Annotated in this window: 60 protein-coding genes, 1 tRNA gene, 1 pseudogene and 1 riboswitch (2 of these 63 running past the window's edge); of the genes and pseudogenes, 15 read left to right on the forward strand and 47 right to left on the reverse strand. The window is 47.3% G+C overall.

Annotation, left to right across the window (positions count from 1 at the left end; genetic code table 11):
- Positions 1–285 carry the start of a sigma-54 interaction domain-containing protein gene (locus Q9M42_RS09720; protein ID WP_322526293.1) on the reverse strand. Its footprint begins 1119 nt before the window's first position, so 285 of the gene's 1404 nt are visible here — the first part of the coding sequence; its start codon is at positions 283–285; its stop codon lies beyond the left edge, outside the window.
- 364 nt (positions 286–649) lie between these two features.
- Between Q9M42_RS09720 and putP the strand changes: the two genes are divergently transcribed.
- A complete protein-coding gene (gene putP / locus Q9M42_RS09725) occupies positions 650–2131 on the forward strand; it encodes a sodium/proline symporter PutP (protein ID WP_440972319.1) in 1482 nt (493 codons plus the stop codon).
- A 50-nt stretch (positions 2132–2181) separates the two neighbouring features.
- Here putP and metK read toward each other — a convergent pair whose 3' ends face one another.
- Together metK and Q9M42_RS09735 are read right to left on the reverse strand one after the other, a co-directional pair.
- Positions 2182–3396, reverse strand: coding sequence for a methionine adenosyltransferase (gene metK, locus Q9M42_RS09730; RefSeq protein WP_322526294.1), 1215 nt, complete (start codon positions 3394–3396; stop codon positions 2182–2184).
- A 151-nt stretch (positions 3397–3547) separates the two neighbouring features.
- A riboswitch (SAM riboswitch) is annotated at positions 3548–3655 on the reverse strand.
- 47 nt (positions 3656–3702) lie between these two features.
- Positions 3703–4098, reverse strand: coding sequence for a thiol-disulfide oxidoreductase DCC family protein (locus Q9M42_RS09735; protein ID WP_322526295.1), 396 nt, complete (start codon positions 4096–4098; stop codon positions 3703–3705).
- Positions 4099–4277: 179 nt separating this feature from the next.
- Here Q9M42_RS09735 and pckA point away from each other — a divergent pair, with 179 nt between their 5' ends.
- Complete coding sequence (pckA, locus tag Q9M42_RS09740; RefSeq protein ID WP_322526296.1) at positions 4278–5861, forward strand: phosphoenolpyruvate carboxykinase (ATP); 1584 nt, start codon at positions 4278–4280, stop codon at positions 5859–5861.
- A gap of 81 nt (positions 5862–5942) precedes the next feature.
- Here pckA and ytkD read toward each other — a convergent pair whose 3' ends face one another.
- The 4 genes from ytkD to Q9M42_RS09760 form a co-directional block, all read right to left on the reverse strand.
- The gene (ytkD, locus tag Q9M42_RS09745; RefSeq protein ID WP_322526297.1) at positions 5943–6434 is read right to left on the reverse strand and encodes an RNA deprotection pyrophosphohydrolase; all 492 of its coding nucleotides are present in this window, start codon (positions 6432–6434) and stop codon (positions 5943–5945) included.
- Between the two features lie 57 nt (positions 6435–6491).
- A complete protein-coding gene (locus Q9M42_RS09750; RefSeq protein ID WP_322526298.1) occupies positions 6492–6962 on the reverse strand; it encodes a YwpF family protein in 471 nt (156 codons plus the stop codon).
- Positions 6959–8146, reverse strand: coding sequence for a MalY/PatB family protein (locus Q9M42_RS09755; RefSeq protein WP_322526299.1), 1188 nt, complete (start codon positions 8144–8146; stop codon positions 6959–6961). The genes Q9M42_RS09750 and Q9M42_RS09755 overlap by 4 nt, the downstream gene beginning before the upstream one ends.
- Before the next feature lie 90 nt (positions 8147–8236).
- Complete coding sequence (locus tag Q9M42_RS09760) at positions 8237–9001, reverse strand: C40 family peptidase (RefSeq protein WP_322526300.1); 765 nt, start codon at positions 8999–9001, stop codon at positions 8237–8239.
- Positions 9002–9085: 84 nt separating this feature from the next.
- Here Q9M42_RS09760 and Q9M42_RS09765 point away from each other — a divergent pair, with 84 nt between their 5' ends.
- Positions 9086–9628: a dihydrofolate reductase family protein gene (locus Q9M42_RS09765; protein ID WP_322526301.1), complete on the forward strand. Its 543-nt coding sequence runs from the start codon at positions 9086–9088 to the stop codon at positions 9626–9628.
- 162 nt (positions 9629–9790) lie between these two features.
- Here the strand turns inward: Q9M42_RS09765 and Q9M42_RS09770 are convergent, their stop codons facing one another.
- From Q9M42_RS09770 to Q9M42_RS09800, 7 genes are all read right to left on the reverse strand, one after another.
- Entirely contained in the window at positions 9791–10639 is an 849-nt protein-coding gene (locus tag Q9M42_RS09770; RefSeq protein WP_322526391.1) for an aminoglycoside 6-adenylyltransferase, read from the reverse strand.
- Between the two features lie 21 nt (positions 10640–10660).
- On the reverse strand, positions 10661–11047 hold the full coding sequence (gene panD, locus Q9M42_RS09775; RefSeq protein WP_322526302.1) for an aspartate 1-decarboxylase: 387 nt from the start codon (positions 11045–11047) through the stop codon (positions 10661–10663).
- A 5-nt stretch (positions 11048–11052) separates the two neighbouring features.
- The gene (panC, locus tag Q9M42_RS09780; protein WP_322526303.1) at positions 11053–11916 is read right to left on the reverse strand and encodes a pantoate--beta-alanine ligase; all 864 of its coding nucleotides are present in this window, start codon (positions 11914–11916) and stop codon (positions 11053–11055) included.
- A complete protein-coding gene (gene panB / locus Q9M42_RS09785; protein WP_322526304.1) occupies positions 11913–12755 on the reverse strand; it encodes a 3-methyl-2-oxobutanoate hydroxymethyltransferase in 843 nt (280 codons plus the stop codon). Before panB ends, panC begins: the two co-directional genes overlap by 4 nt.
- Before the next feature lie 180 nt (positions 12756–12935).
- Complete coding sequence (locus Q9M42_RS09790) at positions 12936–13349, reverse strand: DUF3942 family protein (protein ID WP_322526305.1); 414 nt, start codon at positions 13347–13349, stop codon at positions 12936–12938.
- Positions 13350–13395: 46 nt separating this feature from the next.
- Positions 13396–14013 carry a hypothetical protein gene (locus Q9M42_RS09795; protein WP_322526306.1) on the reverse strand — a complete coding sequence of 206 codons (618 nt, stop codon included), beginning with the start codon at positions 14011–14013 and terminating at the stop codon, positions 13396–13398.
- 757 nt (positions 14014–14770) lie between these two features.
- The gene (locus Q9M42_RS09800; RefSeq protein WP_322526307.1) at positions 14771–15586 is read right to left on the reverse strand and encodes an SGNH/GDSL hydrolase family protein; all 816 of its coding nucleotides are present in this window, start codon (positions 15584–15586) and stop codon (positions 14771–14773) included.
- A gap of 178 nt (positions 15587–15764) precedes the next feature.
- On the opposite strand from Q9M42_RS09800, the gene Q9M42_RS09805 reads away from it, so the two are divergent.
- Positions 15765–15929 (forward strand): hypothetical protein, encoded by a 165-nt coding sequence (locus Q9M42_RS09805; RefSeq protein ID WP_322526308.1) that lies wholly within the window; start codon positions 15765–15767, stop codon positions 15927–15929.
- A gap of 241 nt (positions 15930–16170) precedes the next feature.
- Here Q9M42_RS09805 and Q9M42_RS09810 read toward each other — a convergent pair.
- The 3 genes from Q9M42_RS09810 to yugI all read right to left on the reverse strand — a co-directional run bounded on the left by Q9M42_RS09810 (position 16171) and on the right by yugI (position 18342).
- Positions 16171–16246 (reverse strand) — tRNA-Ala (locus Q9M42_RS09810).
- A 135-nt stretch (positions 16247–16381) separates the two neighbouring features.
- Positions 16382–17740 carry a glucose-6-phosphate isomerase gene (locus Q9M42_RS09815; RefSeq protein ID WP_322526309.1) on the reverse strand — a complete coding sequence of 453 codons (1359 nt, stop codon included), beginning with the start codon at positions 17738–17740 and terminating at the stop codon, positions 16382–16384.
- Positions 17741–17910: 170 nt separating this feature from the next.
- A complete protein-coding gene (yugI, locus tag Q9M42_RS09820; RefSeq protein ID WP_079475578.1) occupies positions 17911–18342 on the reverse strand; it encodes a S1 domain-containing post-transcriptional regulator GSP13 in 432 nt (143 codons plus the stop codon).
- Positions 18343–18492: 150 nt separating this feature from the next.
- On the opposite strand from yugI, the gene Q9M42_RS09825 reads away from it, so the two are divergent.
- A complete protein-coding gene (locus tag Q9M42_RS09825) occupies positions 18493–19845 on the forward strand; it encodes a sodium-dependent transporter (RefSeq protein WP_322526310.1) in 1353 nt (450 codons plus the stop codon).
- Positions 19846–19870: 25 nt separating this feature from the next.
- Here Q9M42_RS09825 and Q9M42_RS09830 read toward each other — a convergent pair whose 3' ends face one another.
- The 3 genes from Q9M42_RS09830 to Q9M42_RS09840 all read right to left on the reverse strand — a co-directional run bounded on the left by Q9M42_RS09830 (position 19871) and on the right by Q9M42_RS09840 (position 23119).
- Complete coding sequence (locus Q9M42_RS09830; RefSeq protein ID WP_322526311.1) at positions 19871–21304, reverse strand: DUF2254 domain-containing protein; 1434 nt, start codon at positions 21302–21304, stop codon at positions 19871–19873.
- 145 nt (positions 21305–21449) lie between these two features.
- Positions 21450–22628, reverse strand: coding sequence for an aminotransferase (locus Q9M42_RS09835; RefSeq protein ID WP_322526312.1), 1179 nt, complete (start codon positions 22626–22628; stop codon positions 21450–21452).
- Positions 22625–23119, reverse strand: a complete 495-nt coding sequence (locus Q9M42_RS09840) for an Lrp/AsnC family transcriptional regulator (protein WP_322526313.1) — start codon at positions 23117–23119, stop codon at positions 22625–22627. Before Q9M42_RS09840 ends, Q9M42_RS09835 begins: the two co-directional genes overlap by 4 nt.
- A 227-nt stretch (positions 23120–23346) precedes the next feature.
- Between Q9M42_RS09840 and Q9M42_RS09845 the strand changes: the two genes are divergently transcribed.
- Positions 23347–23970 (forward strand): isochorismatase family cysteine hydrolase, encoded by a 624-nt coding sequence (locus Q9M42_RS09845; RefSeq protein ID WP_322526314.1) that lies wholly within the window; start codon positions 23347–23349, stop codon positions 23968–23970.
- Positions 23971–24080: 110 nt separating this feature from the next.
- Here Q9M42_RS09845 and Q9M42_RS09850 read toward each other — a convergent pair whose 3' ends face one another.
- The 4 genes from Q9M42_RS09850 to Q9M42_RS09865 all read right to left on the reverse strand — a co-directional run bounded on the left by Q9M42_RS09850 (position 24081) and on the right by Q9M42_RS09865 (position 27681).
- Positions 24081–24557: an S-ribosylhomocysteine lyase gene (locus Q9M42_RS09850; RefSeq protein ID WP_322526315.1), complete on the reverse strand. Its 477-nt coding sequence runs from the start codon at positions 24555–24557 to the stop codon at positions 24081–24083.
- A gap of 120 nt (positions 24558–24677) precedes the next feature.
- On the reverse strand, positions 24678–25754 hold the full coding sequence (gene dctP, locus Q9M42_RS09855; RefSeq protein ID WP_322526316.1) for a TRAP transporter substrate-binding protein DctP: 1077 nt from the start codon (positions 25752–25754) through the stop codon (positions 24678–24680).
- Between the two features lie 90 nt (positions 25755–25844).
- A complete protein-coding gene (locus Q9M42_RS09860) occupies positions 25845–27119 on the reverse strand; it encodes a TRAP transporter large permease (protein WP_322526317.1) in 1275 nt (424 codons plus the stop codon).
- A gap of 28 nt (positions 27120–27147) precedes the next feature.
- A complete protein-coding gene (locus Q9M42_RS09865) occupies positions 27148–27681 on the reverse strand; it encodes a TRAP transporter small permease (protein WP_322526318.1) in 534 nt (177 codons plus the stop codon).
- A 447-nt stretch (positions 27682–28128) separates the two neighbouring features.
- Here Q9M42_RS09865 and Q9M42_RS09870 point away from each other — a divergent pair, with 447 nt between their 5' ends.
- Positions 28129–28608 (forward strand): divergent PAP2 family protein, encoded by a 480-nt coding sequence (locus Q9M42_RS09870; RefSeq protein ID WP_079475569.1) that lies wholly within the window; start codon positions 28129–28131, stop codon positions 28606–28608.
- 85 nt (positions 28609–28693) lie between these two features.
- On the opposite strand, the gene Q9M42_RS09875 is transcribed toward Q9M42_RS09870, so the two are convergent.
- Complete coding sequence (locus Q9M42_RS09875; RefSeq protein WP_322526319.1) at positions 28694–29911, reverse strand: NAD(P)/FAD-dependent oxidoreductase; 1218 nt, start codon at positions 29909–29911, stop codon at positions 28694–28696.
- 370 nt (positions 29912–30281) lie between these two features.
- On the opposite strand from Q9M42_RS09875, the gene Q9M42_RS09880 reads away from it, so the two are divergent.
- Positions 30282–31271 (forward strand): NAD(P)/FAD-dependent oxidoreductase, encoded by a 990-nt coding sequence (locus tag Q9M42_RS09880; protein WP_091616418.1) that lies wholly within the window; start codon positions 30282–30284, stop codon positions 31269–31271.
- A gap of 34 nt (positions 31272–31305) precedes the next feature.
- On the opposite strand, the gene Q9M42_RS09885 is transcribed toward Q9M42_RS09880, so the two are convergent.
- Together Q9M42_RS09885 and Q9M42_RS09890 are read right to left on the reverse strand one after the other, a co-directional pair.
- Positions 31306–31776: a hypothetical protein gene (locus tag Q9M42_RS09885; protein WP_322526320.1), complete on the reverse strand. Its 471-nt coding sequence runs from the start codon at positions 31774–31776 to the stop codon at positions 31306–31308.
- Between the two features lie 108 nt (positions 31777–31884).
- Positions 31885–32238 carry a HesB/IscA family protein gene (locus tag Q9M42_RS09890; RefSeq protein WP_022794136.1) on the reverse strand — a complete coding sequence of 118 codons (354 nt, stop codon included), beginning with the start codon at positions 32236–32238 and terminating at the stop codon, positions 31885–31887.
- A 165-nt stretch (positions 32239–32403) separates the two neighbouring features.
- On the opposite strand from Q9M42_RS09890, the gene Q9M42_RS09895 reads away from it, so the two are divergent.
- Positions 32404–34038, forward strand: a complete 1635-nt coding sequence (locus Q9M42_RS09895; protein WP_322526321.1) for an aryl-sulfate sulfotransferase — start codon at positions 32404–32406, stop codon at positions 34036–34038.
- A gap of 216 nt (positions 34039–34254) precedes the next feature.
- On the forward strand, positions 34255–35352 hold the full coding sequence (gene mqnE, locus Q9M42_RS09900) for an aminofutalosine synthase MqnE (RefSeq protein WP_322526322.1): 1098 nt from the start codon (positions 34255–34257) through the stop codon (positions 35350–35352).
- Between the two features lie 36 nt (positions 35353–35388).
- Here mqnE and dapF read toward each other — a convergent pair whose 3' ends face one another.
- Genes dapF through Q9M42_RS09915 form a run of 3 tightly spaced genes read right to left on the reverse strand, consistent with a single transcriptional unit; the run spans position 35389 to position 36793 of the window.
- Positions 35389–36246: a diaminopimelate epimerase gene (gene dapF / locus Q9M42_RS09905; RefSeq protein ID WP_322526323.1), complete on the reverse strand. Its 858-nt coding sequence runs from the start codon at positions 36244–36246 to the stop codon at positions 35389–35391.
- Entirely contained in the window at positions 36243–36497 is a 255-nt protein-coding gene (locus Q9M42_RS09910) for a hypothetical protein (protein WP_322526324.1), read from the reverse strand. The genes dapF and Q9M42_RS09910 overlap by 4 nt, the downstream gene beginning before the upstream one ends.
- A 59-nt stretch (positions 36498–36556) precedes the next feature.
- The gene (locus tag Q9M42_RS09915) at positions 36557–36793 is read right to left on the reverse strand and encodes a YuzB family protein (protein ID WP_022794141.1); all 237 of its coding nucleotides are present in this window, start codon (positions 36791–36793) and stop codon (positions 36557–36559) included.
- A 252-nt stretch (positions 36794–37045) separates the two neighbouring features.
- Here Q9M42_RS09915 and Q9M42_RS15570 point away from each other — a divergent pair.
- The 3 genes and pseudogenes from Q9M42_RS15570 to Q9M42_RS09925 all read left to right on the forward strand — a co-directional run.
- Positions 37046–37165, forward strand: a pseudogene (locus tag Q9M42_RS15570) (TetR/AcrR family transcriptional regulator); the annotation flags it as partial.
- A gap of 450 nt (positions 37166–37615) precedes the next feature.
- A complete protein-coding gene (locus tag Q9M42_RS09920; protein ID WP_440972321.1) occupies positions 37616–38695 on the forward strand; it encodes an NAD(P)/FAD-dependent oxidoreductase in 1080 nt (359 codons plus the stop codon).
- A 245-nt stretch (positions 38696–38940) separates the two neighbouring features.
- A complete protein-coding gene (locus tag Q9M42_RS09925; RefSeq protein WP_322526326.1) occupies positions 38941–40410 on the forward strand; it encodes an alkaline phosphatase in 1470 nt (489 codons plus the stop codon).
- A gap of 63 nt (positions 40411–40473) precedes the next feature.
- On the opposite strand, the gene Q9M42_RS09930 is transcribed toward Q9M42_RS09925, so the two are convergent.
- Positions 40474–40800: a DUF1462 family protein gene (locus Q9M42_RS09930; protein WP_322526327.1), complete on the reverse strand. Its 327-nt coding sequence runs from the start codon at positions 40798–40800 to the stop codon at positions 40474–40476.
- Positions 40801–40983: 183 nt separating this feature from the next.
- On the opposite strand from Q9M42_RS09930, the gene Q9M42_RS09935 reads away from it, so the two are divergent.
- Positions 40984–41226 carry a NifU family protein gene (locus Q9M42_RS09935; RefSeq protein WP_022793950.1) on the forward strand — a complete coding sequence of 81 codons (243 nt, stop codon included), beginning with the start codon at positions 40984–40986 and terminating at the stop codon, positions 41224–41226.
- A gap of 70 nt (positions 41227–41296) precedes the next feature.
- On the opposite strand, the gene thrB is transcribed toward Q9M42_RS09935, so the two are convergent.
- From thrB to Q9M42_RS09960, 5 genes are all read right to left on the reverse strand, one after another.
- Positions 41297–42226: a homoserine kinase gene (gene thrB / locus Q9M42_RS09940; RefSeq protein WP_322526328.1), complete on the reverse strand. Its 930-nt coding sequence runs from the start codon at positions 42224–42226 to the stop codon at positions 41297–41299.
- Positions 42219–43286, reverse strand: coding sequence for a threonine synthase (gene thrC, locus Q9M42_RS09945; RefSeq protein ID WP_091616396.1), 1068 nt, complete (start codon positions 43284–43286; stop codon positions 42219–42221). Before thrC ends, thrB begins: the two co-directional genes overlap by 8 nt.
- A complete protein-coding gene (locus Q9M42_RS09950) occupies positions 43287–44588 on the reverse strand; it encodes a homoserine dehydrogenase (RefSeq protein ID WP_322526330.1) in 1302 nt (433 codons plus the stop codon).
- 142 nt (positions 44589–44730) lie between these two features.
- Positions 44731–45501: a TIGR01457 family HAD-type hydrolase gene (locus tag Q9M42_RS09955; protein WP_322526331.1), complete on the reverse strand. Its 771-nt coding sequence runs from the start codon at positions 45499–45501 to the stop codon at positions 44731–44733.
- A gap of 15 nt (positions 45502–45516) precedes the next feature.
- Positions 45517–45975 carry a DUF86 domain-containing protein gene (locus Q9M42_RS09960; RefSeq protein WP_322526332.1) on the reverse strand — a complete coding sequence of 153 codons (459 nt, stop codon included), beginning with the start codon at positions 45973–45975 and terminating at the stop codon, positions 45517–45519.
- Positions 45976–46131: 156 nt separating this feature from the next.
- On the opposite strand from Q9M42_RS09960, the gene glpX reads away from it, so the two are divergent.
- On the forward strand, positions 46132–47103 hold the full coding sequence (glpX, locus tag Q9M42_RS09965; RefSeq protein WP_322526333.1) for a class II fructose-bisphosphatase: 972 nt from the start codon (positions 46132–46134) through the stop codon (positions 47101–47103).
- A 28-nt stretch (positions 47104–47131) separates the two neighbouring features.
- On the opposite strand, the gene Q9M42_RS09970 is transcribed toward glpX, so the two are convergent.
- From Q9M42_RS09970 to Q9M42_RS10020, 11 genes are all read right to left on the reverse strand, one after another.
- Positions 47132–47503, reverse strand: coding sequence for a YutD family protein (locus Q9M42_RS09970; protein WP_440972320.1), 372 nt, complete (start codon positions 47501–47503; stop codon positions 47132–47134).
- 40 nt (positions 47504–47543) lie between these two features.
- Positions 47544–48467, reverse strand: a complete 924-nt coding sequence (gene lipA / locus Q9M42_RS09975) for a lipoyl synthase (RefSeq protein ID WP_322526392.1) — start codon at positions 48465–48467, stop codon at positions 47544–47546.
- Between the two features lie 194 nt (positions 48468–48661).
- Positions 48662–48766 (reverse strand): methionine/alanine import family NSS transporter small subunit, encoded by a 105-nt coding sequence (locus Q9M42_RS09980; RefSeq protein ID WP_022793941.1) that lies wholly within the window; start codon positions 48764–48766, stop codon positions 48662–48664.
- Between the two features lies 1 nt (position 48767).
- The gene (locus Q9M42_RS09985) at positions 48768–50279 is read right to left on the reverse strand and encodes a sodium-dependent transporter (protein WP_322526335.1); all 1512 of its coding nucleotides are present in this window, start codon (positions 50277–50279) and stop codon (positions 48768–48770) included.
- A 222-nt stretch (positions 50280–50501) separates the two neighbouring features.
- Positions 50502–50990, reverse strand: coding sequence for a dihydrofolate reductase (locus Q9M42_RS09990; protein WP_322526336.1), 489 nt, complete (start codon positions 50988–50990; stop codon positions 50502–50504).
- The gene (locus tag Q9M42_RS09995; RefSeq protein ID WP_322526337.1) at positions 50987–51781 is read right to left on the reverse strand and encodes a thymidylate synthase; all 795 of its coding nucleotides are present in this window, start codon (positions 51779–51781) and stop codon (positions 50987–50989) included. Before Q9M42_RS09995 ends, Q9M42_RS09990 begins: the two co-directional genes overlap by 4 nt.
- Positions 51782–51878: 97 nt before the next feature.
- Positions 51879–53282 (reverse strand): bifunctional metallophosphatase/5'-nucleotidase, encoded by a 1404-nt coding sequence (locus Q9M42_RS10000; protein WP_322526338.1) that lies wholly within the window; start codon positions 53280–53282, stop codon positions 51879–51881.
- 75 nt (positions 53283–53357) lie between these two features.
- Complete coding sequence (locus Q9M42_RS10005; protein ID WP_322526393.1) at positions 53358–54227, reverse strand: DUF72 domain-containing protein; 870 nt, start codon at positions 54225–54227, stop codon at positions 53358–53360.
- A gap of 122 nt (positions 54228–54349) precedes the next feature.
- The gene (sufB, locus tag Q9M42_RS10010) at positions 54350–55750 is read right to left on the reverse strand and encodes a Fe-S cluster assembly protein SufB (protein ID WP_298785231.1); all 1401 of its coding nucleotides are present in this window, start codon (positions 55748–55750) and stop codon (positions 54350–54352) included.
- A 69-nt stretch (positions 55751–55819) separates the two neighbouring features.
- Positions 55820–56266: a Fe-S cluster assembly sulfur transfer protein SufU gene (sufU, locus tag Q9M42_RS10015; RefSeq protein WP_322526339.1), complete on the reverse strand. Its 447-nt coding sequence runs from the start codon at positions 56264–56266 to the stop codon at positions 55820–55822.
- Positions 56253–56393 carry the 3' end of a cysteine desulfurase gene (locus tag Q9M42_RS10020; protein ID WP_322526340.1) on the reverse strand. Its footprint extends 1083 nt past the window's final position, so 141 of the gene's 1224 nt are visible here — the last part of the coding sequence; the start codon falls outside the window, past its right edge; the stop codon is at positions 56253–56255. Before Q9M42_RS10020 ends, sufU begins: the two co-directional genes overlap by 14 nt.

The following is a 56393-nucleotide window of genomic DNA, read 5'->3' on the forward strand; positions in this document are numbered from 1 at the left end:
ACTCGTCGTATAATGCTGTTTTTTTTCTCTCGTTTCCACTCCCTGCTTAATAGCCTGGAGCAGTCTGCTGTCACGTTCATGCTCGAAAAGGAAAACGTCCATCATACCTTTATTATTAAAATCTTCGTATGTCATGGACTCAATCTCACGCATTTTGTCATTATAAATAATCAGGTTTTCATCTGCATCAATAACTCGGATCCCCTGATCCATTTTTACCATTAAATGGTCAAACACATCGTTCAGCTCAGGATAGGATAACGAATTCGTACCTTGATATACCATGAACCCACCCTCTTTATAATTTATTCTTGCTCTGATTTTATCATGAAGTACGAAGTCTACGTACGCAAAATCCCAAAACTTAGGAGTGCAAAATTTTGCACCTTTGACTCCTTAATTTTTCTCTTTGCGCTTCTATCCAGCGAAGTATTCAATTATAATGGATGTCTCCGCCGGTTTTGTTAAGGCCTGTTGAAGTTAAGAATATTGGCACTATTCTTGCAACATATAAAAGTACATTCAAGGGGAGGTGTACTGAATGGAAGGAATAACACTATTTACCTGGCTGCTCATATTAATACCCATGCCGATTACTGTGGTTTTAGCAGCAATCAGTTATGTTAAATCAAAAAAGGAGACCACCTAAATGGATATTTCTGTACCAACAATTGTGACATTTATCGTTTACCTTGTTGTAATGCTTAGCATTGGTTTTTTATTCTACAAGCTGACCAATAACCTTTCGGATTACGTTTTAGGCGGACGAAAATTAAACGGACCCGTAGCTGCGCTCAGTGCCGGCGCGTCTGACATGAGCAGCTGGCTTCTGCTCGGCCTGCCCGGAGCCATGTATCTGGGCGGAATGAGTGAAATATGGCTGCCGATCGGACTTACCATTGGAGCTTATTTGAACTGGCAGTTTCAGGCGAGAAGACTGCGCAGGTATACAATCATCGCCAACGATTCAATTACGATACCCGACTTTCTTGAAAACCGATTCCACGATAAAACAAAAGCACTGCGCATTGTTTCGGCATTATTTATACTTATTTTCTTTACTTTTTATACCTCTTCCGGGCTGGTCGGAGGCGCTACCCTGTTTGTCAGTTCCTTCGGTCTTTCCTATCAGGCAGCTCTCTGGATCGGCGGTGCTGTTATTATTACCTATACGTTCCTCGGTGGGTTTATGGCCGTCAGCTGGACTGACTTTATCCAGGGCATTCTAATGTTTCTCGCTCTTGTTGTTGTGCCAATTGCTGCTGTCATAGAAATCGGCGGATGGGATAGTTCTGTTCAGACCGTCTCTTCGATTAACCCGGATGCATTAAGCGCATTTACAAACGTGAGCGTCATTTCTGTAGTTTCCCTGCTGGCCTGGGGGCTGGGCTACTTCGGCCAGCCGCATATCATTACGAGGTTTATGGCGATACGTTCCGAAAAAGAAATTCCGATGGCTCGGTTTGTAGGTATGAGCTGGATGGTTATTTCTCTTCTCGGTGCTATTTTTACAGGATTTATCGGTATTGCTTACTTCTCAGGCGATACTCAGCTGGCCGAGGGAAACCACGAAACTGTCTTTATTCTATTCACCCAGGTACTCTTTAACCCGTGGGTGTCCGGTATTCTTCTCGCAGCGATTCTTGCTGCGATTATGAGCACGGTGGACTCTCAGCTGCTTGTATCCTCAAGTGCCCTTGCGGAAGACTTTTATAAAGGGATGCTCCGTCCCAAAGCTTCTGACCGCGAGCTCGTCTGGGTCGGCCGGATTGGCGTTATCGTCATCGCCCTCTTCGCCCTGCTGCTCGCCTATAACCCGGGAAGCACGGTCCTTGATCTCGTGAGCTATGCGTGGGCCGGGTTCGGCGCGGTGTTCGGGCCTGCAATGCTTTTCTCCTTATTCTGGCGCCGGACGAGCAAGTGGGGAGTTCTCGCCGGGATGATCGCCGGTGGCACAACCGTCATTATCTGGGTTCAGCTTTCCGGTGGGTTGTTCGATCTCTACGAAATTGTGCCAGGCTTCTTGATTAACGTCTTAATCATTATTGCCGTTAGCCTGCTCGGACCGAAGCCTTCAGACAAAATTAAAACTGAATTTGACTCTGTCGGCACGTACACCGAGAGAAACTGAGCAAAAAATACCCGCTTCCTGATATAAACAGGAGCGGGTATTTTGTATATTTACTGCTGTTTTTCGGTAAATGCCTGTTCCTGAAGCGCTGCCGCTTTATCCGTGCGTTCCCAGGGCAGATCAACGTCATGACGGCCAAAGTGGCCGTAAGCGGCTGTCTGCCTGTAAATCGGCCGGCGGAGATCAAGCATTTTGATGATGCCGGCCGGCCGGAGGTCAAAGTTTTCATTGGCAAGCTTTACAAGCACCTCTTCTGATACTTTTCCCGTACCAAACGTGGCGATCGATATGGAAACCGGCTGAGCTACTCCGATCGCGTACGCAAGCTGAACCTCGCATTTATCTGCAAGTCCTGCTGCAATAATATTTTTAGCTACATACCGGGCTGCATACGAGGCGGAGCGGTCGACCTTTGTCGGGTCTTTACCGGAAAACGCACCGCCGCCGTGACGGGCATAGCCTCCGTACGTATCAACAATGATTTTTCGTCCGGTAAGCCCGGCGTCTCCCTGCGGTCCACCAATGACAAAGCGGCCGGTCGGGTTTATGAAGTAGTTGGTTTTAGCGTCGAGAAGCTCTGCCGGCACTACCGGCTCGATAACGTATTTGTGCATATCCTCTTCAATTTGTGCAAGCGTTACGTCATCCGAATGCTGGGTGGAAATAACGATCGTTTCCACCCGGAGTGGCTTCCCGTCGTCTCCGTATTCCACGGTAACCTGCGTTTTTCCATCTGGACGCAGATATGAAAGATTGCCGTCTTTCCGGACTTTTGTTAACTGGCTTGCCAGCTTGTGCGCAAGCGAAATCGGCAAAGGCATGAGTTCATCGGTTTCGTTATCTGCATACCCAAACATCAAGCCCTGATCTCCCGCTCCGATCGATTCCAGTTCATCCTCGGTCATCGATCCTTCTCGGGTTTCAAGCGCCTCATCAACGCCCTGGGCAATGTCGGCCGACTGTTCATCTATAGACGTCAAAACCGAGCACGTTTCGTAATCGAAGCCGTATTTTGCCCGTGTATAACCGATGTCTTTCAAAGTTTCTCTGGCAATTTTAGGAATATCCACGTATGTAGATGTCGATATTTCTCCTGCCACTAATACGAGACCAGTATTTACTACTGTTTCTGCTGCCACCCGGGCATTCGGATCATCCTTTAAAATTGCATCCAAAATCGCGTCGGAAATCTGATCACACACCTTGTCCGGATGCCCTTCTGTAACAGATTCCGACGTAAATAAACGTCGTCCAATTGTAGACACGCTGCTGCCTCCTTTTTAACTGCCTGCTACGGTTGTACTCTCCCATTCTTAGGGTAGACGAAAAGAAAACGGCAGTAGGCCGTTGTGTACAAGAAAAGCCCCTTCTCCCAAAAAATTGAGGGAAAAGGGGCTGTCAGTTCAGCTTTTTCGCCTCTTATCTTTCAAGGCATCTGTCTGCCTCTCCAGGTTAGCACCTTTCCGTTACCGGATGGTTGCTGGGCTTCTCAGGGACTGTCCCTCCACCTGCTCAGGATAAGAGTATCCGTTCGTACAAAATCTTAACGCAAACCCTATTTGATGTCAAACTTAGTGCCCTCCCCGCTGGCATGTTTTGTCATCGCAAAGGAAATGAAACCACTGATACCGATTTACCGAAACAGTGTGATACAGTTTGCGCCCAAGCGTTTCTACTCCCGGCAGTAAAAATACTGCCTTCAGCGGCTTCAAAGCCGGAATAGTATAACATAATTTTTTTACCGTATAATAACCAGCGTATACGTACGTATTATCCTCTACACTGTGCATCTGTTCTTCAAGCGGCTCTCCCTTGAGCATCGGGTACTTTTCGAATAAATCCTCATCATATATAGGCTTCCAATTCACCCTGTTCGTCTTATCTATCGCTGAGAGATAAGTATGAAACCTAGTGCATAACGGACAATCACTATCATAGAATACAATAAATTCCGATTGTTGCTCCATAGTTGTTCCCCTTTCATTGCTTTCCTACATCTTTTCCCTCTTAGAGCTAAAAATATTCATGAACTTTTTTAACGAATAAGTATGTACTATTAAACTAAATGTGTTACACTATTTTATATTCTATCCATCATTCATGATGAATAAATCCAACTTCCCCCTCATTAAAGGAGTGATTGTTTATGAAGCCGCCGTTCGCTTCCAAACCCGAAACACATCTATTGAATGAAGCGCACGTCCAATGGAACCTCTCTGTACCTGCGCTTGTGAAGCGCTCGCTGGCTCTGCAGGAGGGATCACTTACAGCAGAAGGTGCTCTTGCCGTGAAAACAGGCAAATATACCGGACGGTCGCCAAAGGATAAATATATTGTCGATGAGCCCGGCAGTTCTCCTTATATTGACTGGGGAAATGTAAACCAACCAATGTCCGAAGAATTGTTTGAACGGCTTTATAAAAAAGTCATGAATCATTTGAACGGTCAGAATGAAGTATTCGCAAGCGACGCCCTGGCCGGAGCTGACCCCGATTACCAGCTACCTGTCCGGGTCATCACCTCCTGCGCCTGGCATCAATTGTTCGCCCGTCAGCTGTTTATCCGACCAGACGGAAGAGAAAATCCTTCTGCTCCTCCCTTCACGCTCATAGCTGCGCCGGAATGCAAAGCAGATCCTGAGACAGATGGGACCTCGTCGGAAACATTTATCGTCATCAGCTTTGCACAGCGCACGATTTTAATCGGCGGCACAGAATACGCCGGAGAAATGAAAAAATCGATCTTTTCTGTCATGAACTACCTGCTCCCTGAACAAAACGTACTCCCGATGCACTGCTCGGCAAACATCGGCAGTGACGGTGCAAGCGCTTTGTTTTTCGGCCTTTCCGGCACTGGAAAAACAACCCTTTCCGCAGATCCTTCCCGGCTTTTGGTCGGCGACGATGAACACGGATGGTCCGAGAACGGTATTTTTAATATCGAAGGCGGATGCTACGCAAAATGCTCGAATCTGTCCAAACAGAAAGAACCACAGATCTGGAACGCTATCCGTTTTGGCGCTGTACTTGAAAATGTTGGGATAGACGGCGCCAGCGGAAAAGTTGACTACACAGATACTCAGATTACGGAAAACACAAGGGCTGCTTATCCGATTGAACATGTCGATGGAATTGTTCCCTCCGGCACAGCCGGTCATCCCTCGGCTATCATCTTTTTAACTGCAGATGCATTCGGTGTTCTTCCGCCAATCAGCAGACTGACAAAGGAGCAGGCGATGTATCATTTTCTCAGCGGCTACACAAGCAAGCTCGCCGGAACGGAAAGAGGCGTCACTTCCCCGGAAGCAACCTTCTCCACCTGCTTTGGGGCACCGTTCCTTCCCCGGCAGGCTTCCGTCTATGCAGAAATGCTCGGAGAAAAAATCGATGAACACAATGTGCCTGTCTTTCTGGTGAACACCGGATGGAGCGGCGGCGGCTACGGAGTCGGCAGCCGCATGGATCTTTCATACACCCGGGCTATGGTGCAGGCAGCCCTCAACGGAGAGCTGACTGATACAGCCACGGTCGAGGACCCTATTTTCGGGCTGCATATCCCTGAGTCCTGCCCCGGCGTTCCCGAAGATATGCTTCAGCCGAAAAAAATGTGGACAGAAGCCGGCGACTATGAGATTCAGGCCCGCATGCTTGCCCGCAAGTTTGCGGAAAATTTCAAGCGGTTTTACGACGTGCCTGCTTCTATCGCAGACGCCGGACCAACCCAGTTGTAGGAGCTGTTTTTCATCGACGTCAGGAAGATGCAATACGTTAAAAGGAACCGGTGCCTGAATATAAACAGGCATCGGTTCCTTTCATTTCAATGTAATATATCCTGCTTCCTCCGCATATTTTACAGTACGGGGAAGCACTTCGTCTTTCATAATAAAGCTGTAGCCGGGATGGTCACGAATATTACTTGGAAGTGTTTCTATCAGCACCGGTCCGTCTGTTTCCATATAATCCTCATGAGGAATCAGCGAATCCACCACAGCGATGTATATATTTTTTATTACATCTTCACTCCGGCCCGCCACCTTGTACTGGCCAAGAGAGCGTATCACTTCAACCCGGCCGCCGGTTTCCTCATCGACCTCCCGTACAGCTGCTTCTTCGGGGGCTTCTCCCTCTTCGATCTTCCCGCCCGGAAACTCCAGCCCGCGCTGGGAGTGACGAGTGAGCAGCCACCTGCCGGCATATAAGCATATAACCCATACATGTCCCGGCTTGTCTGAAAATGGAGTGCCGTTTAACGCCAATTCCACTTCGTTATTATAGTAGTCCCGGAATTTGTAGCAGGTTGTCATATGCCCAGTTCCTCACACATACGTATCACTCCACTTCTATCATCTCTCCGGGGGAAATTATTTTTCCTGGCGGCTGTATAACCTTGCCGCCATTGCTTTAGACCAGGAGCGCTGATCGTTTTTTCGCTCGTGAAACTCTTCCATAAGCTGATCGCCTTCATATCCTTCGGTAATCAACTCTTTCAATATCAGTTCGGTGATATTTTCATCTTTTCCAGCCATATACGCCTGGATTAAAACGCCAAGAGAATGCTCGAGTCTCGTGGTTTTTTTCACGACTCCCCTCAAAAGCGCCGGGGCATTGTCGGGATGAGTGATGACCGCTTCCATCAGCATTTCCTCTTCGTGTCTTTCCCACTCGTGAATGATATCTTCATACTCTGTAGGTATGACCGCATCAAGGAGCCATGATCTATCAGGCTCTTCCCGATTAATAATGAGCCCTTCTTTCATTTTTATCTCATGCATTTCAATCGCGTCACCGTCTTTTTGAAACAGGCTGAGGCGGACTAAACGGAACGTTTTCATGATTTACGGCCGGCGGCCTGAATTGTTCGTTCATATGCTTCTTTTAAGCGGCGTACGCCCTCATCGATATGCGTGCGTGGGCAGGCCACGTTAATGCGGACAAAACCAGCACCTTCATCTCCAAAGATGTGGCCGTCACTAAGAGCTACCCCTGCTTCTTTGCGCAGCCATTCCTCCAGCTCTTTTTTATCCATGCCGAGGTTCCGGAGATCAATCCAGACGAGATACGTTCCTTCCGGCTTAATAACATGTGCTTCCGGGATTGCCGACTCCAGCTGGTCTTTTAAATAATCAACGTTTTCCCGCAGATGAACGAGCAGTTCTTCCAGCCACTCGCTCCCGTGCCGGTAGGCGGCTTCCGCAGCTACTGTGGCGAACGGGTTATCTATTCCGACAAAATTAAGCTGCAGATGGGCTTCGTATGCTTTTTGTGAAGCTTTTTTCTCAAAAACCACATAGGACAGCTGCAGGGCTGCAAGATTAAAGGTTTTGCTCGGCGCCATGCAGGTGATGGTTTCCACATCATAGCCATCCGCCACCTTCGAAAACGGCACATGCACGCCGGAGAGAATAAGATCTGCGTGTATTTCATCAGATACTACCAGCACGTTGTACTTCTCTGCCAGAGCGGCGATCTGCTGCAGCTCTTCCTCGGTCCACACCCGGCCGATAGGGTTGTGAGGGCTGCACAATAAAAGCATTTTCGCCCCGGCTTTCATCTGTTCTTCAAGGTTTTCCACATCGATAGTAAAGCCTTCATCTGTTTCTTTCAGCGGGTTCTTATATAGCGTTCGTTCATTATTATTTACTAACATATAGAACGGGTAGTAGACCGGAGTCTGAAGAATAACGCCATCACCTTTTTCCGTAAATGTCTGAATTAGATGACTGATCGCCGGCACTACGCCCGGGGTGAAGACGAGCTGATCATTGCTTACATTCCAGTCATGGCGCGAGCGAATCCATTCAGTTGTCGCGTCCTTCAATGATTCTGGACGCCGGTGATAGCCGAAAATCCCGTGATCAACTACCTCCTGCATGGCATCAAGTACAGGCTGCGGCGCCTGAAAATCCATGTCCGCAACCCACATCGGCCAGAGCTCCGAAGAGCCGTAGCGTTCAGCCGCAAAGTCCCACTTCATTGAGTTTGTATTTTTTCGATTTAATACCTTGTTAAAATTCATGCTTAAAAAGCCTCCTCGTTTCATCTTCCCATGTCTATTCCGTTATTTATTTTATCACTTTCTTTTTAGGAAGACGAATCCAAACGGCTTTTAAACGATGAATCGTTTTGCTTCCACCACGGATTCCTTCCAGTAATCCGAAAAATCAGTATAGCCGACACCGTCGGCTTCTGTGGCGTGAAACAGTGTTTCGTCAGAAATATACATACTTACATGATTAATACTGCCGTCGCCATTCGTATCGAAGAAAATCAGGTCTCCCCGCTTCCAGTCTTCTCCAGCAACATCCCGGCCTTCCTGCGCCTGATCCTCCGAGACCCTTGGAAGATCCACATTTTCTTCAGCGTACATACGCTGCGTAAAGGAGGAACAATCGAAATATTCGGTCGTAGTTTCAGACGCTCCCCATTTGTACGGTACACCTGTAAACTCTTCCCCTTTTTCAATTACTCTGGCGATTCTTTCCTGTGCCGGGCTCCACAGCTGAGTTGTATATCGGTTTCCGGTGTCTTCTTCTTCGAATGCCAGTTCTTTCGCGGCTTCTTTTGCAGGAATATAAGATTCTCCTCTCCAATTGAACCAGGCCGGGCTCTGTTCAAGCTCTCCCTCCCAAGAAGCGCCGTTCACCGATAAACGCACGGCCGGCCCTTCCTGCTCCAGTTCCGCTCCGTATAAAGATGCCGCCGTTTCGGGACGAAGGTAGAGCTCTTCCTCCGTTTTTCCGCCCTCGATGTACCAGGCTTTGTCATTGCCATCGACATTTGTGATTAAAACGTGCCGGTCTGCCCAGTAGCCCGCACCGCCTGCTATAATTATTGCTCCAGCAACACTTGCCCACACCCAGTTTCTCTTCATGTTTTACCTCCTTCCCGTGTAATTGTTCCGATTATCCTTTCTTTATCATGCTAAAATAGATCTACTATTCAGAAGGGAGTGATCATGATGAAGCCGGTAATTCTATTTATAGCCGTCAGTCTTGACGGCTATATCGCTGATGCAGAAGGGAATATTGACTGGCTGATGAAAGCAGGAGGCGAAGGTGATAACGGCTACGACGAAATGTACCGGCGGGTGGATACCGTTGTTATGGGGAGAAAAACCTATGAACACGTGCTTGTCTTAACAGATTCCTTTCCGTACAGGGACAAAGACTGCTATGTTTTTTCCACCAGCAGCCTGGACGGTGGCGGGCCTGTAACCTTTGTGCAGGGCGACGTTACCAAGTGGCTTCAAAACAAACAGCAGGAGTCTGGAACTGGTATATGGCTTGTTGGGGGAGCAGACATTATCGATCCTCTGCTTAACGAAGAATTGATCGATGAGTACATTATTACCTTCACGCCCGATCTTCTAGGAAGCGGCATTCCGTTGTTTAAGCAACGGCCCGGGCAGCCAAAACGGCTTCATCTGTACGAAGTGAAGCGTTGGGGAGAGCTGGCCCAGCTCCACTATAAACGGGTTGAAGATCTGCCCGATCAGTAGTTTAGACTCATTCGCATCTGTAGGTAAAAGCATCATTTTTTCTGAAAAGTGTGTACTTTTCTTACTCTTTAGGTAATAATAAACATATAGAGTAGCATTCGTCCAATTTGTTGCTCTTATCCTATATTTCTTGTTGCTCCTGCTGCCTGCAGGAGCCTTTTTTTATTCTACCGCGCGTTTAACCTCTTTTATATATTGCTTCACCCGTCTACCTTCCTGCTCGTTCAACGCAAACCCGCATTTGTCCGCAATAGAAGCAGATTCCCGTTCAAACATAACCATCGCTGTCTGCAAAGAGGCCCAAATGCTATCGTAAGAGCCCGCTGCATAAGTAGCTGCCAGTTCTCTATTGTTCTTGTGCCCGAGGTATTTTTCCAAATACTTCGCCTCCTGGCCGAAATTTACTGATGTCTTTTTTTCGAGTACAACCTTCCACTGCAGCATTTGTACCAGCATACGGCGGATAATATTAAGGTGAGCCTGGGCGTAGAGCATTTCTCTTCGCCCCCAGCCTTTGACTACATACACCGCCACCCACCAAAACTCATTACAGCATTGTTGAAAGAATCCCTCTTCCGGCTCCATTGTTTTGTAGCCTATGTCGGTAGGAGCAGGAAAATCAGAAGCTGGGTTATCTTTATCCAGCAGACAGCGGGTCAAACCGTCCTGCTTCCAGTGCTCATACCTGCTGGATGCGTGCTTTAAGGTTAAATCAATACGGTTACCATCCTGAAAAAGCATTAGAAAGGCAAATGATTCTCCCAATGGTTCACGGTATAAATTCATTTCATCCGGCGTCTGCATAATCAAAGGCTCCCCAAATACTTCAAGCCAGCCCCGGTCCTGAATCATTTGTTCCATATTTTCCACAAAATAAATAATATCAAAATCACTGAAAAGATCAGCACTGCTATCTCCTGCAGCTGCACGGGACCCGCTTAGAGCTGCAGCCCGGACCCGTTCATCTTCCCTCGCAGTCTCCATTATCAGCGCCATCATAGCCTCAGGCATGCGCACAGGCAGCATCTCCTTTTAATCCAGGGTCGTCGATGCAGGCTCGTAAGACAGCATCTGCCTGATTTGGTTATGACTGTTAAGCACAGCTACCGCCGGTTTGAACTCCCGGGCCGTTTCATTTTCCATCAATGCATAAGCAATAATGATGACCACATCCCCGGGCTGAGCCATTCTCGCGGCTGCACCGTTCAGGCAAATTACCCCACTGCCCCGGGGGCCTTCAATCACGTACGTTTCCAGACGGGCCCCGTTCGTATTATTGACCACCTGCACTTTCTCGTTTTCCCACAGGTCCACCGCCTCCATCAGATCCCGGTCAATGGTAATGCTTCCTACATAGTTTAAATCTGCTTCTGTGACTACAGCCCGGTGAAGCTTTGATTTCATCATCGTACGGTACATCAGCGTCACACCCTTTCTTTCTGGTCAGGAAAAAGAATAATATTATCGATGAGTCTCGCTCCCGAAAACTGCACCGCTCCTGCAATAATTACCTGACCGTTCCATTCCCTTACAGGTTTTAGACCGGGATAAGTTAAAATCTCCATATAATCAATCGTTCCGGAAATGTTAGCTTCTACTATACGTTTTGCTTTCTTCAAAATTTCCTCGGGTCCATAAAGACCCTCTTCTATCCATAACGCTCCCTGCTTTAATCCTTCATACAGCCAGACAGCTTCCCGGCGCTCCCTGCTGGTTAAATTCACATTTCGGGAGCTCAGAGCCAGACCATCAGCTTCCCGAACCGTTGGGCCAGTAACAATCTTTGTTGGAAGATTAAAATCACGGACCATATTCGTTAGTACAGCAGCCTGCTGTGCATCCTTCTGTCCAAAGTAGGCCCGCGCCGGCTGAACAATCTGCAACAGCTTCAGCACCACGGTCGCCACTCCGTCAAAATGTCCCGGCCGGCTTTTACCGCAGAGCACATCACTTCCTTCAAGCACGCGCACCCCTGTCTGCATCTCTTCGGGATACATCTCTTTCGCTGAAGGGACAAACACTATATCGACGCCCCGGGCTTCGGCTTTTTCAAGATCCGCTTCGAGCTTACGCGGGTACGCTTCGTAATCTTCATCCGGGCCAAACTGCAGTGGATTGACAAAAATGCTCACTACCACTGCGTCGTTTTCTTTCAAAGCCTGCATCATTAATGAAAAATGTCCTTCGTGCAGCGCTCCCATTGTCGGCACAAATCCAATTATTTCTCCCTGCTGTTTTCTCTCACTGATATGTGTGCGAATTTCCTGAATTGAAGTAAATACTTTCATGAAGGTGCGCCTCTGCTAAGATCTTTCAGTACAGAGGCATCCATGGAAAAAGTATGCCTCTCCTCTGGAAATGCTTTCGCCTTTACATCACTTACATAGCTTTCAAGGGCTTCATCAATCTGTGCCTGCACGTTAGTGTACTGCTTAGCAAAGGAAGGGACAAAGCTCTCTCCCCACCCGACAGTGTCGTGAAAAACCAGCACCTGTCCGTCAACGCCGGCGCCGGCACCTATGCCGATAACCGGAATCGAAAGATGCACTGCAATCCGGTCGGCAAGCTCTCCGGGAACGCATTCAAGCACTAGCGCAAAAGCACCCGCCTGTTCGAGTCCCTCTGCTTCTTCCATCAACCGCTGTGCTTCTTCTTTTGTTTTCCCTTGTACTTTGTACCCTCCAAGTACCCCTACGGACTGGGGAGTAAGACCGAGATGTCCCATGACCGGTACACCGGCAGCCGTTAAGCGGGCGATGGTTCCTCTGGTAACTTCATCTCCCCCTTCAAGCTTAACTGCCTGAGCACCACCTTCCTGCATAAGACGTCTCACTGCTGTGAACGTGCTCTCTACAGAGGAATGATAGGTTAAAAAGGGAAGATCCACTACGATAAATGTACCCGGAGCTCCCCGTCGAACCGCACGTGCATGCATCACCATATCGTCAAGCGTTACCGGAATCGTGGAATCGTAGCCGTGTACGACCATCCCCGCCGAATCACCTACAAGTATCATATCCATGCCAGCTTTTTCCGCGGCCTTCCCTGTCGGAGCGTCGTACGCTGTGATCATCGTAATCGGTTCCTGCCGTTCTTTCATCTGTTTCAATACCGCCGTGCTTTTCATCTCTCTCCTCCTGCTTCACTCAAAAGATAAAGAATTATCTGATATTTTTGCCGATACATACTGCTTAGGCCGGCTTGTGTTTACACATGTATATTATCTGACGCCCCTGCCATTTATTCAACCATCGCGACTTCGTTTATCCAAAAAAACTTCAATAAAAAATGCCCCTGTAAGAGGGCATTAATAAATATTACTTAAGTCAAGCGAATCTCCAAATGTCTGAATCAGATACCGGCGGATCAAATCACGGCTGAAGGGGGTCTCATCTGCTTCACTGCGGGCTTCATCGTCTTTGGCAATAATATGATCTATATGGGCTTTATTGCCATTCACTTTTTGAATGATGGTGATGCGGTGGTAAGGGATATGCTTTAACTCAAAAGAAAGCTTTCGCTTATTGATCTTAATATAGCTTTCATGAAAGCCTGCTTCAATATGAAACTTGCGGTCGTTTATATTTTTAAATTCTTCTTCAAGATCCATAAAATAATACATGATTTCCCTCGCCGTCGAATCGATTAACTGCTGCTCTGGCTGGGCATCAATATTTAAATATTTGCGTGTTTTAGTAGCGAATGTATTTTCAAAGCTCATTGATTTTCTCCCCTTTCAATTGCGTATTAATGTATTCTGTGCCGGCTCACATTCCGGGTCTGAACACCTTCACCCTTGTCTGGACCCTGGTATTTACCGCTTCAGGAAACGCTTCTGCAGCCCTCCGGATAAACCATCCGGCGGACTCGCGGACATGGTCCGGAGTAATTGTTTTCTTATCAAGCTTCTCGTCCAGCTTTTTTCGAAATTCGGTAACCCCTTCTTTATCTTCACCGAAATACGCGTGATTGACTTCCGGCACCCGACGGTCGAACGTATGTGGGTTGAACTGCTGATCTCCTTCATCCGTTCCAACATAGCAGAACGCCACCTGCGGATTCCCATTTTCGTCAAACTGCATAATCGCAGCAGTCATATTTAAGCCAAGCTCTTTTTTCACGGCCAGACTTTCGTCGTACACCAGCTGCATTTTTTTATCAATTGGCTGCTCTTTATGTGATTTGAGAATATTCACAAGACGCGACCGGTGGGCGTCTGTTGCCACACCACTCACAGCCAGCAGCGCATTTCCGGCATCAAATACCTTCTGCGCCTTTTCATCCGCCGGCCCACCCTCAAGGCTTGCTCCCTTTGAGTCCGTAGCAATCATTACAAAAGGATCCCCCTTGGGCGGCACGGCGCTTAGTAATAGTCCGGCAGTCATACTTTCACCTCTTCTAATATTCCTTGTGCCTATTGGTAATTACCCTCTGAGCGCACGGGCAAACGTCCCTCGAAAGCGCCGTTATTTTTATTTTTTATAAGCCAATATTATTAATTTTCCGTAAAATCCGCTTTGAATTTTTCGTAGCAAACCTTCCAAAATTCTTCAATACTCAGCATATCGGCGTTGAGTTGAGTACTTCTTTTGCCCGCTGAGGGAAAAATCGAGACGGTTACTATTTTCGGTTCACATTGATACAGATACGAAATACGGCTCCAGCAGTTACAGGCCTGGCTGAAAACTAGTTCACGCGCAGTGTAGCTCATAGAAAACTCCTTCCTGTTTCTTCTGGCTATGCTTTTCCTCTATTGGGTGTGTACCTTTATCTTACCTAATATTCAGGGAAAATAAGTTGTTTAATCTCATTCTTCCTAAAACAGTACTTCTTTCACATATTCTTTTATCAACCTCCGGAAAACCTCCTGAATCCAGACAGAGGAATTCGTGAAAAACCTGTCAGAGCTACCCTGCTGTTACTCGACTTCCATCTCTTTGTTTAAGCAAAAAGTGAGCAGCACTACTGCTTCCAGCTAATTTTTTCATTTCTGCTTAACATCATTAATATGCGAACACCGCCTTTCCTCTTATAATTTACTAATTGCATTTGTAAACAGTTTTAGAGGAAGGCCTGCAAAAAAGAACGCCCTGCTTTCGCAGCGCGCTCTCGTTCTTTCTATAAAAACAGTTCATGGATCTTTTAACCGGATTCTTCTGCCTCTTGAACCGGTGTCTGCTCAAAATACGCATCCATATGCTCATACCAGAGCCGGTAGCCTTCTCTGTTTGGATGAATGCCGTCACCAATATACTGTTCCATCTGACGGCCGTTTTCTGCATTTTCGTGGAAGGGTACAGAGGCATCTATAAACAGGACTCCCTGATCACGCTCAAATTCTTCTTTGAGCTGATCCGCAAATTCCTGATAGCCGCTATCGAGCTCCGGATTCGTGTTCTCATAGGTGATCGCCGGGTTTGGGTTCATCACCAACACTTCGGCATCCGGCGCCTTCGCTTTCGCTTCCCGGATCAACTGATGGATATTATCAATACTTTGAGCGGCTGGAATGCCTCGATAGAAATCATTCAATATACCTGTCTCAATAATCACAAAATCTGCTTCTCCAGAAAGCTCAGCATCGATCATTCCCCGCTCAAGCATATCCTTTGAAGAATAGCCATTCACCCCATGGTTGTTCAGTTCTACGTGCTGGCTGCCATCAGTAATCCGCTGCAGTCTCTCCTCCAGCCGGCCAGCCCAGGATTCGCTGTAGCTATCCGCTCCGGTGCCGGCAGCTACACTTGAGCCAAACACTTCTACAGTAGAAGCATGATAGGTATCCAGGCGGTGCTGCAAAAATGAATAAATATTCATTTCCTCCAGTTCTGAAAGCTCCTGGTCCGGTGCTTTAGTTCTCTCCCTGTTTTCATTCACAGATTCTCTGTTTAAAGAAACGATTATCCAGATACCGCCAGCTACAGCAGCTGTGAGCAGCAGGATAACTCTTTTTCTCATCTGCCATAACCCCTTCTGTTGTATTCGATAGCGAATTGCTCATAGCATAATATATCCCGGTGTGCTCCTACAAGGTCCAAAGAATCAGTTCTTCTCATTTATCAAATTTTTCTTACAATAGAAGTTATAACCTGTGGGCAGGCGGGAAAACCATTATAAAAAGTGAGGTGAATAATCAATGTTAATGGTAAAATGCCCGGAATGCGGACACGAAAACACCGCTTCCATTCAAATGCCACCGGAAACGTTGAGCACTGATGCTAACGTTTCCGGGAATGAACAGCCGTGCGAAAACTGCCACGCTTCGATTCCATTATCCAACGAAAACCTCTATTATAAATAGGTCGCTGCGGTCATCCTAAACACATACCGCCGAAACAAAGAACGACGCCGGGCCGAGGATAGTCCCTCAAACCGGCGTCGTTGGCGTGGTATGTATCTTGGAATGAATATATAATACCCCAATGCGTTTTAAACAGCAAGTTTTGTAACTAAAAAAAGTACATATACTTTTATAAGCCAATACAAAAACGACACCGGGGTGAGAAACAGCTCTCAAACCGGTGTCGTTGGCGTAATATGTATGGTGGAGCCTAGCGGGATCGAACCGCTGACCTCTTGGCTGCCAGCCAAGCGCTCTCCCGGCTGAGCTAAGGCCCCATATTTTTGCTGATAAAATATCAGCCGACAAGAAATATTGTACCTTGTCTCTCTCTGTCTGACAAGTCCTTTTTTCACGTTTTTTTGCAGCTTTGTAAAAAAGACGGCCTGCCGCCGGGCAGGCCCATTTTCTGCTTACTCTTCATTCAGCCGCGTTTCAAGCGCTGTCTGGCGTTCTTCAAATCCGGGTTTACCGAGAAGGGCAAACATGTTCTTTTTATACGCTTCCACGCCAGGCTGGTCAAATGGATTGACACCGAGCATATAACCACTCACAGCACACGCTTTTTCAAAGAAGTAAACGAGGTATCCGAAATAATATTCATTCCATTCCGGAATATCAATAATAATATTTGGTACGCCTCCGTCAGTATGGGCAAGAAGCGTGCCTTCGAACGCTTTCTCGTTGACGAATCCCATCGTTTCCCCTGATAAATAATTTAAGCCGTCCAGGTCATCATCAGTGTTTTTCAATTCCAGAGCGCTCCCTGCATCCTGAATATGAAGTACTGTTTCGAGCAAATGGCGCCGGCCCTCCTGGATGTACTGCCCCATCGAATGCAAATCCGTTGAGAAATCGACTGCCGCCGGGAATAATCCTTTCCCGTCTTTGCCTTCGCTTTCCCCGTACAGCTGCTTCCACCATTCAGATACAAAATGCATGTGCGGCTCATAGTTCACCAGCAGTTCAATGGCTTTCCCTTTCTGATACGCAGCGTAACGGATAGCAGCATAACGGTAGGCCGAGTTTTCTTTTACACTCTGAAGCTTGCCAGCGTCCATGGCTGCAGCCGCTCCGTCCATCATTTTTTCCACGTCCAGCCCTGCTGCTGCGATAGGAAGAAGCCCTACGGCTGTAAGAACGGAATAACGGCCGCCGACGTCATCCGGCACGACGAATGTTTCATAGCCCTTTTCGTCAGCCAGCGTTTTTAAAGCGCCTTTGCTTTTATCTGTCGTAGCGTAAATTCTTGAAGCCGCTTCCTCTGCACCGTATTTTTTCTCGAGCCAGTCCCGGAACACTCGGAATGCAAGAGCCGGTTCTGTTGTAGTGCCGGACTTTGAAATAACGTTTACCGAAACGTCCTTGCCCTCCACCATTTCAAGAAGGTCATGCATGTAGCGCTGACTGATCTGGTGGCCGGCGAAATAAATTTCCGGGCCGTTCCGTTTAGAGCCGTCGAGCTGGTTGCGGAACGAATGGCTCAAGCTGTCAATGGCCGCCTTCGCCCCGAGGTAAGAGCCCCCAATACCGATTACAATCAGCACGTCTGAGTCCTTTTTAATTTTTTCGGCTGCCTGCTGGATGCGCGAGAATTCCTCTCTGTCGTATGTATCCGGAAGATCAACCCATCCGAGATATTCCGAACCGGCTCCGGTTTTTTCATGAATCATGCGATGAGCCGTTTCCACCATCGGCTGCAGCTGCTCAATCTCATGCTCTGATATTTCCTGAGAAATATTTTTGCTGTTCACTTCAATTTGCTTTGCCATGTTATTACTGCCTCCCTTAAATATGTTTTACGTTTCCTCCGCCTCTATAATCCTTCTCCATTATAAAGAAAAACCCGGACGCCCGCAAAACGTTCTTCAAACACCTGTACCCGTTTCAACTATGTAAAAAAACCGCCGCTCGAAAGCGACGGTTCTTAAAACGGGGATAATTATTTTCGCACCCGCTTATTCAGATCTGCCTGAATTTCATTGGATTGCTTCAACCAGTCTTTTAATTTATCTTCAAGAGTATTAAATCCTTGAGTGTCGTTATTACTCTGCTGGGCTGGACGGCCGCTGCTTTTGCTTTGACGCGGAGCCTGGCTTTGCGGGCGGCTTTCGCTTTTTTCCGGTGCCGGAAGGGTGTCCCGGATGGAAAGAGAAATCTTCCCTGATTCCTGATCGACGGATTTGATTTTCACTTTAACTTCATCGCCTACTGACAGTGCTTCGTTAATATCCTTCACGTAGCCGTGGGCAATTTCAGAAATGTGAACCAATCCTTGTTTATTTCCGTCGAGCGCAACGAACGCGCCGAATGGTTTAATTCCCGTTACTTTCCCCTCGACGATTGCGCCTACTTCATATTGCTGTACTGACATTCAAACAACTCCTATAACTTTTTATTAACTTTCAAATTATAGCATTATTTTAGGGATTCGGCAATCGATAAACTCACGTTCGATTCTTGACAAAAGTCCCACATGTTCGGTACTTTAAAGGAATAAATTAATTTTAAGGAGGAACCTACTATGAGCCAACCACGTGAACAGTGGGGGACGAGGCTTGGGTTCGTATTAGCAGCAGCCGGATCTGCCATCGGTCTGGGCGCTGTCTGGCGCCTGCCGTATGTCGCAGGAACCAGCGGCGGCGGGGCTTTTTTTCTGATTTTTGTTGCTTTTACGCTCATTCTCGGAACCGCTTTATTAATAGCCGAATTTGTGGTCGGGCGTCGTACCCAAAAGCCGCCGGTCCCCGCCTATAAAACTATTGCGCCGAATACTCCCTGGTTTTTTAACGGTATCATAGGCATGATCTGTGCTATTTTAATTTTATCTTTTTATTCTGTTGTCGGCGGATGGATTATTATTTACTTTTTCCGGAGCCTCGGAGGTCTTACAAGTGAGGGAACAGACTATGAAGCCTTGTTTGGCTCGATCATTTCCAATCCTTGGGAAGTAGGCATCGCCCATCTTGCCTTTATGCTGATTACGATTCTTGTCGTACAGGGCGGTGTGCGTAAAGGGATCGAACGGACGACGAACTGGATGATGCCTGCACTTTTTATACTATTTATTGTAATTGTAGTTCGTTCGCTTACCCTTGAAGGAGCCGGCGAAGGCATTGCTTTCTTTTTGCAGCCGGACTTCAGTGCAGTCACAGGCACCACGATTCTTTTCGCACTCGGCCAGGCATTTTTCTCACTCAGCCTCGGTAACTCTGTAATGGCTACATACAGCTCATACCTGCCGAAAGAAAAAAGTCTGATCAACTCAGCGTTTTCCATTGTCGTATTGACGATAATTATTTCGCTGCTTTCCGGGCTTGCTATTTTCCCGGGGGTGTTTGCTTTTGATATCCCGCCGGACGCCGGCCCTAATTTGATTTTCATTGTGCTGCCGGCAGTGTTTGAGCAGCTTGCACTTGGTTCATTGTTCTTTACGCTGTTTATGCTCCTGCTTGTGTTTGCCACGTTAACTTCGGCATTTTCACTGCTCGAGATCATCGTTTCTTCCGTGTCTTACAAACGCCCGGACAGCCGCGGGCGCACAGCATGGGTTGTCGGTATTCTAATTTTCCTTCTCGGCATTCCGTCGAACCTGTCATACGGGCTGCTTTCTGACTGGCTTATTTTTGGCAACACCTTCTTTGATTCCATCGATATTCTGACAAGCAACTTCCTGCTTCCCCTCGGCGCGCTGATCGTATCTCTGTTTCTGCCATTAAAAATGAAAAAAGCAGATTTGCGTGATGAAGTAATGAGGGGCTCAGTTATGGGAAATGGTATATTCCTTATGTGGTTTACCATCATTCGCTATATCGCTCCAGTAGCGATTATTATCGTATTCATTAACTCCCTTATCGGATTATTCACAGGATCCTAAAAAAAGCAGCCCGCGGGCTGCTTTTTTAACTTTTGTACTGACGTTCCGGAATATGCTTTTCCTGAATAACGCCGCGGTCAATGAAATCGCGCACAAAGCTCTGAAACGGTTCCCTGTCCTCCGAATTTTCCGAAAGAGCTTCAATATTGTTCACAAATTTCATCTGATCGTAATCATACTTAAACTGGCCGGTAAATCCGCGTGCAATTACTTTCCCATAATGCCAGCAGCAGTTTTTATCTTTCGTGTTTAAAGCTTTTGATAAAATCACCAGTGCCTCAAGCAGACTGTTTGTAACAACCGGGTCGTTTTCAGAGTACGAGGCGATATGACTGAAGGCTGAATATACATAAAAAGAAAATTCTTCATCCAGCATAATCAAACGCAGCGTTTCATCTTCGTCCGTTAAATACGGTGTAAATTTTGTCACTTTGGAAATCGAAAACAGCAGGTCCGTTAACTGATAAATAGCGTCCTGGGCGGTCATCGGTTCATCGTTTCCAATCGATTTGATCGCAATTTCGGTCAATTTCCGAATACCGAATTCCAAATCCTGCACTTCCGTTTTGCTGTGTCCCAGGTACAAAAACTGGCGGAATTTCTGTTCATTGATCGCCATGTCCGCGCTGCTGTCCGTTTTCCAGTATTTAAATAACGTAATCCCTTCCATAACGAAGTCACCAACGCGGCGCTCCATTTGAATAACGATCCCGTCTTTTCTCGCTTCGCGTATCAGCTTCCCAAAATCCACCACCTGCAGAAAGCCAGTTCGTTCACTGGCTACTACATGGGCCTCGCCATGCGTTTTCTCCCGGTAAACCCGATTCGGATCATCCGGACGGTACGGTTCAAGGTCGTATACGAGCGTATTCAAAATACGCAGCTGCGATTCTTCTTTCATGGAAGTCGTAATGCTTGATACCTGCATCCATCTCGTCGCATGGTTGATAAACAAAATAAAGTTAATGACGGAAATAGAAGTCATTACCACGCCAGAGATAGGGAAAATCACGTATTCACTCATGCTTGAATCAAGGAAAAAGAATACAAACAGCAGGAAAAAGAAACATAAATTAAAGATTCCGATGGAGTGCTGGGTTTTTCGGTCAGCAATAAAGTTAAAAAGCACCCGTGGGGTAAACTGGCCTGAAAAGCTCGTAAGTACTACAAGAATCGAGTTAAATGTAAAAGCGTTCAAGGTAAGCACGCCGGAGAGCATCGTGCTGTACATCGTCTGTGTCAGGCTGTATTCCGTCGAAAATACCGGCAGCGAGTTGAAGGCCGGCTGCAGACCAAACTCTGCCCAGTAGGCTGCAACGGAAAGCAGGGCCGCAAGCATAATGTAAAGGGCCGGGAGCACCCATAAGCTCGAGCGTATTTCATACCACTGCTGGCGGTAAGACATGCTCATCAGTTGCCGGATTTTTTTCGGCAGCATGCGTCGAATAGCATTTTTCAATAAATTCATCCTCTCTATACGAAGCAAAAATACGTATGTAAATCCCTGTATCAGTTTCCCTTCTGTTCATGTTTTAAACTGAAGTCAGCATAGGGCAACTTTACATGAAAAAACCGGCAGAGAAAACCTGCCGGTCTGTGCTTTTTTATCCATGCCGGTCCATGAAGCGTTTGAACCGCTCCATGGCCTCCACAAGCGACTCCAGCGAAGTAGCATACGAGCAGCGGACGTGTCCTTCTCCTCCTAAACCAAAGACTGTGCCCGGCACCACAGCCACCTGCTCTTCTGTCAGAAACGTCTCGGCAAATGTCTCGGCGTCCATACCGAGCTTTTCAATCGAAGGAAACGCATAGAAAGCGCCGAGCGGCGTGTGGCATTCGAGCCCCATCTCCGCAAAAGTCTTCACTAAATAATTACGGCGCTGCCGGTAGCTTGCCACCATTTTCTCGACATCTGCGCGCCCGTTTTTCAACGCTTCAAGCGCTCCAAACTGGGCGGAGGTGGACGCACACATCATCGTATACTGGTGAATTTTTAGTACTGCAGCCATAATATCTTTCGGACCGCACACGTATCCTACCCTCCAGCCTGTCATCGCAAAGGCTTTGGAAAAGCCGGAGATCAAAATTGTACGCTCGAGCATGCCTGGAAATGCCGGAAGGCTTGCATGCTCATAATCGTAGCTGAGCTCGGCGTAAATTTCATCCGATACAGCCAGCAGGTCATAGTCCTTAATTATTTTTACGACTGGCTCGAGCTCTTCTTTTGACATGTGGGCTCCGGTCGGGTTGTTCGGGTATGAAAGAAGCACTGCTTTCGTTTTTGAAGTGATAAGGGCTTCAAGGTCTTCTGCATTGATTTTAAAGTCGTGCTTTTTCGTTGTTTCAAGTGGTACCGGCACTCCCCCGGCCATCGTAATAATCGGCGCATAGGAGACGAAGCAGGGCTCTACGACAATCACTTCATCCCCCGGATTAATAATTGCCCGAAAAGCCGCATCAATGCCTTCACTTGCTCCTACAGTAATCACAATATCCGATTCCGGATGATACGAGACACCAAAAGAGTTCTCGAGATAATATGAAACGGCTCTTCGGAGCTCAATCAAGCCCGCATTCGCCGTATAGGAGGTAAAGCCCCTCTCCATCGATACAATGCTCGCTTCTCTTACATTCCACGGGGTGACAAAATCCGGTTCCCCCACCCCGAGGGAAATGACATTTTCCATCGTAGAAGCTAAATCAAAAAACCGGCGTATGCCTGAAGGCTTTAACTGCTGCACGGTTTCTGAAAGTCTGTGCTGCTGTGTGGAGGAAGTATTCATGGCGAGACCATCATTCTGTGATCTTCATCGTCATCGCCGAACACTACTCCGTCGTGTTTGTAGGTTTTCAGGCGGAAATGCGTCGTCGTGGAAATAACCGAATCAAGCGCCGACAGCTTCCCGGAAACAAACGAAGCGATTTCAGACATCGTTTTTCCTTCGATAACTACCTGAAGATCATACGTACCAGACACCAGATAAAGGGCTTTGACTTCCGGGAAACGATGGATCCGTTCTGCTACTTCATCAAACCCAACCCCCCGCTGCGGAGTGACTTTCACATCAATCATTGCCGTCACACCATCATGGTTATTGACTTTGCTCCAGTCCACAACAGTAGCATACGTGACGATCACTTTATTTTCCTCTAATTTTTTCAGCATCATTTCTACTTCTTCTTCTGTTTGATTTATTAGCTTGGCAATGGTTTTAATATCCATTCTGGCGTTCTGCTCCAATAAGTGCAGAATCTCTAATTCTTTTTCGTTCAAGGATGGCAGCCCCTTTCTCTCTCCTAAAAATTACATCTCCCGTGTACTATTGTACACTAAGAGAGGACACCAAACGACATGTCCTTCTTTTTTACAATATTTTTTGGATGGTATATAAAACATTATCAAGCTTTCCTCGAAAATTTTCAAATTGATTTGCTGCTGATCACAAAAAAGCCTTTTAAAATTTATTCAAAAAAGGAATCAGTAAAAATGGAGGCGATAAGATGGCATCAGAAAAACCCCATGTAAATCAACAGTCCAGTGTGGCTTTTGTAGTTCTAGATATGATCAACGATTTGGATTTTCCGGACAGCGACGATTTACTTCCTCATGCTCTCGATGCAGCTGAAAATGTTAAAAACCTGAAAAAGCAGGCGAAAGAAAGAGATATACCTGTTATTTACGTGAACGATAATTACGGACGCTGGCAGAGTAATTTCCCGGACCTGGTGGAATACTGCAGACGTGACGGAGTCCCCGGCAAACCAGTAGTAGAAAAAATTCTGCCTGACGACGATGACTATTATATACTCAAGCCTCAGTTTTCAGGATTTTTTGCTACTCCACTGGAAATCCTGCTGAACTACCTGGGAGTCACAACAATTATATTCGCCGGCGTCGCGGGGAACATGTGTGTCCACTTTACAGTAAACGATGCCTACATGCGCGGGTATAAACTAATGGTTCCGCAGGACTGCACCGCATCAAACAGTATGCAGGCCAATGAAGAAGCAATTAATTTGATGAGTAAGGTGCTCGGTGCCGACACTAGAGACAGCACTGAATACGATCTGAAAAAAATCATTCAGGAAGCCCAGGAGCTTCCACAGCCTTCCCATTCCTCATAAGCACGTAAAAGCTTCCGGCTTTCCGGAAGCTTTTTTACATACTGACATTTACAACATACTGAAGACTAATAAAAGCATCCTTCCGGCTGTTCCGGAAGGATGCTTGATAACTATGCTTCAAATACGCGTTCGAGTGAAGCTTTATCCTGGTTGAGCCAGTTGTGGAATACCTGCTTGGCGCCTTCAAGATCATGAAGCTTCGCCTGGCCGCACTGCAGTTCAGTTGCTGCCGGCACTTCGGTAACTTCTACGCCGTCTTTCATCGTTTTCTCAAGTATATCGATGATCTCACTTACCGATGGCTCCCCGTTCATAATCAGATAAAAGCCTGTCTGACAGCCCATCGGCGAAAGATCAATGACTTCAAAATGATCATAATCTTCGGCATATTCGCGAATATTTAAAGCAAGCAAATGCTCCATCGTATGAATCGTCGGTGGCTCGAGGTTATCTTCGTTCGGCTGACAGAAACGAATATCAAATTTAGTGACGATACCATCGCTTCCAACCTTTTGCACGCCTGCCTGACGGACGTACGGAGCAACTACTTTCGTATGATCGAGTTCAAAACTTTCTACTTTTGCCATATCGTTACGTTCACTCCTTTATTATTTTCTTCTTTCCATTGTATCTTTTCCCGCTTGTGATTCCAAATTAAACAATTGCGGTAAAAAAACCCCGACCAGATGTCGGGGCTTAAAAATATACTACTCGACTTCTTCGCCGGTGATTTCTTCAATTTCGCCTTCAAGCGTCGTCAGAATGTCTTCTGCATCACCGCCTACTTCCTCTACATAGTAATCACGCATTGGAAGGGTCACTTCGCGGAATTCAGCGCGCTGGTCTTCACTCAGTTCCACTTGTTCAATATCGGATTCACTGGTCATGGTTTCGCGGGCCTGTTCGTTCTGCTCCACCTGTTCGTCATATACCCAGTCCTGCATTTCCGTTACCGTCTCATCAAATGTTTCTTTCAAATCATCCGGAAGCTCATTATAAAACTGAGGGTTCACTGTCGTCATCGCTACATACGAGTTTTGGTTGGAAATCATCAAATGACTCTGCACTTCATCGTAAGAAGAAGCTTCGATGAAGAACAACGGATTCTCCTGGCCGTCCACTGTACCGTTATCAAGGGAAGTATAAAGCTCCCCGGCACTCAGAACCTGTGGATCCGCGCCGTATTCACGGTATGTCTGCTGAAGCAGCGGTGAATTCTGGGTTCTCATTTGGAAGCCGTTGAAGTCATCCGGAGATTCAATGGCTTTGTTCCCGGTCCACTGCATCGCCCCTTCACTCCAAAAGGATAGCGGCATAATGTCTTCTTCTTCATATCTGGCGGCTAACGTCTCGTTTAGTGCTTCACTTTCATTCAACACCTGCTGCACATCTTCCTGATCATTTGGGAGTAAAAACTGAAGCGAGAAAACCTGGCCTTCCTCTACCATCGTTCCTGTAAACCCCGGGGAGACCACAGCCATTTCAACCGCCCCCTGCTGGAGCTGCTCCACCTGATCAACTTCACTGCCAAGTCCGCCGAATTCCACCGGCTCGATCGCCACCTGGCCGTCTGTCTTTTCATCCATACGGCTCGCGAACTCCTGCGCATATTCGTACTGTACCTGGCCTTCGTTTTCCTCAGTTACAAAGGTCCATTCATATGTTTCTTCACCATCACCCCCACCACTGCTTTCATCGCCACCACCGCCACCACCGCAGGCTGCGAGTACTGCTGCGGTAGAGAGAGTTGTCCCCATCAACAAACCAAGCTTTTTCTTTTTCATGTATAATTTCCCCCTTTTGAGTAGTAACACGAATGATACAGCTGTCGGAGAGACGGCCATCCGCAACCCCCTTCCTCATCCAGCCCCCCGTTAATTATCAGGAAGTAAAAACGTTGAAATAGGCTCAAACGAAATCAGCAGGACTGCAATAATCAGCATCATTACAATAAATGGAGGCGTCCCGCGGATCGTATCGAGGTACGATCGGTTAAATACCGCGCTCGCCGTGAATATATCCACGCCAAATGGCGGAGTTGCAGAACCAAGCGCTGCCTGGAAAGTAATAACCACCCCTAGATGGACTGGATCCACCCCTGCCTGGATCGCTGCTGGATAGAAAATCGGAGTCAATATCAGAATAACTACAATTGGATCCACAAACATACAGCCGATAAAGAAGAAAATGGAGACAATAATCAAAACATAAATAGGCCCCGGGTCTCCTCCAAGGAAAGTATCTGTAATCATTTGAGGAATGCGAGCAAACTGAATGACCCATGCAAATACTTGACCGCCGGCTACGAGCATAAAAACAGCCGAAGTTACGAGTCCTGAAGATAAAGCAATGCTGAACATCTGCTTCAGCTTTACTGTACGGTAAATAATAACCTCCAATACAAAGGCATACACGACAGCCATTGCTGCTGCCTCTGTCGGAGTGAAAAGCCCGGAGTAAATTCCTCCAATAATAATGACTGGAAACAATAGAGGAAAGATCGCATCAAATGTCATTTTTCCGCGCTCTTTCCAGGGAATTTTAGCTGCGAGCGGAATGCTGTAAATTTTTGCGTGTATGTAAGCATAAAGAGTAAAAAAGACAAATACGAGAAGGCCGGGGCCAATACCCGCAATGAACATATCTCCCAGGGAAGTACCGGAGATTAAGGAATACATAATCATCCCTATACTCGGCGGTATGAGGAGCGCGACGTCGCTTGCATTAATAATAAAAGCAATAGCTGTGGAGTCTTTGTACCCTACTTTTAAAAGCCTCTGTCTCATTGGACCACCGATCGCTACCACCGTAGCCTGCGTAGACCCGGAAATCGAACCGAAGATGGTACAGGCGGCAGCTGTTGTAATTGCATAACCGCCCCGGAGGTGGCCGACAAAAGCGCCAATAAAATCAAGCAGCCGCTTTGATGTGTGGCCCTGGGACATAATGTCTGCTGCAAAGATAAACATGGGAACCGCCAAGAGTACGTAGCTTGATATCCCTTCAAGCATTTGCTGCAGCATGATGAACGGATCAACGGCATCAAAGAAAAACAGCACTATCACCAGCGGAGCCAAAATTAATGGAACCATCATAGGGAAACCGAGTGCTAAAAAAATGACCATTATCGCAAGTAATGTAAAAAGCATAATTGGTTCCTCTCATTCTCCGAAAATTTTATAGTTTGTTGGATTCTTTCGCTTCTTTTTCTGAATCGTAGTCTTTTCGTTCTGCTGCGATGTATACATCTTTATTTTTCACGTTCACCCAAAAGTTTCGTAAAAACTGAATACCTCCGAGCAAAAAGCCAATAGGTGCCCAAACAACCATCCAAACATAGGAAATCCGGAGGTAGTCGGTAACCCTGTTTTGCGAGGAGAGCACATAGTCATAGGAATAATACGCCAGAGTGAAAAGAACAAAGGCTGTAACGAGCGGAATAATGAGCGCCAGCGTTTTTCGGAACTTATACGGTACATTATCAAACAATGCCGTCATGCTGATATGCCTGCCCTGCCTGGCCACATAGCCGAGACCGAGAAACGTGGCCATATAAATCGCAATCTGGCTGATTTCTTCTGCGAACGCCCATCCGCCGAGACCGAGGTTCCTGCTGATGGTGTTACCTGCCACCATTACCGTTATTGTAATGATGGAAAGCGACAGGACTGTCTCTTCAGCGCGTTTGAGACCTAAGTCAAGCCATTTCAATATTTTCAATTTTCAAACACCCATTTCTGCATTTTTTTCAATTTTTAAAAAATATTTGCCGCAATTTGAGCTGGATGAAGACCTGACATCCTATCGGAATATATAGTTATGGAATTTATCTGTAATAAGTTAATGTAAGTATACTTAACATATACAATTGTTGCAAATGGTTTAGGTATATTTTATCTCTTTCATCCTTTATATACTAGCACTTAATCCCCAGTAATTCGTGCTGACGCCTGCTTTAGACCTGAGATCCTCCGTAGCAGCGATTTTCTGGGTTGAATCTACTTTTTAGTTTATTCATGTTTTCCTGCTTTCTTCGAGCAATGGCACCACGAATCTGATACCATGTGATAAAATATTGTTGCCTGTACTTATATTTATCATAATGTGGGCTGTTCTTTATCCTTACTAACTGCCAAAATCCAGAAAGGACGTTCGTGAATGGAATTACTGCAGAACTTCCCACTCTTAGTGGCATTATCTTCTATCTTATTAGCACAGGCGATTAAAATACCTCTTGGTTTCATTGCTGCCAAAACCTGGGATGCTTCACTTATCACAAGTACCGGCGGTATGCCAAGCTCCCACTCCGCAGCGGTCACTTCTCTTTCTACAGCTATTGGTATAGAGCAGGGCTTTGATTCAAATCTTTTTGCCATCTGCATCGTTTTCGGCGTTATTGTAATGTTTGATGCTACCGGTGTCCGGAGGCACGCGGGTTATCATGCCACCGTCTTGAATCAGCTGGTTAATGACTTCAACCGCCTCGTGACGGAAGCCAGATCCTGGCAGCAGAAACGCGAGCCCGAAAAACGCCAGGAGCTGAAAGAACTGCTTGGACATCAGCCGATTGAAGTTATCTTCGGCGCTATCTTCGGAGTGGCTGTAACGTTCGCCGCTCACGCCATTTTCATTGTGTGATCAATTCTTATTTTGTATAGTTTCTCATGCGAAAGAAGCCCCCGACATAGTTTGCCGGGGGCTCCTTATTTACTCTGTATTCATTTTAGAACGGGCTCTGCCCTTTACGGAGCAGGAAGCCAAAGCCGCCGAGAACCCATAGTGCACGGTTTTCGATCACTTTTTTCATAAAGTAGGCGGGACGGCCGTAAAGCTTTTTCGAACCTACAACGCCAATCGCTTCTTTTCCACCGAGAGAAGCCACTGTACCTTTAATGTCAGCCACAAATGCTTCTGTCGGACGTCCTTCCATCAATGCTTTGATGTTGTCGGCAGCTGTTTCACCCTGCTGGAGAGCGATTTGAGCTGTCGGCGGGAACGGACGGTCGATTTCTGTATTGATAATCAGAGAACAGTCACCGATAATAAACTCGCGCTCGTGACCAGGTGCACGCAGATCGTCGTCAACTTTCACACGGGCACGGTTGTTTTCGAAGCCGGATTCCTCAATAAGCGGATTGCCGCGAACACCAGTGGCCCAGATTACTGTCGATGTTTTCACTGATTCACCAGTATTCAGCTCTACACTGTTTTCCGTTACTGCTTTGATCGGTGAATCCAGTTTGAATTCCACCCCGCGGTTTTCAAGTAAATTCATAGCATACTCCACAAGCTCGGGATCAAAGCCTGGAAGTGCTGTCGGCATCGCTTCGATAACGTACATTTTTACTTTATTGCGCGGTACATCGTATTCTTTGCAAAGCTTGGGCACGCGTTCACTCAGCTCACCCATAAATTCCATACCAGTAAATCCGGCACCTGCTACAACGAATGTCAGATCTTCTTCTTTTGCTTCGTCGCTATGATAACGGGCAAACATATATTCAATGCGGTCTTTCATCTGGCGGGCGCCATCCACCGTCCAGCGGTGATAGGAGTTTTCATAAACGCCTTCGATGCCAAACGTTTCAGAAATAGCCCCAACTCCTACGATAATGTAGTCGTACTGCAGTTCGCCGCCGGAAGCAAGCGTTACTTTCTTTTCTTCTGTAACAACTTTTGTAGCTTCATCCTGTACGAAGTTAATTTTATTTAAATCAAGAATTTTACTGACTTTAATACGGGTGCGGTCATGGTGAAGCGTTCCTGCAGCCGGCTCGTGCAGCCAGGTGGTCTGGTAATGATAATCGTGCCTGCTGACCAGCGTAATGTTTGCATTGTCTGTTCCTACTTCTTTTGCAAGCTTTGAAGCGGAAACAAGACCAGCATAGCCAGCGCCTAAAATAACAATATTTGTTTTTCCTGCCATGTCAATCACTTCCATCTTTTAGATTTTTGCTAAAAGCAGCCCATGTATGTGATTTATTTCACGTACACAACTATACCAAACCGCCTTTTCTTTAATAAAAAGAAAAGTTCGCTTCGTTTTCTGCTTTTAACGCGTTGCTTTTTGTAAAAAAATAGACACAATCCCCGTATTTAATATTATGGGTTTTGCTATAACATTTCAACCTTTTTCCCGATTTTCACCTTTTTTCATCCCTTCTTCCTAAACGCAGCAGGAAATACCCTTGGCACTGATTTTGCTTATGTTACAATGTAACTCTTGAAACAATTTCTCAATTGGTTTCTATTTTTCTCAATCAGTATTATAATGGATTGAAATTTGAAAAGATTCTTGGAGGTGTACCTTAGTGGTATTAGAGTCAGATATATATGATGTGACCATTATTGGCGGCGGCCCTACCGGTTTGTTTACCGCATTTTACGGAGGAATGCGTCAGGCTAAAGTTAAAATTATTGAAAGTATGCCACAGCTCGGTGGACAGCTTGCTGCCCTTTACCCAGAAAAATTTATATATGATGTGGCAGGGTTTCCGAAAGTCCGTGCCCAGGAGCTTGTGGATAATTTAATTGAACAGATGAACCCTTTCAATCCGGAGGTAGTGCTTGAACAAAGCGTAGAAAACGTTATCCGCAACGAAGATGATCTTATCGAGCTTCACACGGATAAAGGAGTCCATTACACCCGTACTATCATTATCACTGCCGGTGTAGGCGCCTTTCAGCCAAGAAAGCTTCAAATCGACGGCATGGAACCATACGAAGAATCCAACCTTCATTATTTCGTTAACGATCTTCAGGCGTTTGCCGGAGAAAAAGTGACGATTCTCGGCGGCGGCGATTCGGCTGTTGACTGGGCAAACATGCTTGATCCGATTGCGGACGTCACCCTTGCCCACCGTCGGGATAAATTCCGCGCTCACGAGCACAGCGTCGAACAGCTTAACCAGTCGAATGTGGATATTCTGACACCGTTCCAGGTTAAAGATGTTCTCGGAGACGGCGAACGTATTCAGCAGGTCGTTTTTGAAGAAGTGAAAGGCACTGCTGAGCAGGTGGTCGACGTTGATTCCCTGATCGTCAACTACGGCTTCGTTTCTTCACTGGGCCCTATTAAAGAATGGGGACTTGATATTCACAAAAATTCCATCATTGTAAACACGAAAATGGAAACGAATATCCCGGGCGTATACGCAGCAGGAGACGTTACTTCCTACGACGGCAAAGTAAAATTAATTGCTACCGGCTTCGGGGAAGCTCCTACAGCAGTGAACAATGCGATGAATTATATTAATCCAAAGGCAAAAGTCCAGCCAGGACACAGCTCCCATATGTTTTAATAAAAAAACGATCCCGAATACGGATCGTTTTTTGCTATTCAAAGCTGATCTCTTCGCCGGTTTCTTCCTCAACCGTCTCGGCAAAGCTGCTCTCCTCGTCTTCCATCCGCTCAAGCACCGGGTTGATGTTTTCTCCAATCGACTCCTGCAGATTCTCGGTGCTCATTAACTCTTCAGCAATAAACACATATTGGTTTGCATAGGAAACGTGCGCGTCGTACACTGCCTTCATGTCTTCACCCTCCGGCACGCTGATTGCTTCAACGTTATCGTAGGCTGTTACAAAAATATCCTCCTGCATGCTTTGCAGCTCTTCGGCTGCCCCTTCCTCTTCATTTTCTACAGCGTTCACCGCTTCTGTAAGCTGCGTGTCCAGCTCATGAATTTCTGTGGCACTTTCATCCACTTTGTCTATGTATTGCTGTTCTTCGTCTGATAAGCTGCTTCCACAGCCTGCCAGCATAAGTACCCCAAGCGTTCCTGTAAAGATCGTTCGTTTTTTCATAACTGACTCCCCCTGTCTTCACATTTTACAAATTATGCCTGTATGTGACCAGTAAAACACAAAAAAAGCAGCTGTGCCCTGACAGCTGCTTTTTCTAACGCTATTTTTCTAGCACTTCTCCGGTGTACCTTCTTTGGTTGCGGTCTTGAACGATGCGCCGCAGCCACAGGAAGCGATGGCGTTCGGATTGTCGATCGTAAAGCCGCCGCCCATCATGTTTTCCTTGAAATCGATGTTTACGCCGTCCAGAACAGGAGCACTCTCACTGTCTACAACGATTGGAACACCTTTGATTTCAAGCACCTGGTCGGTTTCTTCTACTATAGAATCAAAACCCATGCCGTAGGATAGGCCGGTGCAACCTCCGCCTTTTACGCCTACACGCATATATAGTGAACTGTCGCCTTCTTCTTCAATCATGTCGAGCACACGCTGTGCTGCTGCATCCGATAATACTAACATTAGTGTTTCCTCCTTTGTGTATCTGAGGCTCATTTATATTATAGACCCTTATCCTCCGTTCTTCAAATATTCCTCTTTTGTTTTTTCAGGTGGTTGTTTTTATAGGCAAATACCCGCACTTTGCATATACTTAAAGAAAGAACCTTAAATTAAGGAGGTGATTTCTTGAAGGCGTTAACTCTGCTCATACTGGTATTTAGTGTCGGCTGGATCATTATTGCGGAAAATACTAACCAGACTGTTTCTTTTTCCATGTTCCAAAGTGCTTCCACCACAAGCAATGAAACTGACTTAATCGAAGAGCAGAAAGAAATGGAAAAGCAGTGGCAGCAGGAGTATATGGCCGGAAACCACACTTTTAACAATCCAATGGTCATCCAGGATCCTTACGGAGAGGCTCCACTCACAGCTTTAACAAAATTCCACACAGAAGCCCCAAGCCGTATTACCGTTACTGTAGCCAGTCGTGGCGAAACGCAGGATATCTCACATACATACCCTGCCTTTAATCGGGAGCATGAGGTTCCCGTCCTTGGCCTGTACCCCAATAACACTAACGAAGTTACTATTGAAGCAGAGGATCGTCAGGGGAATATTCAGGAGAAAACCGTGTCCATAGAAACTAATGATACTCCTGCTTTCGCTCATAACAGAGAGGTACTTGAAAGCTCTACGGCGGAAATGGAACCCGGTCTTACTTTTTTAACTCCCGGTAAATCCAAAGCCTATGGGGCGGATGAGGAGGGTGATATCCGCTGGTACTCTTCCCGGACCGGAGGGTTTGTTTTTAAACGGCTCTCCAATGGAAATCTGCTGCTCGGGGCGTCTGACTCTGAAGACAATCGCAATGACTATCTGTTTGAAACGGACATGCTTGGAAAGGTTCAGAATCAGTACAAGATTAACCTGCCCAACTACGAGGGCACTAACGTCATTCACCACGATGCCATCGAACTGCCTAACAATAACCTGTTAGTTACCGTGCACGACAACAGTAATTCTTACGTAGAGGATACTATGGTGGAAATTGACCGTGATACGGGCGAAACGGTGGAAACGCTCGATTTAAAAGACATCTTCCCCTCTGAAGTGCATGAAGAATATTCTGGCCCGAACGAAAGCGAAGGCGACTGGATGCATCAAAACGCTATCTGGTACGACGAAGAAAACAAAAGCATTCTCATATCCGGCCGTCATCAGGACGCCGTCATGAGCCTGACTTATCCGGATATGGAGATCAACTGGATTCTTGGCGCTCCGGAGGGCTGGTCTGCGAATATGGACGAAAAAGTGCTCAAACCCGAAAACGGTAATTTAAAATACCCCGGCGCTCAGCATGCCCCGATGATTCTTCCGGACCAGGATAACAATCCGGATACTAAGGACGTTCTCCTGTTTGATAACAACAGGGTAATCACCCGAGGCGATGAATCCATCAGCAAGGATTTCAGCCAGGGCATTCAATACCGTATCAATGAAGAGGAAGGCACCGTTGAGACCGTTTGGAATTACGGTAAAGAACGCGGGAAAGATTTTTTCTCCAACGTGGTCGGCGATGCTGATTATTTGTACGAAACCGAAAACCGCCTGCTCACCTCCGGGTACCAGGAAACTGAAGACGGCTATCAGGCCACTGTCGTTGAAACTGCCGGCACCACAGATGAAGTGGTGTACGAACTCGAGCTTTCCGGCATCGAGGAGGGGGACGGCCGGGTAGTTTACCGTGCCGAGAGGATGCCTCTCTATCCGGAGGCATGGAATTACTCTTCCTCCTCTCCCGCGGGTACTTCTTCCGAATGAAGAACTGCTTTGGGCGTTGTTACTTTCCTTCCGGAATACCACGATGTATAATAAGAAACTGAGCCCCGGAAATTCTTGTTAGCTTGATGTCTTTCCCTGGCAGTACCCTTTTATATACCTATACAGCAGATAAGGTTTTGCACGTCGGTACGGAAGCCGTCTGCAGAACCGCTGAACTTTACAGTATTTCTTGTACATCGGAAAGGAAGGATTAATATGGCGATCACCTTGAATCGCGACGCCGACATGCAGCGCATTGCCGACAAAGTCCGAGAAGGGGAACGGTTATCCATTGAAGACGGCCTCTACCTCTATGAAACAGCAGACCTGTTAACCGTGGCCCAGTTGGCAAATGAGGTGAACGAAAGAAAAAACGGGGATAACGTTTATTTTATCGAAAATATGTACATCAACCCGACCAACGTATGCGAAGCCAGCTGCTCGTTTTGCGGATTTAAACGTAAGCCCGGCGAGGAAAACGCGTATACGATGCATGAAGAAGAACTGCTTGAGTACGTGGAGAAACGCTGGAATGACAACATCCGGGAATTTCACATTGTTGGCGGCCACAACACGGATGTGCCGTTTGAGTATTATTTAAACACCGTCCGCGTGTTGAAAAAGCATTACCCTCAGGCAAAGGTTAAAGCCTACACAGGAGCCGAAATCGAATTCTTTGCCCGGCACGCAGGGATCAGCATGCGCGAAGTCCTCATAGAGCTGCAAAAGGCAGGACTCGATACGCTTCCAGGCGGCGGCGCTGAAATTCTTACAGAGAATTACCGTGCGAAAATGAGTCCGGACAAGGCGACGACGTTTGAATGGCTTGAAGCTCACGAACTCGCTCACGATCTTGGTATGCGTACGCACGCCACGATGCTGTACGGGTCGATTGAATCGAAGGAGGAACGGCTCATTCATATGGACCGTGTCCGTGCCCTGCAGGACAAAACTAATGGATTCATGGTCTTCATCCCGCTCGCCATGCAGCCTCGCAAGCTCAATGCCGGCCTGCACCAGCGCACCTCCGCGTTCGATGACCTGCGGACCATAGCAATTTCACGGCTTATGCTTGATAACTTTGACCACATTAAAGCGTACTGGATTAATATCGGCGCCCAGCTGACCCAGATGGCTCTTACATTTGGCTCCGACGATATTCACGGCACCCTGATTGAGGAACGAATTTCTCACTCTGTCGGCGCGCTGACATCCCAGGGTATCACCCGGAAGGAATTAATCCACCTGATTAAAACAGCCGGAAAGACCCCTGTGGAACGGGATACCTTCTATAACATTGTTAAATCCTATTAGACGTAAAAAGAGAGCGGGCGCCCGCTCTCTTTTTGTTTATATTGATGCTCTTCTTGTTTCATAGTCCCCCGTGCAGATAACCTCAGCATTTCCCGTCATCAGTATATTTCCTGATGACTGCCACGTAATATACAGATCACCTCCGGGAAGATGCACAGTAACCTCTTTGTCTTTTTCACTCTTTCCAGCTGCTACTGCAGCTGCCACGGCTGCACAGGCGCCTGTTCCACATGCCTGGGTAATACCCGAACCGCGCTCCCACACTCTAAAATCCATCACATCACTGCGGCGCATGTGCACAAACTCAATATTGGCTCCCTCCGGAAACGCTTCGTGTGTTGCAAGCTCTGCCCCGGCTGTTTCCACGGGAGCCTGTTCTGTATCATCCACAAAAATGACTCCATGCGGGTTACCCATGGATACAGGTATCAACTGCCACGACCGGCCTGCAGCTTCAATGGACAGTTCACCCTCTCCCGGCCCTTTCACGGGTACCTGGGCCCAGTCAAATTCCGGTGCCCCCATATCTACGGTTACCAGACTGACGGTCTGACCGGTATTATCCGGATGAACGGTCGCTTTCATCGTTCCTCCGAGCGTTTCGATCGTAAAACGCTCTTTGCTGACGTAACCATGCTCGTAAGCATACTTAGCTGTACAGCGCAGTCCGTTCCCGCAGTTTTTCGCTTCCGATCCATCAGCATTGAACACCTGCATCTTCACGTCTTCATGCGTCGACGGTCCAATCAATATCAGCCCATCTGAACCTATTCCTTTATTTTTATCGGCAACCTGCCGGGCAAGTCGCGGAAGCTCGTGCTCTTCCAGCGTTTCTTCAAATACGTCGACATAAATGTAGCTGTTGCCAAGCCCATGCATTTTTGTAAATCTCATGACTTTCTCTCCCTTCGTCTCATCGGCTCTGTCGTCCATAAGTAATCTTCATCTGCAAATACAATATGCATGCGTGTATGGCAGCACGGCATATTTATATATGTTTTTATTTCCTCTTTTGCCCATTCTAAATCTTTTACTTTCATTGCTGTTAATATATTTCTAGCTCCGCAGTAAGGACATTCATTAATATAAATATCCTCACCTATCTTGTCATACGGCCATGTATTTTCAAAAGGAATGATATCCATTTTTTCCCCCTCTTTAAACGTTGAGAAAAAGCGTCTTTCTGCAGAAAGACGCTTTTGCATTAAAACATTGGGTTTTCTTCAAGATGAGTATAAATATTGGCAAGAAGGTCTTTTTCATCTTCCCCTTCTACCGGCTCTCCGTTCACAAGCGCATACATATTCATAGAGCAACGGCCACAGTAGCCTAAGCATATATCTTCAATAACATCCAGATTCGGATCTTTTTCAAGTTCTTCCATTGCCCCGTGAGAGCCGTTCGCCAAATTACTCATGCAAAACTCAATAATTGGCCTCACCTTTCATCACCTCTTCCCGGGTTATACGAGTTTATATTAGTCGTCTGCGGCCGCTGCGTCAACCAATTCGTTTGAATGGCCCGTTCACAAAATTGTTTGATATTTTTAAAATTGGTTGCCAAAGCAGCTGTACCTCTCTATAATCAAAATTGACCGCAGTCATTTTTAATGACTGCACAACCAAATTGTTCTCTCTCTATTGTAACTTTTTTATTTTTGCAAATGCTTTCAGCTGCGCAGAGGGGGAATTCTATGAAACGAACGGAAAAACGAGAGCAGACACGTTCCCGCATTCTGCAGGCTGCCGTGCATTTATTTCAGGAAAAGGGCTTTGAGCAGACGACTGTGCAGGAAATAACGGCTTCAGCCGAGGTCGCCAAAGGGACTTTTTTCAATTACTTCCCTACAAAAGAGTCGATCATGCGTGCACTCGCAGAGGACCGGCTGCTCAGGGTGCAGGAATACATGCAGACGTATAAAATTCAGCGCATGACACTTCCTTCCCGTATTCGTGCCTATGCCGGATATTTTCTGGGGGACTTTCACCTGAACCCCTCCCTCACCAAACACATCTGGCGGCATGTGGTCGAGCATGACAGTGCTTTGCTTCGCACTTGGGAACAGCTCCTTGAGAGCGGTGTCCGCCAGCAGGAAATAGACCCTTCCATTTCTTCGAATCGATGGGCACACATCATTAACAGCTATTTTTACTATCAGCTATCCATCGGAGTTGAATCCGATCGCGAAGAACTACTTCATCATTTTATGCAGCTGGTCCACGCGGGCATAGACAGCATGCTACTCAAAGGGGGACAAGAAACAATGGAAAAAATTATCGTATTAGGCGGAGGCTATGGCGGAATGCGTTTTCTTCAGCGCGTACTCGGCAGCGACCTCCCCCAGGATGTTGATATTACGTTAGTGGATAAACTTCCGTATCACTGTATGAAAACGGAATACTACGCACTTGCTGCCGGTACCGAATCAGACCACGAGGTGCGCGTTCCGTTCCCGGACCATTCCCGTTTAAAAATTCATTTTGGCACGATTGACCATATCGACATGGAAAATCAGCTGGTAGTCATGTCTGATTCTTCGTCGCTTCCATACGATAAGCTCGTGGCCGGACTCGGCTCGGTCGACAACTTTCACGGCGTTCCTGGAGCAGAAGAGCATACCTACAGTATTCAAAGTATGGAAGCAACACGCCGAACATACGAAGCTATCAGTAACCTGCCGCCAAAATCAGCTGTCAGCATCGTAGGCGCCGGACTCAGCGGGGTGGAGCTTGCCAGTGAACTGCGGGAAAGCCGCTCAGATCTTCACATACGCCTGTTTGACCGCGGGGAAACCATTCTTCCAATGTTCCCGAAGCGGCTTAGTAACTACGTGCAGAACTGGTTTGAAAAGCATGACGTTGAAGTCATCAGTAATTCCGATATCACCACCGTGACGGCAGAAGGTCTGTACAACCATGAAGACTGGATCCAGTCTGAAGCGATCATTTGGACTGCAGGCATCCAGCCCAACAAAATCATTCGCGAGCTTGATACGGAAAAAGACCGGAAAGGGCGCATCATTTTAACCCCCCACCACCATCTAACAAACGATGAAAATATTTTTATCGTCGGAGACTGTGCTAGCCTTCCTCACGCCCCAAGCGCTCAGCTTGCCGAAGGACAGGCAGAACAGATAGCCACGATTATGAAAAAACAATGGAAGAATGAACCGCTTCCGGAAACGATGCCTGAGATCAAGCTTAAAGGTACGCTTGGATCGTTAGGCAAAAAGCACGGCTTCGGAGTAATGGGCGGTACTGCTAAAGCAGCTGTTACCGGCCGCGTCGCCCGCCTGTTAAAAAGCGGCGTGCTCTGGATGTACAAAAACCATTCAGGAGTATAATGAACAAAATAATTTCATGTTTCACCGAAAGGGTCTGCTTGTGATGCAGATCCTTTTTTATGTCTGCAGGCAGTCATTGATTTCTACTAAGTAAATTATTATACATAATATGAAAAATTTAGAAAATTAAAGGTATATTTGGCCGAAATAGATATAATGCTATTGACGGTTTCTTCAGACCCAATTATTATTAACTAAAATTTCAAAAAATATCAAAAGTTATGAATTATTATGGGAGGGTCAGCATGTATTTTTCAAAAAAGTTAACTGTCGGGGTTCTCGCAGGAATGGTTATCAGCTCGGGGAGCCTTCTTCACGCAAGTGGCTCAGCAAATGATAACGCCAACGAAAACGGAGTCGAAAACAGCAATAAAAATGCTAAGGAGGATGTGCCGGAAAATGTCATTGTAATGGTGGGAGACGGCATGGGCATGGGGCAGATGGAAATTGCTTCTATGCTTGAATATGGCAAAGAAGGCGAACTTTTCATGGAATCGCTTGAACATACAGGTATGACCAGCACATACTCCGCCGATAACAATGTGACTGATTCAGCAGCGGCCGGCACCGCCATCGCTACCGGCACAAAAACAAACAACGGAAGCGTCGGAGTCGATGAAGACGGCGAGGAAGTAGACAGCATTCTGGATCAGTACCAGGACGACGGTAAAAAAGTCGGCGTTATTTCCAATAATACGGTCACAGATGCCACTCCGGCTTCATTTACCGCAAGCGTGGCTGACCGCGGAAGCGAAGAAGACATTGCCGAACAGCAGTACGAGGAGGAATATGATGTTCTGCTTGGGGGCGGCGGTGAATTTTTCGGAGCTGACGAAGAAGAAGGCGAAGACAGGCTCGTGGATGATTTTCAGGAAAGCGGCTATGAGTATGCTACTACCGAAGAAGAACTGGAGGAATCTGGAACTCCGGACAAGCTCCTTGGCTTGTTTAATGATTCGTACATGAACTATAAAACCGATAAAGACGATGTCGACAGCGAAGAGCCTTCCCTGCAGGCTATGACTGAATCCGGGCTGGACGTGCTTTCACAGGACGATGACGGATTCTTTATGATGGTTGAAGGCGCCCGAATCGACCATGCGGCTCATGCGGCTGACGCTACCGGAGTATGGAAGGAAATGATCGAATTTGACCAGACGGTTGAACAGGTCGTTACCTGGGCAGAAGACCGGGATGATACACTCGTTGTTGTGCTTTCCGACCATGAAACGCTTGGCATGTCTGCAACAGAAACTATGGATGTGGATGGTCTGAAGGATATTGAAGTCTCCCCTGAGTATATGGCCCAGCAGATTGAAACCCGGGAGGACTCTGATCAATACACCGATGAAAGCATTCAGCAGGTTTTCTCCGAATATGCAGATATTGATATTACAGACGAAGAATTAGAAGCATTTCGCTCAAATATCGAGGATGAGGAAGGGGAAGTATATCCTGAGTACCAGGTAGGCTGGGAAATTGGTTCCATTATTGCTGACCATTATGACGTAGGGGCCCTCGATACAGAAATACGTGCAGAAAGCGATACTGGCGGCCATACAGGAGAAATGGTACCTCTCTTTGCCACCGGGACCGGCAGTGAGCACTTCACCGGCTACATGGACAATACCGACATTAAAGGGCTTATCGAGGAGGCTTCTGACGAACAGACTAGTAATGGCAAGGAAAACGGTCGCGGACACGGTAACAACTAAACAGTGCTGGATATCCGAACAGTTAAAAAAGCCGGACGAAGCGTTAACTTCCGTCCGGCTTTTTTATTCCTTTGATTCTTCTGTCGTTCCCGGGGCCGGTGCTTTCGTCTTGTCAATTTCTCTGTAGACAGCTTTGAGTCGTGGGTTTCCTTCTGCTACTACTGTTCCGTTCACTGTTACGAGAGGATAAAAGTATTCTTCCTGCCGGACTTTTTCCGCCACGGCATCAGAAGCCGACCCCGGGTCTTCAATATCAATATGTTCTACATTGGGAGGGTTTTCCGGATACTTTCTCTGCACTGCAGCTTCGAGCCACTCTGCCGTTTCCCGGCTTGAGGGAAGATTCACGCAGCTCGGACACTTTTTTTCCGCTCCATAAACTTTTATCATGATCACACACCAGCCCCTTTTTCTATATCATACTATATCTTTGCTTTCTTCACTATTTCTCCTGCCCGGTTGATAATGATTGTCAAACAGCACCTGTTCATAGTAGAATGCATATATACGTGATGACATTTGAACATAACAGCCCTACGGTTTATAATAAAAGTATTGAAAGGAGAGATCAACATGCCACAAACGACAGAAGATATGCATGCACAGGTTCAGGAGGTTCTTGAAAAGCTCCGTCCCTTCCTGCTTCGCGATGGAGGCGACGTAGAACTTGTAGATATTGAAGACGGCATCGTTATGGTCCGCCTAATGGGAGCATGCGGCTCATGCCCTTCCTCTACAATTACACTGAAAGCCGGTATCGAACGTGCTCTTTTAGAAGAGGTACCGGGAGTTAAAGAACTCGAGCAGGTATTTTAATAGACGGTAACCGCAAAAAAGCTCAGGGCATTTAACGCTCTGAGCTTTTTTATATACTTTTATTTCTATTTCAAACCGAGCTTGATACCCCTGCCGGCTGATTAACATAGTGTACGCTTGAGCCGAAGGGAGCCGGTTTTGCTGTTTCGACCCGGAAGTCTGGATAGTCTTCCTGGATCGCCTGTTTCACTTCTTCCCCTTTGCCACTCGGAACGAAGCAGAGAATAGTCGGACCGGCGCCGCTTAACGCTGCCCCGTAGGCTCCGTACTGGCGAATGCCGCTGAGCATTTCCTCCAGACCAGGCACCATATCTGCGCGGTACGGATGGTGAAAGACGTCCCGCACCATCATTTCGCCGGCCATTTTCCAATCTTCTTTTAAAATAGCTGCCACCAGCACGTTACTTACTGCGCTTCCGTGAATAGCTGTGGCGTAAGGAAGTTCAGAAGGAAGCGCTCCCCTCGCTTTTTTAGTCAGAAGCTCACTGTCCGGGATGGCAAGTACAAGGTCCACATCCGGTACACCGCAGTGCATCACGTGTGTTTTTTCCTCTCCGTAGGCACCGACGATCAATCCGCCATACAGCGATGGGCCAACGTTGTCAGGATGCCCTTCCCAGCCGCTTGCAAACTGCATTTTTTCTTCCTTCGACCGGTGCAGTCCGGCCATTTCGTCTGCCAGTTCGATACCAGCAATAATTGCCGAAGCACTGCTCCCAAGTCCTCTTGCGAGCGGGATATCACTCACCATTTCCACGCGGCAGGGGGACAGTTCCACATCGTATTCAGCGGCGTAAGCTGTGGCCGCCTGATAAACAAGATTATTTTCTTTGTTTGGCAGGCTGCTGAGCTCGGACGAATTCGAGAAAAATTCCCACTCCTCCGCCCGGTCGATGTAAAGCGTAAGATAGCGGTTGACTGCTACCCCTACAGAATCAAACCCTGGTCCTAAATTCGCTGAACTGGCCGGCACAGTGATCGACAATCTTTTATCAGCCACGAACGACTCCTCCCTTGATATGCTCCATAAATGCTTCTTCATTATTTGGAATAACCGTTGGTTTCACCGTCACTTTATCAATCGCTGTACTCGGGTCTTTTAGTCCGTTTCCGGTAAGGACGCAAACAACCGAAGAACCTTTTTTGATTTTTCCGCTATCGATCTGTTTTTTAAGCCCCGCCAGAGAAGCACAGGAAGCCGGCTCTGCAAAAACGCCTTCTGTTTTGGCAAGCAGCTGATAAGCTTCAACAATCTCATCGTCTGTCACCATATCAATGCGGCCGTCTGATTCTTCTGTCACCCGGATAGCTTTATCCCAGCTTGCCGGATTACCAATACGTATAGCCGTAGCGATCGTTTCCGGATCTTTGACAACTTCGCCGCGTACAATGGCCGCTGCCCCTTCTGCTTCAAAGCCAAGCATATTTGGCAGGCCGGTCTGATGCTGCTCATGGTACTCTTTAAACCCTTTCCAGTAAGCCGTGATGTTTCCGGCGTTGCCCACCGGGATGCAGAGAGCATCCGGTGCTTTTCCGAGTGCTTCACAGACTTCGTACGCAGCAGTTTTCTGGCCTTCAATACGATAAGGGTTCACGGAATTCACGAGAGTGATCGGTTCCTTTTCACTGATGCTCCGGACGATTTCGAGCGCGTTATCGAAGTTGCCCTGGATTTCAAACACTTCGGCTCCGTACATAACGGCCTGGGCCAGCTTCCCGAGCGCAATTTTTCCTTCCGGAATGACAACGATCGTGCGGAGGCCGGCTCTCGTACCATAGGCAGCTGCCGCTGCAGAGGTGTTTCCTGTGGAAGCGCATATAATAGCTTTACTTCCCTCTTCCTTCGCTTTAGCTACCGCCATCACCATCCCACGGTCTTTAAACGAGCCCGTAGGGTTGGTGCCTTCTGTCTTCACGTGAATGTTCACGCCCCATTCTTCCGACAGTCGCTCAAGTGGTATTAACGGCGTATTGCCTTCATTCAGGGAAAGCGCCGGCGTATTTTCTGTTACTGGTAAAAAATCTTTATACTGCTTTAAAAGTCCCTGCCAAGCACTCATTTAGCTTCCTCCCTCTACACGGTAGCTGCTTTTAATATCTATTACAACATCAAGACTGTTTAACGCCGTTTGAAGCCGTTTATATACGTCGAGTGATGTTGTATGCGTAATAATGACAATTTCTGCGGTGTTCACCATTCCTTCCACCGGCCATTGAACGAGACGTTCAAAGCTTACATCCTCTTCAGCGAAAATCGAGGTGAGAGCTGCAAAGGTGCCGGTGGCGTCTTTCACGTGCAGGCGGAGAAAGTATTTCGAAAATACTTCATTATCCGGCTTAATATGCTTTTCATTCAGCGGCTCACCGACATGCTGTCCGCTGACGCCGAGACGCATATTGCGTACAGAAGTGACAAGATCCGAAACTACCGCTGTGGCAGTTGGAAGCGCTCCGGCTCCCGGGCCGTAAAACATTGTTTCTCCTACCGCTTCGCCGTAAATATACACAGCGTTGTATTCGTTTTGCACTGATGACAGCGGATGGTCATTTGGCAGCATCATTGGCTGCACTGCAAGTTCCACCTTCCCGTTTTTCCGTTCGGCCAATCCGATCAGCTTTAACGTATAGCCCATCTGCCGGCAGTAGGCAAGATCATCTGTTGTAATGGACGTAATGCCTTCAACCGTAACGTCTGAAAGCTCCACATTCATGGAAAAGCCGAGGTTCGCCAGAATAGCTACTTTTCTGGCAGCATCAAGACCTTCGACATCCGCCGTAGGATCGCTCTCTGCAAATCCAAGCTCCTGCGCTTCAAGCAGAACTTCCTGGTAAGGACGGTCATCCTGGCTCATTTTCGTCAGCACATAGTTAGTCGTTCCGTTCACGATGCCCATCATTTTTGTGATCCGGTCGGAGGCAAGCCCTTCCGTAAGACCTCGCAGCACCGGAATTCCTCCGGCTACGCTCGCTTCATAAAACAAATCGCAGTGATTGTCCGCTGCGATTTTTAACAGCTCTGCCCCGTGGAGGGCCATCAAGTCTTTATTCGCAGTAACAACGCTCTTGCCCTGCTGCAATGCCTGGGTAATATACTTTCTTGCCTGGTCCACACTCCCCATCACTTCAATAACCGTGTGGATCTCAGGATCGCCGAGCACGTCATCTGCCTCTAGCGTCAGTTGGTCTTCCCGTAAACTTACCTGACCGGTCCTCGGTTTTTCCAAGTCACGTACCAGGGCTTTTTTTAAAAACACATCAGCACCCACCTGGTGCTGAAGCTCTTGTTTATGCTCTTCCAATAGCTGAGCCACACCGGCTCCAACCGTTCCAAATCCAAGCATACCTACGGCAATTTTTTCCATTCCTGCTACACTCCTAACTCCCTCTAAAACCTTTATTACATTCTTTATTTATATAATGTTTATTTTAGGTAAACAAATGTCTTTCTATAAAGGACATTATAACGATATTATTTTCAACTCGCAACCATTACAGCAAAAAAAGCTATAGATAACCAGCCCATTCTGCCAGTGTTTCTACCTGGTAGGCAGGAGGAGTTTCTTTAGCCGCAGCCACCTCCCTGCTGGTGACTCCTGTGTTTACATGAATGGTATCTATTCCTGCCCGTATCCCGGCGAGAATATCGGTATCATAATTGTCCCCAATTAACGCCACTTCATCTTTAGCCACGCCGACTGCCTGCATCGCCATGTCCACCATAATAGGCTGCGGCTTGCCGATAAAAATCGGATTTTTCTGCGCAGCCGTCGTAACGACCGACGTGAGCGCCCCATTGCCAGGATGAAAGCCCTGTTCGGTCGGAATAGCCACGTCTTCATTAGTGGAAATAAACATGGCCCCGCTTCGCACCGCCACTGTCGCCTTACTAAGTTTATCGTATGTAATGCTGCGGTCCATACCCATTACAACGGCGTCCGGGTTGGTTTCTGTAAGACGGAAGCCGTAACCCTCCAATGCTTCCTGAAGCCCCTGCTCGCCAATTACATATACCGTGGCGGAAGGAGCCTGTTCGTGTAAATATCTGGCTGTCGCAAGGGACGTTGTCATCACCTGGTCTGCTTCGCACTTCACTCCCATGCCTGCCAGTCGTTCCGCAACCGTTTCGGGGGAGGAGGTGGAGTTATTGGTTATATATAAATGCGGGATACCTTTATCATGAAGCTGATTCACAAACCGTACAGCTTCCGGAATTGGTTCGCTGCCCCGGTACATCGTGCCGTCCAGATCAATTAAATATGCTTTATACGTTTTCATGGCCGTTCATCTCCTCTATTCCTTCGTATCCTTCTCCTCGGGCAGGAAGGCAGATACCGGTCCGAGCTCCTCCTCGAGATAATTTCTTACCGACGGGCTCACTTTCTCTACAGCGGGCTCCGCTTCCTCGAGCACCTGCCTGATTTCAGCGGATTCAATAGCAGTAAATTCCTGCACGAGCTTTTTCCGGAATGCCACTAAAGGCTTCAGCCGGCTGATCACTTCAGATTCGAGCACCCGTTCGTCTTCAAGGATATCGAGAATATCTTCATAGCTGCCCGGATCTCTCATAATAAAACCATCAATCATCTGATTGCCGACGTCTATCAGCGCTTCAATCCATCCGTGCGCGAGTCTTTCGAGCGCTAGCTGCGTGCCTGCCGTGCTTTCCTCGCGGATCTGCTTATATATACGTCCGAGCTGCTCCATATACTGCAGACGGTCCTCAATTTGTTTCCGGTCTACAAAATACATTATTCTGCCTCCTTTTCTCATTCTCTATGGTAGCATATCTAAACGCTTCTGCAGATAAAACCACCGCTGAAGACGGCACATAAATATGGTAAGATAGTTAAGCATTTTGCAATCTTTACATATGAGTCTTCTTACAGGAAAGGATGAAATCTATTTATGGATAGAGAATTGGCGCTTGAAATTGTACGTGTTACAGAGGCTGCCGCTGTTTCTTCTGCCCAGTGGCTTGGACGGGGGAGAAAAATAGAAGCGGATGATGCTGCTACGACTTCGATGAGGTCCATGTTTGACTCTGTGCACTGCCGCGGAACAGTCGTCATCGGTGAAGGGGAACTCGACGAAGCACCTATGCTCTATATCGGAGAAGAAGTGGGAGACGGAGAAGGCCCTGAGGTTGATATTGCTGTAGACCCGCTCGAAGGAACAAATATTGTTGCAAGCGGCCGGGCCAACGCTGTCGCTGTCATTGCAATCGGGGACCGGGGCACACTTCTTCACGCGCCGGACATGTATATGGAAAAAATCGCGGTCGGACCGAAAGCTGCAGGGAATGTCCGCCTCGACGACCCGATTGAGACTACCATCGATACGATTGCTAAAACAAGCAACAAACGGGTCCGGGACGTCACGGTTATTATCCAGGACCGCGAGCGTCATCAGCAGCTCATCGACCGCGTCCGGGCCAAAGGCGCCCGGGTAAAACTCTTTGGTGACGGGGATGTAGGGGCTTCCATCGCAGCTGCGCTTCCGCGCACCGGGATTGATTTATTCCTTGGCACCGGCGGAGCTCCGGAAGGTGTCATCTCAGCTGCCGCTATTAAAGCACTCGGCGGGGACATGCAGGCCCGCCTTGTACCCTCAGACGCCGAAGAAAAGGAACGCTGCAGAGTTATGGGAATTACAGACACGAGTAAGGTGCTTCAGCTGTCTGACCTCGTGAAAGGAGACGATGCTATATTCGCGGCCACCGGCGTTTCGAGCGGTGAACTGCTTGACGGAGTTCGTTTTCTTGGAGGTGATCTTGCCGAAACAGATTCTATCGTCATGCGGGCCAAAACCCGTACTGTCCGCTACATTAAAGCCCAGCATCACCTTGACTACAAACCCCACCTCCTTGCTGAAGAATAATAAACAAAAACCCCCGTGTCGGGGGTTTTTACGTTACTGATTCTTCTGCTTCTTCCGGCGTTTCTTCCTTTTGCTCCTGGCGAACCTTTTTTAATACAAAATAGGCGCAGCCAAAATTACAGTACTCCAGCAAGTAATCTTCAAGGGTACCAATTTTAAAATCGTGGGGGACCTTTTTGCGGTCGTTTTCAAAGAAGCCGCGCATGCGAAGCTGCTCATGCCCCCAGTCCCCGACGACATAATCATACTTATTCAGTACTTCACTGTAACGCTCTTTAAATGCTTCTTCACTCCAGCCATCCCGAAAGTTTTCGAGCAATTCGTAACGCTGTCCATGAACTTGAATCAATGAGCTCCCCTCCTCTGCTGAGCCTGGCCCTTCCAAAAGAAAAACCAGCATCCGAAAAGAGGAACTGGTTTTTCCAGGGGCGGTCTCTCATTTATTGATACTTGCTTGCTTCCATCTGAACCTGTGCTTCGTTTACCTGCTCGTCAGCATGATAGGAAGAACGGACAAGCGGCCCGGATTCACAGTGGCTGAATCCTTTTGTCATTGCAATTTCTTTCAGCTCCGCAAATTCTTCAGGCGTATAATATCTTTGTACTTTTAAATGCTTCTTCGTCGGCTGCAGATACTGTCCAATCGTCATAATATCCACGTCGTGTGCACGCAGGTCATCCATAGCCTGAATGATTTCCTCTTTTGTTTCTCCGAGGCCGACCATCAGACTCGATTTGGTGGGAATATCCGGATGAAGCTCTTTGGAATACTGAAGGAAATCCAGGGAACGACGATATTTTGCGCGGGCGCGCACCCGCGGCGTCAACCGTTCCACTGTTTCAATATTGTGGTTCAGGATGTTCGGTCTTGCTTCCATTAAAATATCCAGGTTTTCAGGGGTACCGGACATGTCTGATGGAAGCACTTCGATTGTCGTGCCAGGATTTTTCCGGCGGACAGCACGAATGGTTTCAGCGAATACTTCCGAGCCTCCGTCTTTAAGGTCATCTCTTGCTACGGCTGTAATGACGACGTGCTTCAGCCCCATTTGTTCCACGGAATCCGCAACACGTTCAGGCTCGCCCCAGTCCAGTTCGTTTGGAAGACCGGTTTTAACAGCGCAAAAACGGCAGCCGCGCGTACAGGTATCACCGAGGATCATGAATGTAGCCGTTTTTCTGACTGCCCAGCATTCGTGAATGTTCGGGCATCTGGCTTCTTCACATACCGTATGAAGATTTTTCTCGCGCATCATTTTTTTCAGCCCTTTGTAGGACTCATTAGTGTTTAGTTTTATTTTCAGCCATTCCGGCTTGCGGACGTATTCTTCCGTTTTTGCCATGTTGCTCTCACTCCCAGTTATGAATAATAAAAAGCATGTTTGTACTATATCTGTAATATATGTTTGATTAGACTGGCCAGTTTTTACTGTTTTCCTTTATACTTTAACACGTTCCACAGGTTCAGACAATTCATAGACGTCCTTCTTTACTACCCGCCAATCCGTCAGCAGCCGAAAAAAAAGCAGCCCGGCTACTTTCTACCGGGCTGCTTTTTTTATTTTTGTTTCGAGGCTTTTTTTGCGTTCAAAAGACTTGCTACAAGACCGCCCCATATAATAACCATTCCTACGACCATTGTTATAATTGCTCCGGCTGTCAATTTACTCAGCCTCCTCTTTGGATAAGCCTTTCCAGCGTATAAGGGACATTATAACACCTGCCGCTAAAGCAGCGAGGGCCACAGCCCAACCGCTGGCGAAAATAAACCCGTCTGCGTACCCTTCGTAATTTCCATTTTCAGTGTCAAACTGCTTTAAAATGTTTTGCAGGAATAAGTCAATCATCATATAACCAAGTACAATCGGCGTAATGACTCCAAGACATACCTTCCACCAGCCGCCAAGACGGATATCGGAAATTGCGTTGGCGTGCTGTTGAAATTCCGGCAGCTTACGGAGCACCCAGGCAATCAATACTACTTCCACCAGCCCGAGGAGGGCTACGCCGAACTGGTTGATAAAGTAATCGGCTGCATCAAGGAAATTCAGACCGCCACGGGTCGCAAATATCAGGGAACAAATTGCCGCTGCACCGCCACCGATACCGACTGCTTTCCCGCGCGTCCAGCCGAATTTTTCCTGCAGTCCTTTAATGTACGTTTCGGCGATAGAAATCAGTGATGACAGTCCGGCTAGGGCGAGCGACAGGAAGAAAAGAACACCAAACAGGCCGCTGAGCGTCGGAAATTCACTGATAATCTGTGGAAAGACAACAAAGGCAAGTCCGACACCGCCGGCTACCACTTCTTCTACTCCTACGTCCAGCTGCTGGGCCATAAACCCGAGAGCTGAAAAGACGCCAATCCCGGCCAGCAGTTCAAAGCTTGAGTTACTAAAACCGGTAATAAAGGCATTGTTTGTAATGTCCGATTTTTTCGGCAGATAACTGGAATAGGTAATCATAATCGCAAAAGCGATTGATAAACTAAAGAAAATCTGCCCATATGCAGCTACCCAGACGCCTCCCTGGGTGAGCGCCCCGAAATCCGGTTCAAAGAAAGCCTGAAGCCCCTCTGCTGCGCCCGGAAGAGTAACCGCGCGGATGCAGATGATAAGGAAGATAACGACCAGCGTCGGAATAAAAATCCGGTTCGCCAGCTCAATACCTCGCTGCACCCCTTTAAATAATATGCCGAGCGCGATCGCCCAGACGATGATTAACGGGATAAGCACTCCGATCGTCATGCCGCCGAACTGCCCGGGATCTGCCAGCTGCAGATAGTCATTAAACAAAAACGCTTCGGTGTCAGCCCCCCAGCTTAAATTGAAAGAAAAAATCGTGTAGGAGAGCGACCAGGCGATGATAACAGGATAATATGTAGAAATAACAAATGCTACCGCCACGGCCCACCAGCCGATCCACTCCACATTTTTGTTCAATTTTGAATACGTTCTTGGTGCTGCGCTCCGGTATTTATGACCCATGGTAAATTCCATGATCAAAAGTGGAATACCTGCTGTCAGCAGCGCAAATAAATATGGGACAAAAAACGCGCCGCCGCCGTTTTCAAATGCCGTCGCCGGAAAACGCCAGATGTTTCCGAGCCCGATCGCAGATCCGACTGCTGCCATAATAAAACCCGCACGTGTTCCCCATTGTTCTCTTGCAGCCATGAAGCTTCCTCCTTTTTATCTGTTACATGACTATGTGAACATCTGCCGATGCACAACTTTTGTCTGATAATTCATTATATTTATCTTTCTTTGCCTTGTCAAAGTACATAGCGGAAAAGTTTTTTGTAAGCGTTTTTTTTGCTGCTTTCGTTCTCAATGCAGAGATAAATAAAATCATCCTGCTACAACCAAAAAGTTGCAGCAGGACTTTTAAATACTACATTAATTACTTTTTCGCCTGTAGGTTACGTACCGGTGTGGATGCTTGTTTTTTTCATCCACTGGTCCTTCTTCCTTTTCAGCAATTTCCCATTCGGACTCATTCCATTCCGGAAAATATGTATCTCCCGGAACATCGGTGTCAATATGGGTCAGATACATATATGAAGCGTCCGGCAGCAGTTCTGTAAAAACGCCGCTGCCTCCGATAACGTAGTAAAGCTTTTCTTCTCCAGCAAGCCGGCGAATTTCTTCAATATCGTTCACCACCTGAGCACCTTCGTGCGACCAGTCCGTATTACCTGTAATAACGATATTGGTGCGTGATGGGAGCGGCCCGTTCATCGATTCAAACGTTTTCCTGCCCATAATAACAGTCCCGTGCTTTGTTACCTGCTGAAAATGGTTCAAGTCAGCAGGAAGATGCCAGGGGAGGTCGTTTTTATATCCGATCACCCGGTTGTTTGCGACGGCAGCTACAAATGCGATCATACAGACACCTCTCCTTTAATGTGGGGATGCGGGTCGTACCCTTCGAGGGAAAAATCATCAATGGTAAAATCAAAAATGGAATCCACATTACGCGTGATTTTCATTTCCGGAAGACTTCGCGGCTCGCGCTCAAGCTGAGTTTTGATTTGTTCCACGTGGTTGTTGTAAATATGAGCGTCCCCAAATGTATGGATAAACTCTCCGGGCTCAAGGTCACATACGTGCGCGATCATTTGCGTTAAAAGAGCATATGAAGCAATGTTAAACGGTACGCCGAGAAAAATATCTGCACTCCGCTGGTAGAGCTGGCATGACAGCTTTCCGTCCTGGACGTAGAACTGGAACAGGCAGTGGCACGGGGCAAGCGCCATATCTTCGATTTCTGCTGCGTTCCAGGCGCTGACGATCAGTCTCCTTGAGTCCGGATTTGTTTTGATCGCTTCCACCACGTCAGAAATCTGGTCCACCGTTTTGCCTCCTGCTCCTTCCCATGAGCGCCACTGCTTGCCGTAGATCGGCCCTAAATTGCCTTCTTCGTCTGCCCAGGCGTCCCAGATTTTTACTTTATTTTCTTTCAGATAGGCAATGTTCGTTTCTCCCTGTAAAAACCAAAGCAGCTCATGAATAATGGAGCGCAGATGCAGCTTTTTTGTGGTGATCACCGGAAAGCCCTCCTGCAGGTCAAAGCGCATCTGCCATCCAAAGGTGCTAATTGTTCCAGTGCCGGTTCTGTCATCCTTCTTGCCGCCATTTTCAAGTACATGCCGGCAGAGATCTAAGTATTGTTTCACGTTTATGCCTCCCTATGTTTTTACTTCAATTACCGCATGACAGAAGCACCTTCACGCTTAACAGCAGACTGAAGGCTTTCCATCTGCGGACGGTTCATCAGAATCCGGCCGTATACTGCTTTACCAGCACATCGGTCAGAATGTCCCGCATCATTTCCGGCATATAGTATTGTTTCGACTCTGCGTTGGACAAGCCGGTGTACAACGGACCGAGTGTGAACATATCAAGAGTGGCCAGCTCATAAGTTTCTTCGTGATTAAGCAATTCTTGTCCGATGCGGATACTCTGCACCGTCCACTCTCCATATTCGTAGTCCGCTTCTATCTGCATGCCACTGAATACCATGTGGCCAAGCATCTCCCCGCGAAAGCCAAAGCCTTTCAGCGGCAGACGGATCATTTCCTCCGTAAAAGCTTTTTTCACTACCTCTTCAAGCACATGCCCTTTTACTGCCACTACGCAGGGGTTAATCGGGTGAGGACACAGGCGGTGAATATCTTTTTTCGTTACCGGTCCTGCCGGCAGCGAATGAAGCAGCAGTCCTGAATTTAGCATAGATATCTCCGTTTTACACCATTCCCGCAGCCCATCGGCAAGCAGCGAGGCAAATGGAGACTCTTGAGTCCATGACACAGATAATGGCTCTCCAATTTCTGTCACTACTTCATTCATGTCTTTATCTGCCTCATCCTCGAGCGCTCCCAGAAGCCTTTCAGTGATTGGGGAAGGTTTTAGCCTGCGCGTATCTATCGTTCTGCCAAAAATGCTGGAGAGGCGCTGCGCATCCCCTTCAAACAGAAGCTCGAGCTCCCCTGCGTGCGTGCCAAACTTGCCGCACTGCGTAATTAATGTATTGTCCACCCATTCCGGCTCCTCAAGGAGATGGTGGGTGTGTGCTCCCAGAATAACATCAAAATCATAGGAGGAAGCGAGCTCCAAATCCTTAGGATAGCCCAGATGCGACATTAAAATCATTACGTCCGACTGTTCCCGGAGCTCGGGCAGAAATGTTTCTATCATGTGCTCCGGGTCTGTAACTTTCCAGTCCAGCCCTTCATAAAACGGATAAAAAGGAACGGTTACCCCGAGCAGGCCAATCCGCACCCCTTCTTTTGTCGTATGGATACTATATGGCTCCGCCCAGTTTGGACGGCGGCCATCTGTATCAAACAAGTTCGCCAGAAGTACCTGAAACCCGGCTTCATCATACATATGATTCAGCTCTTCTTTTGCAAACGTGATGCCTTCATTGTTTCCAACCGCTGCATATTGAATGCCGGCTTCATTCATCAGCTCCACGTTTCCTTTTCCCCTTGTAGCTTCTGTGACGGCGTGCACCCGGTCAGTGTGGTCCCCGAGATCCAGAAGAAGGACTGACTCCCCCCGGTCCTGCCGGTATTTTTTCCGTTCTTTTAAATATGCTGCTGTGCGTGTCCATTGGTCCAAATCGCTGTGAATATCGTTTGTGTGATACAGGTAAACAGAAAAACTGGAGGACAACAGGTCTCACCGCCTTTGTGCTCGTTCCCACATGCTGAGGTGCAGAACGAGTGCATTTCATCTTCTATTATCTTACTACGAATCACGGGACTCGTCATTAAAGAGCGAGGTTTGTTTTGGAGTAAGTCCTTCGTATTCTATACCGGAAAGCTCGAGCAGCCGGCGCGCGTTCGGGGCTGCATGGCGCTCGGAATTATTATTAAAAATCATGTACACGTCGCTGCTTTCTTTCTGCAGTCTTTCTGCCAGTTCCTGCCATTCCTGAAGCTCTGCGTCGGAATAGTTATAGCGGTAGCGCACCTTGCGCCACTCCTGTCCCCTTGCCGGCTTCAGCCACGCGTTCTTGTCACGCCCGTGCAGACGAATTAACGTTTTGGAAGACGTGGTGGCTTCCTCCACAATCGGCACCGATCCGCCTTCGATCTGTGGTTCGTCTACTACGGAATGGATCCAGTCTTCATTCTTCATGAATTCGAGCGTTTTTTCCCGGAAGGTCGGATGGAACCATGATTCATGGCGAAACTCAAGAGCGCAGGGGAATTCGTGCAGCTGGTCTCTCAAGTAGCGGAGATAGTCCACATTTTCCCTGTTGCATTCAAACCAGGGTGGAAACTGGCACAGAACCATTGCTAACTTGCCTGCTTCTTTCATCGGGCGTACCGACAGGGCGTACTGCTCAAACATTTCCTTTTTTGATTCATATTTACTCGGGCCGCGCTGGTGCCCGGTCATTTCCTGATAGGCCTTCATAATAAATTGAAACGAATCCGGCGTCTCCCGGAGCCATTTATCAATGTTTTTCTTCGGCTGAATAGCGTAGAAGGAAGAATCCACTTCTACCGTGGGGAAATATTTACTGTATTCCTTCAGCTTGTCAGTCTGCTTTAATCCTTTTGGATAAAGGGAGTCATGGTCCCCCCAGCCGGTTAAACCAACATATATCATCATTTATTCACCTCCCTTTTCTTTTCACGTTCTTCTTTAAAATAAAACAAAAAAACTGCCCTTTTTAGAGCAGTAACAGCTCTTTAAAGGACAGTTCCTCTTTTTCGCGAGGGGCAGGGAAATTAACCGATCGAGCCTTCCATTTCAAAGCTGATCAAACGGTTCATTTCTACGGCATATTCCATTGGCAGTTCTTTTGTGAACGGCTCAATGAAGCCCATAACGATCATTTCAGTTGCTTCCTGTTCACCAACGCCGCGGCTCATCAGATAGAAGAGCTGCTCTTCCGATACTTTGGAAACCGTTGCTTCGTGTTCAAGAGCAATGTTGTTGTTATAAATTTCGTTGTATGGAATCGTATCCGAAGTGGATTCGTTATCCATAATCAACGTATCACATTCGATTTTCGATTTGGAACCGTCAGACTTGCGCCCAAAGTTCGCAATACCGCGGTACGTTACTTTTCCGCCCTGTTTCGAAATGGATTTCGAAACGATGGTGGAAGAACAGTTTGGAGCCAGGTGCATTACTTTTGCGCCTGCATCCTGGTGCTGACCGCGGCCTGCGATAGCGATGGAAAGAACGGTACCCTTCGCGCCTTCACCGCGCATAATAATCGATGGATATTTCATCGTTAGTTTAGAACCGATGTTACCGTCAACCCATTCCATGGTGGCGCCTTCGTCGGCAACTGCCCGTTTTGTTACGAGGTTGTAAACGTTTGGTGCCCAGTTTTGAATGGTTGTATAACGGCAATACGCATCTTTTTTCACGATGATTTCAACAACGGCACTGTGCAGGGAGTCTGTGGAATAAACTGGGGCTGTACACCCTTCCACATAATGCACGGAGCTGCCTTCATCTGCAATGATCAGCGTACGCTCAAACTGTCCCATGTTTTCCGAATTGATACGGAAATAAGCCTGGAGCGGTGTTTCTACTTTTGCACCTTTTGGCACATAGATAAAGGAACCGCCGGACCATACTGCAGAGTTCAGCGCGGAGAACTTGTTGTCAGACGGCGGGATAACTTTCCCAAAGTGCTCACGGAACAATTCTTCGTTTTCCTTCACTGCTGTATCGGTGTCTTTAAACACGATACCCTGATCTTCAAGCTCTTTTTCCATGTTGTGATATACAACTTCGGATTCGTACTGTGCAGATACCCCTGCCAGATACTTTTGCTCTGCTTCTGGGATACCAAGCTTGTCGAACGTGTTTTTGATTTCTTCCGGTACTTCGTCCCATGACTTTTCGGAACGCTCAGACGGCTTTACGTAATACGTAATAGCGTCAAAGTCTAACCCGGAGAGATCGCCGCCCCATTGCGGCATTGGTTTTTTATAGAAGATTTCGAGGGATTTCAGACGGAAGTCGAGCATCCACTGCGGCTCTTCTTTAATTTTAGAAATTTCTTTTACAATTTCGTCTGTGAGGCCTTTACCAGAACGGAAAATGGAAACGTCTTTGTCATGAAAACCATACTGATAGTCTTCACCAATTTCCGGCATTTGTTTTGCCATATGAAAATACCTCCTTAGAGTCGGGAATGAACTAATCCACTCCCGCTGCGTTTCAAGCACCTTACTGTATTATGAATGGTTTTCCTCTTCCACTAACCCTTTTTCCATGGCTTTCCACGCAAGTGTCGCGCATTTAATACGGGCAGGAAACTTCGTTACGCCCTGCAGAGCTTCGATATCGCCAAGGTCGTATTTCGTATCGTCGATCTCTTCGCCCTGCATTAACTGCGAAAACATCTGCGCCATATCCAGTGCTTCTTCGACAGTATGGCCTTTGACAGCCTCTGTCATCATCGAAGCGGAGGATAAGCTGATCGAGCAGCCTTCCCCGACAAACCTTGCATCGGCGATTTTTTCTTCTTCCACCTTCAACTGAAGCTGAATGCGGTCGCCGCAAGTTGGATTGTTCATGTTGACATGAAGTGTTTCTTCCTCCAGGTCACCTTTGTTTCTCGGATTTTTATAGTGATCCATGATGACCTGGCGGTAAAGTGTATCTAAATTATGCGAAGACATCACCGAAATACTCCTTTACTCTTATTAACCCCTCTGCCAAAGCATCAATATCTTCTGTGGAGTTATAAAGATAAAAACTGGCACGGGCGGTAGAAGCTACATCAAGCCACTTCATTAACGGCTGGGC

Source organism: Marinococcus luteus (genome assembly GCF_034497705.1).
Classification (GTDB): Bacteria; Bacillota; Bacilli; order Bacillales; family Marinococcaceae; genus Marinococcus; species Marinococcus luteus_A.

What these genes read in the sequence shown, in the direction of transcription:
- putP (WP_440972319.1), top strand. Translation starts at nt 650, where the DNA reads ATGGATATTTCTGTACCAACAATTGTGACATTTATCGTTTACCTTGTT.
- Q9M42_RS09735 (WP_322526295.1), bottom strand. Translation starts at nt 4,098, where the DNA reads ATGGAGCAACAATCGGAATTTATTGTATTCTATGATAGTGATTGTCCG.
- pckA (WP_322526296.1), top strand. Translation starts at nt 4,278, where the DNA reads ATGAAGCCGCCGTTCGCTTCCAAACCCGAAACACATCTATTGAATGAA.
- ytkD (WP_322526297.1), bottom strand. Translation starts at nt 6,434, where the DNA reads ATGACAACCTGCTACAAATTCCGGGACTACTATAATAACGAAGTGGAA.
- Q9M42_RS09750 (WP_322526298.1), bottom strand. Translation starts at nt 6,962, where the DNA reads ATGAAAACGTTCCGTTTAGTCCGCCTCAGCCTGTTTCAAAAAGACGGT.
- Q9M42_RS09755 (WP_322526299.1), bottom strand. Translation starts at nt 8,146, where the DNA reads ATGAATTTTAACAAGGTATTAAATCGAAAAAATACAAACTCAATGAAG.
- Q9M42_RS09760 (WP_322526300.1), bottom strand. Translation starts at nt 9,001, where the DNA reads ATGAAGAGAAACTGGGTGTGGGCAAGTGTTGCTGGAGCAATAATTATA.
- Q9M42_RS09765 (WP_322526301.1), top strand. Translation starts at nt 9,086, where the DNA reads ATGATGAAGCCGGTAATTCTATTTATAGCCGTCAGTCTTGACGGCTAT.
- Q9M42_RS09770 (WP_322526391.1), bottom strand. Translation starts at nt 10,639, where the DNA reads ATGCCTGAGGCTATGATGGCGCTGATAATGGAGACTGCGAGGGAAGAT.
- panD (WP_322526302.1), bottom strand. Translation starts at nt 11,047, where the DNA reads ATGTACCGTACGATGATGAAATCAAAGCTTCACCGGGCTGTAGTCACA.
- panC (WP_322526303.1), bottom strand. Translation starts at nt 11,916, where the DNA reads ATGAAAGTATTTACTTCAATTCAGGAAATTCGCACACATATCAGTGAG.
- panB (WP_322526304.1), bottom strand. Translation starts at nt 12,755, where the DNA reads ATGAAAAGCACGGCGGTATTGAAACAGATGAAAGAACGGCAGGAACCG.
- Q9M42_RS09790 (WP_322526305.1), bottom strand. Translation starts at nt 13,349, where the DNA reads ATGAGCTTTGAAAATACATTCGCTACTAAAACACGCAAATATTTAAAT.
- Q9M42_RS09795 (WP_322526306.1), bottom strand. Translation starts at nt 14,013, where the DNA reads ATGACTGCCGGACTATTACTAAGCGCCGTGCCGCCCAAGGGGGATCCT.
- Q9M42_RS09800 (WP_322526307.1), bottom strand. Translation starts at nt 15,586, where the DNA reads ATGAGAAAAAGAGTTATCCTGCTGCTCACAGCTGCTGTAGCTGGCGGT.
- Q9M42_RS09805 (WP_322526308.1), top strand. Translation starts at nt 15,765, where the DNA reads ATGTTAATGGTAAAATGCCCGGAATGCGGACACGAAAACACCGCTTCC.
- Q9M42_RS09815 (WP_322526309.1), bottom strand. Translation starts at nt 17,740, where the DNA reads ATGGCAAAGCAAATTGAAGTGAACAGCAAAAATATTTCTCAGGAAATA.
- yugI (WP_079475578.1), bottom strand. Translation starts at nt 18,342, where the DNA reads ATGTCAGTACAGCAATATGAAGTAGGCGCAATCGTCGAGGGGAAAGTA.
- Q9M42_RS09825 (WP_322526310.1), top strand. Translation starts at nt 18,493, where the DNA reads ATGAGCCAACCACGTGAACAGTGGGGGACGAGGCTTGGGTTCGTATTA.
- Q9M42_RS09835 (WP_322526312.1), bottom strand. Translation starts at nt 22,628, where the DNA reads ATGAATACTTCCTCCACACAGCAGCACAGACTTTCAGAAACCGTGCAG.
- Q9M42_RS09845 (WP_322526314.1), top strand. Translation starts at nt 23,347, where the DNA reads ATGGCATCAGAAAAACCCCATGTAAATCAACAGTCCAGTGTGGCTTTT.
- Q9M42_RS09850 (WP_322526315.1), bottom strand. Translation starts at nt 24,557, where the DNA reads ATGGCAAAAGTAGAAAGTTTTGAACTCGATCATACGAAAGTAGTTGCT.
- dctP (WP_322526316.1), bottom strand. Translation starts at nt 25,754, where the DNA reads ATGAAAAAGAAAAAGCTTGGTTTGTTGATGGGGACAACTCTCTCTACC.
- Q9M42_RS09860 (WP_322526317.1), bottom strand. Translation starts at nt 27,119, where the DNA reads ATGCTTTTTACATTACTTGCGATAATGGTCATTTTTTTAGCACTCGGT.
- Q9M42_RS09870 (WP_079475569.1), top strand. Translation starts at nt 28,129, where the DNA reads ATGGAATTACTGCAGAACTTCCCACTCTTAGTGGCATTATCTTCTATC.
- Q9M42_RS09875 (WP_322526319.1), bottom strand. Translation starts at nt 29,911, where the DNA reads ATGGAAGTGATTGACATGGCAGGAAAAACAAATATTGTTATTTTAGGC.
- Q9M42_RS09885 (WP_322526320.1), bottom strand. Translation starts at nt 31,776, where the DNA reads ATGAAAAAACGAACGATCTTTACAGGAACGCTTGGGGTACTTATGCTG.
- Q9M42_RS09890 (WP_022794136.1), bottom strand. Translation starts at nt 32,238, where the DNA reads ATGTTAGTATTATCGGATGCAGCAGCACAGCGTGTGCTCGACATGATT.
- mqnE (WP_322526322.1), top strand. Translation starts at nt 34,255, where the DNA reads ATGGCGATCACCTTGAATCGCGACGCCGACATGCAGCGCATTGCCGAC.
- dapF (WP_322526323.1), bottom strand. Translation starts at nt 36,246, where the DNA reads ATGAGATTTACAAAAATGCATGGGCTTGGCAACAGCTACATTTATGTC.
- Q9M42_RS09910 (WP_322526324.1), bottom strand. Translation starts at nt 36,497, where the DNA reads ATGGATATCATTCCTTTTGAAAATACATGGCCGTATGACAAGATAGGT.
- Q9M42_RS09920 (WP_440972321.1), top strand. Translation starts at nt 37,616, where the DNA reads ATGGAAAAAATTATCGTATTAGGCGGAGGCTATGGCGGAATGCGTTTT.
- Q9M42_RS09925 (WP_322526326.1), top strand. Translation starts at nt 38,941, where the DNA reads ATGTATTTTTCAAAAAAGTTAACTGTCGGGGTTCTCGCAGGAATGGTT.
- Q9M42_RS09930 (WP_322526327.1), bottom strand. Translation starts at nt 40,800, where the DNA reads ATGATAAAAGTTTATGGAGCGGAAAAAAAGTGTCCGAGCTGCGTGAAT.
- Q9M42_RS09935 (WP_022793950.1), top strand. Translation starts at nt 40,984, where the DNA reads ATGCCACAAACGACAGAAGATATGCATGCACAGGTTCAGGAGGTTCTT.
- thrC (WP_091616396.1), bottom strand. Translation starts at nt 43,286, where the DNA reads ATGAGTGCTTGGCAGGGACTTTTAAAGCAGTATAAAGATTTTTTACCA.
- Q9M42_RS09950 (WP_322526330.1), bottom strand. Translation starts at nt 44,588, where the DNA reads ATGGAAAAAATTGCCGTAGGTATGCTTGGATTTGGAACGGTTGGAGCC.
- Q9M42_RS09955 (WP_322526331.1), bottom strand. Translation starts at nt 45,501, where the DNA reads ATGAAAACGTATAAAGCATATTTAATTGATCTGGACGGCACGATGTAC.
- Q9M42_RS09960 (WP_322526332.1), bottom strand. Translation starts at nt 45,975, where the DNA reads ATGTATTTTGTAGACCGGAAACAAATTGAGGACCGTCTGCAGTATATG.
- glpX (WP_322526333.1), top strand. Translation starts at nt 46,132, where the DNA reads ATGGATAGAGAATTGGCGCTTGAAATTGTACGTGTTACAGAGGCTGCC.
- Q9M42_RS09970 (WP_440972320.1), bottom strand. Translation starts at nt 47,503, where the DNA reads ATGCTGGTTTTTCTTTTGGAAGGGCCAGGCTCAGCAGAGGAGGGGAGC.
- Q9M42_RS09985 (WP_322526335.1), bottom strand. Translation starts at nt 50,279, where the DNA reads ATGGCTGCAAGAGAACAATGGGGAACACGTGCGGGTTTTATTATGGCA.
- Q9M42_RS09990 (WP_322526336.1), bottom strand. Translation starts at nt 50,990, where the DNA reads ATGATCGCATTTGTAGCTGCCGTCGCAAACAACCGGGTGATCGGATAT.
- Q9M42_RS10005 (WP_322526393.1), bottom strand. Translation starts at nt 54,227, where the DNA reads ATGATATATGTTGGTTTAACCGGCTGGGGGGACCATGACTCCCTTTAT.
- sufB (WP_298785231.1), bottom strand. Translation starts at nt 55,750, where the DNA reads ATGGCAAAACAAATGCCGGAAATTGGTGAAGACTATCAGTATGGTTTT.
- sufU (WP_322526339.1), bottom strand. Translation starts at nt 56,266, where the DNA reads ATGTCTTCGCATAATTTAGATACACTTTACCGCCAGGTCATCATGGAT.